Here is a 52,361-nt window from a genome sequence, read left to right as displayed (position 1 = left end):
CTGCTGGGTTCCGGGCGGGGGGCGGGGCTGTCGCTGGGCTCTGGGGGCTTCGGTTCGGAGGGTTCGGAGCTGGGGCTGGTGGATCGCTCGGGCTTCGGGTCATCGGGGACGGTTACGGTGGGTCGCGGGCTGGCTTCACAGCTCGGTGCGCAGGGTTCGTCGCTGGGGTCGGCGAAGGCCATCGGTGCCGCGAGCAGGGTCGCAGCCAGCACCGCCGCCACTCCCCATCCGGCGGCGCGCGACCATCGGCCGAGCAGACCCCTCATGTAACCCCCCCAAGGCTCACTAAGTTCCAGAGTACTCAGCAGATCCTCGGCTTGTCTTCATGATCATTTCGGGTTTCACCTATTCGGGGACGAATTCTGTCGACGAACGCTCCGTTATCCGGCTGCCAGGGTCTCCTCTCGTCCCCACCGAACGCCTCCGTCATGTCCGGCAAACCGCCCTGTCACCCCGGTGAACTCACCTGGTGGACTCACTCGTCACCCCGGTGAACTCACCCGGCGACCCAGTGAGCTCACCCGTCATCCCGGCGAACGCCGGATCTCCGACCTCCTCGCGATCAGCTTTCCTCCGGACGCGGCAGCGGCACCGATTCGTCGCGCAGGGCGTCCAGATTCTCGGGCGTGGTGCCGACCAGGAGTCGCAGGGAATCCGCGGCGTCCCAGTCGTTGAGGTGCAGCCCGGCGATCACCGTGCCGGCGCGCACCCAGAGTGCGACCAGGGTGAGGCTGGCCCGGTCGCCGCGCACGATCAGCTCGTCGTAGCCGTCGCGTCCGACATGACCGAGGTACTCCATGCCCAGGTCGTACTGGTCGCTGAAGAAGTAGGGCTGCCGGGTGTATGGCGCGGTGTCGCCGAGCACCGAACCGGCGACGTGCTTGCCCTGCTCGATGGCGTTGTCCCAGTGCTCGACGCGAATGCGGCCCAGGCTCGGATGATCATGGTTCGCCACGTCACCGGCCGCGAACACCGCGGGATCGGCACTCGCCAGCCGTGCGTCGACCAGGATGCCGTTGTCGGTGGCGAGCCCGGAGTTGGTGGCCAGTCCGTCGTCGGGCACGGCACCGATGCCGGCGACGATCAGGTCGGGTCGCACCCGGGTGCCGTCGGAGAGCAGCACCTCGGCACCCTCCACCCGCTCCACGCTCGTGCTGAGCCGCAGATCGACGCCGTGGCTGCGGTGCAGGTCGGCGAACAGCGGTGCCAACTCGGGACCCAGCACCCCCAGCAGCGGCCAGGCTGCGGTCTCGGCGATGGTCACCTCGCCACCCGCCTGACGGACCGCGGCCGCGATCTCCAGGCCGATCCAGCCGGCGCCGACGAGCAGCACGTGCCCGGCCAGCTCCTTCTTCAGGGCCAGGGAATCGTCCAGGGTGCGCAGGTAGCGGACCGGAACGGAGCCGGCCTCCAGTGCCGGCAGTCGCCGCGGCGTCGAGCCGGTGGCCAGGATCAACCGGTCGTAGGGCAGTTCCTCCGAACCCAGCTGCACTCGTTGGCGGTCGCGGTCCAGGCCAGTCACCCGGGTGCCGAGCCGCAGAGACACCTGGTGCTCGTCGTACCAGGCGCGGTCATGGACGAAGACCGAGTCGGGCTCGTCCGATCCGAGCAGCAGGCCCTTCGACAGCGGGGGTCGCTCATAGGGCAGGTGCGGCTCGGCGCCCACGAGGGCGAGGTCGCCGGTGTATCCGCGATCCCGCAGTTCGGCGACGGCGTTGGCGGCGGCCAGTCCGCCCCCGATCACGACGATGTTCATCATTGGCTCCTGGCGAGTGAGAGGAATTCCGCACGGCTACGGGCATCATCGCGCAGCCGTCCGAACAGTGCGGAGGTGACGGTGCGGGCACCGTCGACCAGGGCGCCGCGCAGGCTCATGCAGGTGTGCTCGGCCTCGATCACCACACCCACGCCGTACGGCTCGAGTTCGCGCTGCAGATGGTCGGCGATGCGTTTGGTGAGCCGTTCCTGGGTCTGCGGCTGCCGGCTGTGGAAGTCGGTCATCCGGGCGAACTTCGACAAGCCGAGAATCCGGTCGGCCGGCAGGTAGCCGATGTGCGCGACGCCGACGAACGGCAGCATGTGGTGCTCGCACAGCGACCGCACCGGAATGTTCTGCACCAGCACCAGTTCGTCGTAGCCCTCGGTGTTGGGAAAGCTGGTCAACTCGAAGTCGGACGCCGTGGTCAGCTCCGCGAGGGCGTGGGCCATCCGCCGGGGGGTGTCGACCAGGTTCACGTCCGTCAGGTCGAGACCGAGCGCCGTCAGCAGCGCTGCCGCAGCCTGCTCGGCGGCAGCCAAGTCGGCGGTGGGCCGGTCGGGCACGATTCTCGGACGCCACCCCGACCGTCGCGGCTGCTCACGCTCGGTGCCCATCGAAGGCTCTGCGGCGGTGGTCCGCAGCCCACTTCCCACGCCCATGGCGACCCTCTCGGTTCTAACACCAATGAACTTCGATATTAGAAGCTCCGAAACTCTTGTGTCAATGAAGTTCTGTTTTACGCTTTCCCCATGGACCTGGCGACGCAGGCCGCGGGCATCGGTGCCCTGGCCGACCCGACCCGGCGGCTGCTCTACGAGTACGTGGTGGCCCAGTCGGACCCGGTGGGGCGTGAACAAGCTGCTGCTGCGCTGAGCCTCGCCCCGCACAACGTGAACTTCCACCTCGACCGGTTGGTCGACGAGGGCCTTCTCGAGGTCGAGTACCGCCGGCTCAGCGGACGCACCGGTCCGGGCAGCGGACGTCCCAGCAAGCTGTACCGCCGGGGCGCCCGCGAGTTCGCGGTGTCGCTGCCACCCCGGCGCTACGAGCTGGCCGCCGACCTGCTGGCCGCCGCCGTCACCCGAGCAGGAGACGGAGTGCCCCTTGACCAGGCATTACGCGAGGTCGGCAGTGAAGAGGGCCGCGCGCTCGCCGCGGCTAGCGAGGTGCTGGACGCGGGGGAGCAGTTGGATCGCGTCTCGGTCGTCCTGGCGAGCCAGGGCTACGAGCCGATCCGCGAGGCGGACGTGGTCGCCCTCAACAACTGCCCCTTCGACGCCCTGGCCCACAAGCACACCGCACTGATCTGCGGCGTGAACCGCGACTTCGTCCAGGGTGTGGCGGACGGCCTGGGCTGCGACTCCGTCCGCGCCTGCCTCGAGCCCGGTATCGGACGCTGCTGTGTGACCCTGCGCAACCAGCCATCGTCCTGACAGCTACGTCATCGCTGCTCCCCGGCATCCCGGCGGTGACCGTCATCCGCGCAATCTCGTCATCCCGGCAAACGCCGGGATCTCCATCTGTCCCAGGTCATCCCGCACCCCGACGTCATCCAGCAACCCCGTCATCCCGGCGAACGCCGGGATCTCCGCCGGAAGTTCGCTCGTACCATCCAGCTATGCCCGACGAGCTCGAACGCAGGTCCTTCGCCTCCGTCACCGACCTGTGGGCCTGGCTGGAACAGAACCACCAGACCCACCCCGGTCTATGGGTCGTCCTTCAGAAGGCCGGCAGCCCAACGCCCTCAATCACCTTCCACGACCTGCTCGAGGCTGGCATCGCCTTCGGCTGGAGTGAGAGCACCCGCCGCGCGAACGACAAGACTTCTTACTTACAGAAGTTCGCCCCTCGCCGCGCCAAGGGCACCCGCTCGGCCCGGAACACCGCCATCGCCGAGCGCTTGGAGGCCGAGGGTCGGATGACCACCGCCGGACGGGCCGCACTCCGAGGTTGATCGGTGCTCAGAGGCTGTACACCGGGACGTAGGGATCGCCCTGGATGGACGCCGCCCGAACCTTGGCTCGCAGTGCTTCGGTGAGATCGAATCGGCCCTCGAGGATCCAGGCGAGGTCCCCTCCATCGAGCAGTACCAGTCTGTTTTCCTTCGCCTGCCGGTACCTGTCGACTGCCGTGGGCCGGAAGCCTGCCATCGAGATGAACATGCCGCGGGTGGCGTCGATGCGTCGTTCGACCTTGTCGGCGAATACTGCGAGGTCCGTGGCGACGGCGGCGTCCTCACGCCAGCGCACTTCGATGAGGTAGGTGAAGGAGTCGAGGGTGACTGCTCCGTCGATCTGGTCGGTCTCGGTCTTGTACGAGCCGTGGTAGTCGAGTTCGGCCCAGCGGAACAGGGCGGCGAGTAGCTTTTCGAGGTCGTAGCCGCGGCGTTGCCGGTCCGGATGGCTGTGCAGCGCCTGGAATCGGTCGTTGAGGGCGGCGAGTTGCTCTCGTTTCGAGGCTGATTCGGCTGCTGCGGTTGCGGCGGCCTGGCGCCGTTCGGCGCGAGCGAGATCTTCGGGGGAGACCAGCAGGTTCTCCTGCTGGGCCAGCCGGCGCAGTTCGTCGATGGCACGTTCACCAGCGGGAACGTCGGGCACGTTGGGGTCAGGCTTGTCGAGGTTGGCCAGCGCGGTGATGAGATTGTGCTGGACCTTGCGGCCCCGAGCCCCGGCGCGGTCAAGGTCGTCCCAGGTGCTGCGGAACATCTGGTACTTGGTCAGGTCGGCGTACCGCTCGGTCCCGTTCGCGCTGACCCCGCTGTTGCGCATCAGTCGCTTGAGGGAACTCTTGTAGTGCAGCGCCGACCCGGCCACCTGGACGGCAGCCTCGAAGACGGAGAGAGGTATCGGCTCCACGAGTCCATTCTCGCCGAAATCGCCGGCGATGGGGGATGGCTAGGGCGTCCGGTCTGCTGCCCCTCCGAGGAAGGCCATGTGTTGTTACCGGTTCTTCCCCCACGGATTGAGGCAGGCGACGTCGAGTGGTTCGAAGTGTCGGGTGTTGCGGGTGACGACCGTCATCTGCGCGGCGTGGGCGATGACGGCGATAAGTGCATCGTCGAGCGGAGCATGTTCAGGGACCCGATACCTGGCCAGGATCCGTGCGGCAGATAGGTCGAACGACAGGACGCGGTCCGCGAAGGCTGGAAGGACACGGTCCTCGAACCACCGGCGCAGAACCTCGCCCTGACGTGGGTCGGATCGTTCCTTGACGACCACGCCACGCTCAATCTCGGCCATGGTTGTAGCCGTCACGAACTGATCGGCGACGGGAATCGATGCTGTCCAGGCTTCGACCTGCGGGTTTCGTCCTCGGATTCGCAGTGCGGAGACCACGTTGGTATCCAACACGTATTGCATCGGCCGGATCACAGATCAGCAGTGCGAGCGGTCAGCCCGAGACGTGGGGGCTCAAACTCGATGTCGGCTCCCTCGTCTGTGCCGAGCAGGTCGACGAGGGTAACCGGCTCGCGCGCGAGGGCGTCAGCGAGGATCTCCCGCGCTTCGGCCTCGACGGACCGGCGATGCTGTTCGGCGCGCAACTTGAGAGACGCCTTGGTGCCCGCGGGAAGGTTGCGGATCAGTATCTGTTCCACTCTCTCACCTCCGATATCAGTCAGATGATATCAGACGTTGCGTCCAGGTAACTACGGATCCATGCGCCATCCACGACGGCGGCGTGCAGCATTCGAGGACGAGTGCTGGCGGCATGAGATCCCGGCGTTCGTCGGGATGACGGAGGGCGCGGCTATGGCATGAGGCCGGGCTGACGAGGACCAAGAGGGTGTCCGGTGAGAGCGCCGCCCGGATGGCGGTCCGTGACGTCCTGCGGGGGAGGGGACCAACGGGTGATGAGCGGCAGTGGGCAGACAAAAGAAGGCCCTCTGACCAATTTCACCTGGTCAGAGGGCCTTCGGTGGTAGCGGGGACAGGATTTGAACCTGTGACCTCTGGGTTATGAGCCCAGCGAGCTACCGAGCTGCTCCACCCCGCGTCGCAAGAACAACTATAGGGGAGTCCGGCGGCACACCCAAATCGGGCACCATCGGCGCCGACGTGCCGGTGAGATCGGGCCGGGGCCCTCGGCTAGACTTCCGGCGATCCGCCGCCCCGGCCGGGGGCAGCCTAGGAGGAGGACCGATGGTCTCCAGCACGACCGCTGCGACCGCCCCGCGCCGAGGATGGCGCTGGGCGGCACTGTTCGTCACTGTGGCATTGCTGTCGGCCTGTACCGGTCAGCCGTCGACGAACACCCAACCTCCCGCACACACCCTGGTGGTGGGCGCCACCCTCGAACCTCCGACCATGAACCCCAGCGCCTCGCCGGCCGCCTCGATTCCGCAGGTGCTGCTCTACAACGTCTACGAGACGCTGGTGAAGATGGACGCCGCGGGCGACCTCAAGCCGTGGCTGGCGCAGTCCTGGGACGTCAGCACGAACCGCTTGGTCTACACCTTCCAGCTCAACCCGGCGGCGCACTTCGCCAGCGGCAAGCCGGTGACCGCGCAGGCCGTGGTGACCAGCTTCAACCGAATCAAGACCGAACCGACCATCCAGGCCCCGCTGGTGGAGCAGATGGCGGTGGTGAAGTCCACCGAGGCGGTCGACGATCACACCGTCAAGGTCACCCTGAACCACCCGTCCAACTTGTGGCTCTACGACATCAGCTCGACCGCCGGCATCATCTACGATCCGGACGGCCTGGCCACCCTCGACACCACGCCGGCCGGTTCCGGACCCTTCGTGCTGCGCAGCTGGAACAAGGGCCAGAGCGTCGTGCTGACCGCCAACCCCTCCTACTGGGGGACGCCGCCGCGGCTCGACACGGTGACCTTCCGCTATCTCGACGCCAACGCCATGAACGCCGCGATGCTGTCCGGCGACATCGACGTGGTGTCCAACCTGCAGGCACCGGACGCGCTCGACCAGTTCAGCGACCCCAGCCGCTTCTCGGTGATCGAGGGCACCACCACCGGCGAGGTGGTGTTGGCGCTGAACAACGCCCGTCCGGCGTTCAAGGACGTCCGGGTACGTCGCGCGATCTCGATGGCGATCGACAGGAAGGCGCTGCTGGACACCGTCTGGAACGGCGAGGGGACGCTGATCGGCTCGATGGCGGTGCCGACCGACCCCTGGTACGAGGACCTGACCTCGATCAACGCCTACAACGTGGCCGGCGCCAAAAAGCTGCTCGGTGAGGCCAAGGTCAGCAACCTGTCGCTGAAGCTGCGGGTGCCGACCACCGCCTACGCCACCAAGAGCGCCCAGTTCGTGGAGAGCGCGTTGCGGCAGGTCGGCATCAAGGTAACCGTGGAGGAACTCGACTTCGCCACCTGGCTCAGCGACGTCCACAACGGCGGCAACTACGACATGTCGATCGTGGCCCACGTCGAGGCCCGTGACCTGCGCCGGTTCACCGACCCCAACTACTACTTCCACTACGACAACTCCACCTACGACAAGCAGTTCGAGGCTGCCGATGAGGCGCCCGCGGACGAGTTGGTGCCGCTGATGCGCAAGGCCGTCCGCACCCTCGCCCAGGACGCCGCCGCGGTTTGGCTGTTTGCGCTGCCCAACCTGGTGATCGCCAAGCCCACGGTGACCGGTATTCCGACGAACGCGGCCACGCTCAGCTTCGACCTGACCATGGTCTCCAACCGCTGAGGACGATTCCCCGGTGCCGATTCTGGCTTTCCTCGGGCGACGGCTCGCGATCTTCGCGGTGAGCCTGCTGGGCGCGTCCCTGCTGGTCTTCGCGGTCTGCTCGGCGCTGCCCGGGCAGGTCGCCGAGGTGATCCTCGGCGAGGGTGCGACCCAGGCCCAGATCGACGCGCTGACCGCCGAACTGGGGCTGAACCGGCCGTGGACGGTGCGCTACTCCGAATGGGTCGGCGGCATGCTGCACGGCGACTTCGGGCAGTCCTATTTCACCGGCCAGAGCGTGACCGAGCTGATGGCGCCGCGGATCGCGGTCACCTGGTGGCTGGTGGTCTTCGCACTGCTGCTGTCGATCGTGATCGCCGTCCCAGTCGGCATGGTGGCGGCGATGAAACGGCGCTCCTGGGTGGGTTTCACCGCCTCGGCGTTGACCCAGCTGGGCATGGCGATCCCGGCGTTCTGGGCGGCGATCGTGCTGGTGCTGATCTTCGCCGTCGGGCTGCATTGGCTGCCTGCCAACGGCTACATTCCGCTGCGGGTCGATCCGGCCAGTTGGGCCTCGCACCTGGTGCTGCCGGTGGTGTCGCTGGCCATCGTCCAGTCCGCGGTGCTGGTGCGCTACGTCCGCTCGGCCTTCATCGAGGTGCTCAGCGAGGACTACTACCGCACCGCGCGGGCGGTCGGCTGGCGTCCGTTCCCGGCGTTGCTGCGGCACGGGCTGCGCAACGCCGCGCTGTCCCTGGTCACCGTCGTCGGCCTGCAACTGTCGGCTGTCCTGGTCGGCGCGATCGTGATCGAGCAGGTCTTCGCGCTGCCCGGGCTCGGCAGCCAGTTGTTGTCCGCGGTGTCGCAGCGCGACCTGATGATCGTGCAGGGCATCGTGATGTTCCTGGCGGCCTCGGTGCTGCTGATCAACTTCCTGGTCGACCTGTCGTACGCCTGGATCGACCCGCGGCTACGGGCGGAGGGTGCCCGATGAGGCGCGCCGGGTTGTGGTGCGGCGCCGTCCTGGTCGCCGGGGTGGTGCTGATGGCGGTCGTCTCGCTGTTCTGGACGCCCTACGACCCGACGCTGGTCGGGACGGCGCCCCGGCTGCAGGGGCCGAACCCGGAGCATTGGCTGGGCACCGACGCGATGGGCATCGACGTGTTCAGCCGGATCCTGGTCGGCGCGCAGACCACCATCGTGGTCGGGGTGGTGTCGGTCGGCATCGCCGGCCTGCTCGGCGTGCCGCTGGGCATCCTGGCCGGCCAGGGACCTCGCTGGGTCGACGAGATCGTGATGCGGTTGACCGACGTGGCCTACGCCTTCCCGGCACTGCTGCTGGCGATCCTGCTGGCGGCCCGGTTCGGCGCGTCCCCGGTGACGGCCATGACGGCGATCGGCCTGGCCACCATTCCCAGCTTCGCCCGGGTGACGCGGGCCGGCACCTTGCAGGTGATGAGTAGCGATTTCGTGCTGGCCGCCCGGTCGTCCGGCACCCGCTGGCCGGGTGTCTCGGCACGGCACGTGCTGCCCAACATCGCCCCGCTGATCGGTGTGCAGGCGTCCGTCACCTTCGCGATGGCGATCCTGGCCGAGGCGGCGCTGAGTTACCTGGGGCTGTCGACGGCCGCGATCGTGCCGACCTGGGGGAAGATGCTGCGCGACGCCCAGACGGTGATGTTCAACGCGCCCCTGCAGGCCGTCTGGCCGGGTCTGGCGATCGCGGTCGCGGTGCTGGGTTTCAACCTGCTCGGTGACGGCCTGCGCGACCTGCTCGATCCGCGGCTGCGGGAGGTGCGATGAGCCTGCTCGAGGTGAGTGACCTTTCGGTCGCTTTCGGACGCCGCCGGCAAGTCGCGGTCGACTCTGTCTCGTTCCGTTTGGACGCCGGCCAGCGGCTCGGCATCATCGGCGAATCCGGCTCGGGCAAGACGGTGACGGCTCTGGCCGTGCTCGGCCTGCTACCGGAGAATGCCCTGGTCAGCGGCTCGATTCGGCTCGGCGACCGGGAACTGATCGGTTTGGACGAGGCGACGCACGCCCGGCTGCGCGGCGATCTGGTTTCGATGGTCTTCCAAGAGCCGATGACCGCGCTGGATCCGACGATGCGGGTCGGACGGCAGGTGGCGGAGGTGCTGCGGCTGCACGCCCCCGACCGCTCCGGGGCGGCCCGGACGCACGTGCTGGAGATGCTTACCCGGGTCGGCCTCGCCGACGCCGAACGGGTCGCGGACAGCTTCCCGCACCAACTCTCCGGCGGGCAGCGGCAGCGCTGTCTGCTGGCGATGGCACTGATCAACTCGCCCGACCTGGTGATCTGCGACGAACCGACCACGGCCCTGGACGTCACCGTGCAGGCCCGGGTGCTGACCCTGCTCGATGAGGTGCTCACCGCGGAACGGGCCGCCTGCCTGTTCATCAGCCACGACCTGGCGGTGGTGTCGCAGGTGTGCAGCGACGTGCTGGTGATGCTGGACGGCCGGATCGTCGAGGCCGGGCCGGTGGCGAAGCTGTTCACCGCACCCGAGCACCCGTACACCCGCGGCCTGGTGGCGACCGCCCGGATCGATCAGGTGCCGCCCGGGCAGCGGCTGCCGACCGTGGAGGACTTCTACCGGCGGGAGGCACGATGACCGGCGCACCGCTGTATCAGGTCAACGATCTGACCCGGGTCTTCGGCCCGGGGGGTGCCGTCCGGGCGTTGGACGGCGTCAGCCTCGAGGTGCACGCCGGACAGCGGCTCGGCATCGTGGGGGAGTCCGGCTCGGGGAAGTCCACTCTGATCCGGCTGATGGCCGCGTTGGACCGGCCGACCTCAGGTGTCGTGTCGTTCGAGGGGCAGCAGGTGAGCGGCGTTCGCGAGGGCAGGCTCGGGTTCCTGCGGGCCGCCGTCCAGTTGGTGTTCCAGGATCCGCGCAGTTCGCTGAACCCGCGGATGACGGTCGGTTCGATCGTCACCGAACCGCTGCGCTCGCGACATCTGCGCGGTGCGCTCGACCCGGTGGACGCCGGCGCCCGGCTGCGTGAGGTGCTCCAGGCCGTCGACCTGCCGCCGGACGCGGCGTCCCGCTACCCGCACGAGTTCTCCGGTGGCCAGCGGCAGCGGATCGCGATCGCCCGCGCGCTGGCACCCGATCCGCGGGTGCTGATCGCCGACGAGCCGGTCTCTGCGCTCGACGTGAGCGTGAGGGCGCAGGTGCTGAACCTGCTCGCCGATCTGGTGGCCGCCCGCGGGTTGACCCTGATCTTCGTCAGCCACGACCTGTCGGTGGTACGCCACCTGTGCGACTCGGTGGTGGTGATGCGGTCCGGACGGATCGAGGAGCAGGGCCCCGCCGAGCAGGTGTTCGCCCAGCCGTCCGCCGACTACACCCGCTCGCTGATCGCCGCGATCCCGCGCCTCCGGCTGTGACCAGTTGGTCCGTCATCTCGGCGAATGCCGGGATCTCCGCAATCGTGTGTGCGAGCTGAGATCCCGGGGGATGGCGGACCAACCGGCGCGCCATCGCTGATCGAGCTTGTCGAGATCTTTCGGGGGTCTCAGCAAGCTCGATCCAACGCCTGCCTCAGGGCACCGGATCGGGCTGCGGCTCGACGAGGGCGCGTGCCGGCCGGTAACCACTGCCGAGGGCGTCCGGACGGCGCAGGAAGCACACCGCGGCGACACCCAGCAGCAGCACGCAGGCCGGCAGGATCACCGATTGCGACATGGCGGTCGAGAAGCCGTCCAGCACGAACGCGGGCAGTTTGCCCTCGCCGAAGCCGCCGCTGTGCTCAGCGGCGCCGGGCAGGTTCGCCACCAGTCGGGCCTGCATGAAGGCGGCGATCGCGGCCGAGCCGACCACCGAGCCGATGGTCCGGGTGGTGTTGTAGATGCCGGCACCGGCACCCGCCTGGCGCGGCGGCAGGTTGCGGGTCGCGGTGGTGGCCAGCGGACCCCACATGCCGGCGTTGCCGATGCCCATCACGGCCGAGGGCAGCAGGAACATCCAGACCGGAGTGTCGGGGTGCATCAGCGCCGCGTACCAGAACAGCGCGAGGGCGGTGAGCAGCAGCCCGGGCACCAGCAGCAGGCGCGGGTCGACCCGGTCCAGGAGTTGGCCTGCGAACGGGGCGAGCCCGCCGGACAGGACGGCCATCGGCACCATCAGCAGGGCAGCCTGGGTCGGGCTGAGGCCCATCGCGAGCTGGATGAAGAACATCAGCGGCAGCGACATGCTGGTCACGGTGAAGCCGACCGCGACGATGGCCAGGTTCGACACCGAGAAGTTCCGGTCACGGAAGAGCTCCAGCGGTACCAGCGGCTCGTTGCGGGTGCGGGCCTGCGTCCAGACGAACAGGCCGAGCACCACCAGACCGGTGATGATCATGCTCCAGACCGAGATCGGACCCCAGATCGTGCCCCAGGCGTAGGCCTCGCCCTCTTGCAGCCCGAAGACGATCAGGAACAGCGCGACCGCGCTGAGCAGCACGCCGACGATGTCGAAGCGGTGCGGGTGGGTGGGCAGCTTCGGCACCAGCACCCAGGCCAGCACGAAACCGATCACGCCGACCGGCAGGTTGATGAAGAAGATCCACTCCCAGCCGAAGCCGTCCACCAGCAGGCCACCGGCCAGCGGGCCGACCAGGGTCGCGACGCCGGCGGTGGCGCCCCACAGGCCCATCGCGGCGCCGCGCCGGTTGGCCGGGAAGGTCCGGGTGATCACCGCCATGGTCTGCGGGGTCATCAGGGACGCGCCGAGACCCTGCACGGCGCGCATCGCGATCAGCATGCCCAGCGAGGTGGACAATCCGCAGCCGAGCGAGGCGACGGTGAAGATGGCCAGCCCGGTGAGGTACATGGTGCGCGGACCGAACCGGTCGCCGAGGCGTCCGGTGATCAGCAGCGGGACGGCGTAGGCGAGCAGATAGGCGCTGGTCACCCACACCACGTTGTCGAGGTTGTTGGTGGTCGGGTCGAGCGCCGCCTTGATGGCGGGGTTCGCGACCGACACGATCGTGGTGTCGACCAGGATCATGAAGAAGCCGACGACCAGTGCCCACAACGCCGGCCACGGGTTGCTGGGGCCCTGCATGCCGTGGCTGTGGCCGTTGGGTTGGGCTCGGCCGGGTGTGCCGTCCGTGGTTGGTTCGGACGCGGATTCGGCCCGGGTTGTTTCGCTCATGCGTGTGTTGCCTCTCGATGGGTGGGGGCCTCGGCCGGCGCGTTGTCGCGCGGCGGGCCCCAGACGGTGTCGCCCAGGCGGGCGAGGAAGGTGTCGGTCCAGCGCAGTTCGGCGTCCAAAAGGGCCGCCTGGCGGTCGATCTCAACGAGGTACTGCTCGGGAACCTCACGGCTCCGGGCTTTGACCAGGCCGTCGCGGTGCATCGCGTGTTCGGCGGCCAGGGCCTCGCGGCGGGCGGCCAACAACTCGGCCACCTCGGGTCGGGGCAGGTTGTGCGACTCGGCCAGCGCCACCCGGAACTCCGTCGGGTGGTCGATCCGGGCGAGTTCGTGACGCACCCAGCGCACCACGGCGTCCCGACCGTCGGCGGTGAGTGTGTAGGTGGTTCGTTCCGGACGATTGCCCTCGCGGTCGGTGCCCACCTCGGCCAGCAGTCCCGCCGCGGTCAGCCGACCGACCGTGTGGTAGAGCGTGCCGTTGGTCAGCGTCACCAACCTGTCCTCATGCCGCTGCCGCATCAGCCGGATCATCTCGTACGGATGCATATCGCCCTCGCGGAGCAGTGCCAACACCATCACCGCGAGCGGGGTGATCCGGCAACCGTCCTTCATGAGCATCCTCCCGTTAGCCCGTCCTGTATATCCCAGACCAACTAGTCCAGATGGACTATATGCCGCAGATCGCCCTCACACAACCCGGTGACCGCGGGGACGGTTCCCCTGGTCACTGGGGACGGTTCCTTTGGTCACCGGGGACGGTTCCTTTGGTCACCGGGGACGGTTCTTTCGGTCACCGTCGCTCGACGGGGGCGGTCTTCCGTTCACTGGGATGACAGCCCTTGGCCACTGGCTTCAGTGGGCGCAGGGGCCGCGGCTGAACCGGATGCGGCGGGGCAGTCCTCGGTTATCGGGCGGTTCGTCCGGTCGCGTGCATCAACACGCGGCTGCCCACGCTGCTTAGGGCATTTGGTGACCAAAGGAACCGTCCCCGGTGACCAAGAGAACCGTCCCCGGTGTCCGAAAGAACCGTCCCCAGTGACCGAAAGAACCGTCCCCGGTGACCGGTTGGAGGAAGTGCGGGTTACTCAGCCAGTTGCTGGACGACGGCGTCGTGGAGCAGGCCGTTGGTGGCGATCGCGCCGGGGCCGTGGGGGCCGTCCGCGCCGTCGAGGTTGGTGAAGCGGCCGCCGGCTTCGCGGACGATCACGTCGAGGGCGGCCATGTCGTGCAGGGCGAGTTCGGGTTCGGTGGCGATGTCGACCGAGCCTTCGGCGAGCAGCATGTAGCTCCAGAAGTCGCCGTAGGCGCGGGTCCGCCAGCAGTCGCGCATCAGGTCGACGAACTGCTGGCCGCGGCCCGACTCGACCCAGCCGTGGATCGACGAGTACGACAGCGAGGCGTCGTCCATGCTGCTCACCCCGGACACGTGGCAGGGCTGGCCCTGCAGCAGGGTCTTGCCGCAATAGGCGCCGCCGCCGACGCTGGCCCACCAGCGGCGTCCGAGCGCGGGTGCCGACACCACGCCGACCTTCACCTCACCCTCGACCATCAGTGCGATCAGCGTCGCCCAGACCGGGACGCCTCGGACGAAGTTGGCGGTGCCGTCGATCGGGTCGATCACCCAACGCCGCGGACCCCATCCGGTGTCCTCACGCTCCTCACCGTGGACGGCGTCGCGCGGCCGGGCGGTCTTCAGCGTGCGGCGGATCGCGTCCTCGACGGCGACGTCGGCGTCGCTGACCGGGCTGAGGTCGGGTTTGGAATCGACCTTCAGGTCGAGCGCCTTGAATCGGCTCATGGTCAACGAATCGGCGTTGTCAGCCATCACATGGGCCAGTCGAAGATCGTCGAGGTAGCTCTGCTCCGCCATATGCCTCAACCTATCGGTTCAGCGGCACGCTCGCGCTCGCGACGCCCGCCGCGGTCTTCGGTGACCAAAGGAACCGTCCCCGGTGACCGAGAGAACCGTCCCCGGTGACCGAAAGAAACCGTCCCCGGTGACCAAAGGGAACCGTCACGCTGAGGCCGGACGCCCCATCCACGCACCCTCCATCCGGCGGAACGACTCCAGGCGTTCCGCGGCCAGCCGGCCGTCGGCGACTGCGTCGTCCAGGGCGCATTCCGGGGCGTCGGTGGCGTGGCTGCAGCCCCGCGGGCAGTCCGCGGTCAGTTCGGCCAGGTCGCCGAAGGCGCCGATGATCGACTCCCGGGTAACGTGGCTCAGCCCGAACGACCGGACGCCGGGGGTGTCGATCACCCAGCCGGCATGGTCGGGCAGTTCCAGGGCGATCGCCGAGGTGGAGGTGTGCCGGCCGCGTCCGGTGACCTCGTTCACCTCACCGGTGGCTCGGTCCACGCCGGGGATCAGCGCGTTCACCAGGGTCGATTTGCCCACCCCGGAGTGTCCGATGAAGACGCTGGTCCGCCCGGCCAGCAACTCGCGCACCGCGGTCAGATCGGCACCGGGCCGCACCGTCACGATCGGGATGTCGAGCGGGGCGTAGGCGGCGATCAACTCATCAGCCGGCGCCAGATCCTCCTTGGTCAGGCAGAGCACCGGGTCGAGACCGGCGTCGTAGCCGGCGACCAGGATGCGGTCGATCATTCCGGTCCGTGGCGGCGGGTCGGCCAGCGCGGTGACGATCACCAGCTGGTCGGCATTGGCCACGATCGGACGCTCGAACGGGTCGGTGTCGTCGGCGGTGCGGCGCAGCACGGTGCGGCGGGGGAGTACCTCGACGATCCGGGCCAGGGTGCCCTCATCGCCACTGAGATCGCCGACCACCCCGACCTCGTCGCCGACGATGACCCCCTTGCGGCCCAGCGCCCGTGCCTTGGTGGCGGTCAGCGCCACGTCGCCGAGCAGGCAGCGGTAGCGACCGCGGTCGATGGTGGTGACGATCGCCCGCGGCGCGTCCGAATAGTCGGGACGGTTCTTGGTGCGCGGACGGGTGCGGCGGGGCGGGCGTCCGAAACCGGCGTGTTCATCCTCGGTGATCCCACCGGGCACTCGACGGTTCACTCGCGTCCCACCAGGCGCGCCCACAGGCCCGGGAAATCGGGCAGGGTCTTGGTGGTGCAGCTCACATCGTCGAGTTGCACACCCGGGACGGCCAGCCCGAGCAGCGCGCCGGCGTGCGCCATCCGGTGGTCGGCGTAGGTGTGGAAGACGCCGCCGTGCAGCGGTACCGGAGTGATCCGGAGTCCGTCAGCGGTCTGCTCGACCCGTCCGCCCAGCGCGTTGATCTCGGTCTCCAGGGCAGCGAGGCGGTCGGTTTCGTGGCCCCGGACGTGCGCCACGCCACGAATTCTGCCGGGCGCGTCCGCGACCGCGAGCAGCGCCGTGGCGATGCAGGTGAGTTCGCTGGCCAGCGACAGGTCGAGGTCGGCGCCGCGGACCACGCCGTCACCCGACACGCTGACCGATTCGGCGTCGTGCCGCACGCTGCCGCCCAGTGCCGACAGCACCTCGAGGATCGTGCCGGCTGCCTGAACGGTGTGCCGCGGCCATGCCGTGGTGACCTCGCCGCCCACCAGCAGCGGTGCGGCCAGGAAGGTGGCGGCGTTGATCAGGTCGGGCTCGATGGCCTCGTCGCGGCCGGCGATCGGACCGGGCGCCACCTGCCAACGGTCCGAGTCGGGCTCGGTTTCGATCCGGACGCCGCGCTCGCGCAGCATCGTCACGGTCAGCCCGATGTGGGGCCGGGAGGGCAACGTGCCGCCGCGATGGGTCAGGTCGAGGCCGGCCTCGAAGCGGGCGCCGGCCAGCAGCAGCCCGGAGACGAACTGGCTCGATCCCGAGGCGTCGACGGTGACCGGCCCGCCGGGTACGGCGCCCACCCCATGCACGGTGAAGGGCAGCGCCTGCGGATGATCGATCCGGACGCCGGCCTGGGCCAGGCCGTCCAGCAGCGGTTGCACCGGGCGCAGCCGGGCCTCGGGGTCGCCGTCGAAACGGCTGGCCCCGTCGGCCAGCGCGGCGACCGGCGGCAGGAAGCGCATCAGGGTGCCGGCCAGTCCCACCTCGATATCGGCAGCCGTGAAATGGGCCGGCGGTTCGACCCGCACCTCGTCCGCACCCAGGTCGACGAAACCCGCTCCGAGCGCGGTCAGCGCCGCCCGCATCAGCCGGGTGTCCCGGGCGTCCAGCACGCCGCGCAGCACGCTGGGCGCGTCCGCCAGCGCAGCGAGCACGTAGCCGCGTGCGGTGGCCGACTTGGAGCCGGGGACGACGATGGTTGCCTGCAGCGGCCCGGAGCGCTCCGGAGCCGCCAGCGAGGTCACTTCAGCGCACCTTCAAGGGTCTTGGTCGCCGTCTTGGTGGCCTTCGAAGCCACCTTCTTCGCCTTCCGGGCGGCCCGCTTTCCTTCGCGGGTCAGGTTGGCCTTGGCGTGCGCGGCCTCCCGAGAGATGGTCGCCTTGGTGTGTTCGGCCTCGCGGCCGAGCAGTTCGGCGCGGTTCTTGGCCCGCCAGGCCAGATCGGGACGTCCCTCGGTGTCCTGCGCGGCCAGCAGCACGCTGCCGGTGAGCGCGAGGTTCTTCAGGAAGCTGTCCTTGCCCGCACCGTCACCCTCGGAGTCGCCGGTGAACGGGTTGCTGGCCAGCAGTTGCGGCGCCATGCTCACTGCGAGCGCCACCGCGCCGAGCCGGCGTCCGATCCCGGTGGCCAGGCTCAACCCCCCGACCACCTGGGCGAACCCGGTCAGCCGGACCAGACCCTTGGCGTCCTCGGGCAGATACGCGACGGCCTGCGGCGGCAGCGTCTTCTCCGCGAGCGGCAGAAGGGTCTTGGCCAGCGGCTCGGTCGCGCCCGCCAAAGGCTGGGGGTCGCGCATCGCCTTGACACCGTTGACGACGAAGAAGCTGGCCAGCATGGTGCGGGCCGCGAAACGCAGCAGACTCATGGGTTATGTCTAGCGCCTAGTGGCCTTTTGTCCAAGCATCTTCGGGCTACTCTCACCCCCATGTGTGGACGGTATGCGTCGTCTGCGGACACGGACTGGCTCGAAGAGGTCTTCGAGATCGACGAGACGCCTGATCCCCTGCCCGGGCCCCGCTACAACATCGCACCGACCGATCCGGTGGTCGCCGTGGTCGAGCGGATGCCGAAGGACGCCCCGGACCGGGTCGTCCGCAAGCTGGTGGAGCTGCGCTGGGGGCTGGTGCCGTCCTGGTCGCGTGACCCCAAGGGCGCGGCCCGGATGATCAACGCCCGATTCGAGACGCTGGACAGCAAGCCGGCCTTCCGGAGGGCATTGGCGGTGCGCCGCTGTCTGCTGCCGGCCGACGGCTTCTACGAGTGGTACGCGCCGGAGGGCGCGTCCGAATTGCCGGCGAAGCGGCGTCCGCCCAAGCAGCCGTTCTTCATCCATCCCGCGGACGGCTCGCCGATGGCGATGGCCGGGCTGTACGAGTTCTGGAAGAGCCCGGCGGGGGAGTGGCTGAGCACCTGCACGATCATCACCACCACCGCCACGGACGCCGTGGGCCGCATCCACGACCGGATGCCGATGACCGTCCGTCCGGACCGCTGGGACGCCTGGCTCGACCCTGGACGTGCCGACGGCGCGCTCGACCTGCTCGACGCCCCCGGTGCCGAACTGGAGGCCTACGCGGTCTCCCGACTGGTCAGCACCGTCGGCAACGACGGGCCGGAGCTGATCGAGCCGCTCGCCGAGTCGTAGGGAATAGCGGCCCCGTGCCGGGCGTTCCCAGCCATGTGATGAGCACCCTCGGCACCGCGCGGAGCGAGCGCCCGGCGGCCCAGCTGGCCGACCCGCTACTCTCGTACGCGATGACCATTCCCGCTGCCGACGCCGAAGCCGTTGTCGATCTGGCGACCGAGACACCCGAAGAGCGTGCCGCGCGTTTCGAGCGCGATGCGATGCAGTACCTCGACCAGCTCTACGGGGCCGCGCTGCGGATGACCCGCAACCCGGCCGACGCCGAAGACCTGGTGCAGGACACCTACGTGAAGGCGTTCGCGTCGTTCCACCAGTTCACGCCCGGCACGAACCTGAAGGCGTGGCTGTACCGCATCCTGACCAACAGCTACATCAACACCTACCGGAAGCGGCAGCGTCAGCCGCAGACCTCCGGCGGCGACCAGATCGAAGACTGGCAGCTTGCCCGGGCCGAGGCGCACACCTCGGACGGCCTGCGCACCGCCGAGATGGACGCGCTGGACCGGATGCCCGACTCGGTCGTCACCGAGGCGATGAATGCGCTGTCGCCCGACTTCCGGCTGGCGGTGTACCTGGCCGATGTGGAGGGCTTCTCCTACAAGGAGATCGCCGAGATCATGGGCACCCCGATCGGCACCGTGATGTCGCGGCTCAACCGGGGACGCAACCAACTCCGGACGGCGCTCGCCGACTACGCCGACGAGCACGGCCTTTCCCGACGAGGTGGTGACCATGAGCACCGGTGATTGCTCGGCCGCGCTGGCCCGGCTGTACGAGTTCCTCGACAACGAACTGGCCGATGCCGATGCGGACACGATTCGCGCGCACCTCGCCGCCTGCGAGCCCTGCCTGGACCGGTTCGACACCGAGGAGCAGGTCCGTGCCCTGGTGAAGCGGTGCTGCACTTCCGCCCGCGCCCCCGAGACGCTGCGCGTCCGAGTCACCCGGGTGACCACCATGACGGTGATCACCCAGGACGACTGACCTCCAGGTCTGCGTTCCACCCGGGTGCTGCCTTCCCGCATCCCGCTAGAGCCCTCCCTAACTAGTTCTGCCCTCCCGCATGCGGGAGGGCAGAACTAGTTAGGGAGGGTTTTCCTCGGTCGGGCTCGGTGTCGGACCGATAGCCTCGTCGGGCGGAGTTGCGGACGAGGGGACGACCAGGTGGGTAACGAGCGGGAGATCATCGGGCAGCGGAATGATCCGGACCTGCCTCGCTACGCCGGGCTGGCCACCTTCGCACTGCTGCCGCGGCTGGAGGACGCGGGGCGCGCCGACATCGCGGTGCTCGGGATTCCGTTCGACTCCGGCACCAGCTTCCGGCCCGGTGCCCGGTTCGGGCCGTCACACATCCGCGAGCATTCCCGTCAGCTGCATCCGTACCACCAGCTCCACGACGCCTACCCGTTCCGCGATCTGCAGGTGGTGGACGCCGGCGACGTGGGCGTCGGGCCCTACGACGTGCCTCGGGCGGTCGATGTCATCGAGGCCCGAGCCCGGGCGCTGGTCGAGGACGGCGTCCGGATCGTCGCGCTCGGTGGCGACCATACCGTCGCGCTCCCGCTGATCCGCGCGGCCGCCGCTGCGCACGGGCCGCTCGCCGTCCTGCACTTCGATGCGCACCTGGACACCTGGGACGTGCTGCACGGCGCCACGATCTGGCACGGTTCACCGTTCCGCCGGGCGGCCGAAGAGGGCCTGATGGATCTGGAGCACTGCCAGCACGTCGGCATCCGCGGCGGCGTCTACGACCCGAGCGAGTTCGACGACGATCGACGGGCCGGGTTCGCGATCGTCCGTTCGCACGAGTTCATCGAGCGGTCGATCGCCGACATCGTGCAGCAGATCCGGGATCGGCTCGGCGACCGGCCGGTCTACGTCTCGATCGACATCGACGTGCTCGATCCAGCCTTCGCGCCCGCGACCGGGACGCCGGAGGTGGCCGGGATCAGCACCAGTCAGCTGTTCGCCGTCCTCAGGGGGCTGCGCGGCCTGCCCATCGTCGGCTGTGACGTGGTCGAGGTGGCCCCCGCCTACGATCACGCCGGCATCACCGGCCTGGCCGCCGCCCACACCGCCTGGGAGCTGCTCACCCTGATGGGCCTCGGACCGCGCTGAGCCGGACGCACGAGGCCCCGGCACCTGGATAGGTGCCGGGGCCCGTCGTCGTTGCGGAGTCAGGCGTTGGGACGCTTGCCGTGATTCGCCTTGTTCCGCCTGCGCGAGCGACGCTTGCGTCCACCCTTGCCCATCGTTGTCTCCTGTCGTCGTGTTCATGGGGCGCTGTCAGCGCGGTTTGCCATTCTGCCACAAGAGGTTCGGCGCCCTGGCCGCGGAACCTCTATGGTTGCGGACATGCTGTCGATGGCCGAGGTGATCGCGGAACACACAGCCTTGGCACCCGACGACGTGGCCTGGCTCGAGCATCTGGTCGCCGAATGGCACCTGCTCGCCGACCTGGCGTTCTCGGACCTCATCCTGTGGGTTCCGGACGTCGACGACAACGTGTTCTGGGCGTGCGCCCAGGTGCGTCCGACCACCGGCCCGACCGCGCTCGAGGATGATGTGGTCGGCGAGGACGTGCACTACGACCCCGAACACCTGGTGACCGAGGCGTACCTCTCCCACGAGATCGCCCGGACCAGCAACAACCAGCTGCACTCGGGCATCCCGGTCGACGTCCACGCCATTCCGGTGGTGCTGCGCGGCCGGGTGCTCGGGGTGGTCGAGGCACACACCAACCGGCTCGGCATCCGTGCCCCGGGTGCACTGGAGGACGCCTACCTGGAGGCGGCCGACGTGCTGTCCGGAATGGTGCACCGGGGCGAGTTCCCGACCAGCGGCGACAAATCCGTGCCGTGGGTCTCACCGCGGGTCGGGGACGGCATGATCCGGGTCAACGCCGCCGGCCTGGTCACCTACGCCAGCCCCAACGCGGTCAGCGCCTACCGCCGGCTCGGCCTGCACACCGACCTGGAGGGCGAGAACCTGGCGGCCGTCACCATGTCGCTGCTGCGCGACCGGGCGCCGGTCGAGATGGCGCTGCCCACGGTGCTGGGCGGACGCGGACACCGCGAGGTCGAGGTCGAGACCCCCGACGTTCAGCTGCGGCTGCGGATCATCAACCTCAACGACGCCGACGGCCCGTGCGGACGGCTCGTACTGTGCCGCGACACCACCGAATTGCGTAGTCGTGAGCGCCAACTGGTGACCAAGGACGCCACCATCCGGGAGATCCACCACCGGGTGAAGAACAACCTGCAGACAGTGGCGGCACTGCTGCGGCTGCAGGCCCGCCGGATCTCATCACCCGAGGCGACCGACGCGCTCACCGACGCGATGAAGCGGGTCGGTGCGATCGCGGTCGTCCACGAGATCCTGTCCCAGGCGTTCGACACCTCGGTCAAATTCGACGACGTCGCAGACCGGCTGCTGCGCATGGTGGTGGACGTCGCCGCCACCGGTGGACCGGTGCAGCTGCGCCGTGAAGGCAGCTTCGGCTATGTGCCGGCCGATGTGGCCACCAGCCTGTCGCTGGTGCTCACCGAGCTGTGCCAGAACGCGATCGAGCACGGGCTGGGGCAGAGCCGCGGCGGCGTGGTCTGGGTCAAACCGCGACAGACCGACGGACGGCTCATCGTCGAGGTGACCAACGAGGGCGAACCGCTCCCGCCGGACTTCTCGCTGAGCGCCACCAACAGCCTCGGCTTGTCGATCGTCACCACGTTGGTGGACGACATGGCCGGCGACTTCTCGCTCAGCACCGCCGAGTCGGGTGTGGGCACGGTGGCCCGGGTGTCTATTCCGCTGGCCTGAGCCGACCAGTAGAACCCCTGGTCAGGCCGCCCTTACCGCTGATCGAGTTTGTCGAGATCAGTCCGGCGGGCGAGGCAGGCTCGACGCCGACTAGTTGGAACGCACCCGGGAGCGGGCCGCGCGACGCTTCAGCGCCCGGCGCTCGTCTTCGCTCAACCCACCCCAGACGCCGTGATCCTGTCCAGCGTCGAGTGCCCACTGCAGGCACGCTTCGCGGACGTCACAGCGCTTGCACACCTTCTTGGCCTCCTGAATCTGCATCAGGGCAGGTCCGGTGTTGCCGACCGGAAAGAACAATTCCGGGTCCTCGGTGAGGCAGGCAGCCCGATGGCGCCAATCCATGCGGTTTCCAACTCCTTCTTGGGGGAATCACTTGTACCGTGAGGGGCGGGGGCGCCTCCGTCGATGCGGCACACAAATGTACGTGAGAAGCTTGTCAGTGGTGATCGTCCTGGACAAGACCCCGACCAAGATTGAACCTCTTCTCGCCTCCGATTCCGCTGACGGCGCATTTTCCTGCCATTGGTCTACGGTGGGGGCGTGCAACAGGAGCGCCCGATCGGGCTGAAGGTGGCGGTGGGATGCAGCATCGCGCTCGGCGTGACCTTCGTCGGCTTCGCAGCCGTCAGCGCCGCGGCCGGCCACGGAATCTTCAGCGTGCAGATCGGCATCCTGCTGGCGGCCTACGGCTTGATCCTGATCGGCGCGGGCATCGGCCTGTGGCGGCGCCACCTGTGGGCCCGCGGCCCGGTGGTGGCCTTCGCCCTGATGGCCGGTTTCGGCTTCGGCGAGTACCTGCTGGAGCAACCCTGGCTGTGGCTGCTGGTCCCGGTCTGCCTGGGCGCGGTGGTCGGCGTGGCGATGCCCAGCACGACCAAAGCCCTGCGCGAACGGGGCAGCAGCACCGATCAGCCGGAGCAAACCCGGACGCCATAGCCCGTAACCACCCGTCGTCATCCCGGCGAACGCCGGGATCTCTTGCCAAGTCCGGGCCCGTCTGAGCCGAGATCCCGGGTCGAGCCCGGGATGACGGTTGTGCCCGGGATGACGGGCATGCCCGGGATGACGGTCGAGCCGGCGATGACGGGTATGCCCGAGACGCGGTCGAATCCGGGGTGCGAGTCGGAAGGTGGCCCCGGGATGACCGGTGGCGGTCATCCCGGGGGAGCGCCTACTCGGCGAAGGCCCGTGCCATCAGGTCGTCGTGCTGCTCACGGTGCACCTTGAGCGAACCCACCGAGGGTGCGGACGCCGCCGGCCGGGTGACCGGGGTGATCGTCAGCTGGTAACCGGGCAGGAACGCCGCGACAGCTGAAGGCAGGTGCTGCTTCATGAACCACCAGGCGCCCTGGTTCTCCGGCTCGTCCTGGACGTAGCGGATGTCGGCGTCCGCCGGATAGCCGGCGAGCTGAGCCGCCAACTCCTTCGCGGGCAGCGGGTAGAGCCGCTCCAGGGCGATGATCGCCACCTTGCCCTCCAGGCCGGCCTCGGCTCGCGCGGTGACCAGTTCCCAGCGGACCTTGCCCGAACAGAGCAGGATGCGGCGCACCTGCGACGGGTCGGTGATCGTCGGGTCGCCGGTGGCCGGTTCCCAACGGCCCTGGGTGAAGTCGGTCGGCTGCGAGACGGCCTGCTTGGCGCGCAGCATCGACTTCGGGGTCGCGATCACCACCGGACGGTGCCAGTTGACGTAGGCGTGGGTGCGCAGCAGGTGGAAGTAGCTGGCCGGCGTGGACGGCTGGCAGACCGCCAGCGCACCCTCGTGACACAGCTGCAGCCAGCGCTCGATGCGAGCCGACGAATGGTCCGGTCCCTGGCCCTCGAAGCCGTGCGGCAGCAGCAGCACCACGCCCGACTTCTGCGTCCATTTCGCGTTGCCCGAGACGATGAACTCGTCGGCGATGGTCTGGGCGCCGTTGGCGAAATCGCCGAACTGCGCCTCCCAACAGACCAGTGCGTCGGGTGCGGCCACCGAGTAGCCGTACTCGAAGCCCATCGACGCGTACTCGCTGAGCAGCGAATCGTAGACGTGGAAGGTGCCCTGGTCGGCGGCCAGATGGTTGAGCGGCACGTACGACTCGGCGGTGTTGCGGTCGATCACGGCGGCGAAGCGCTGCACGAAGGTGCCGCGCCGGCTGTCCTGACCGACCAGCCGGACGGGGCGTCCCTCCAGCAGCAGCGAGCCGAAGGCCAGCAGCTCACCGGTCGCCCAGTCGATCGGGCCGTGCATGATGCCGTCCGCCCGGCGCTGCAACTGCGGCAGCACCTTCGGGTGCACGGTGAAGCCCTCGGGGAAGGTGACGTGGGCGTTGGCGATCTTGGCCATCGTCTCGGCGCTGATCGTGGTGCCCTGGGTCTTGCCGAGTTTCGGCGGGTAGTAGGGCACCCGGCGGTAGCCGTTGTCCTCTTCGGCCTCCTCGCGGGCCTGCTTGAAGACGCTCTCCAGGCCGTCCCGGAAGCGGGTCAGGACCGCTTCGGCGTCCTCGGTGCTGATGTCGCCGCGGCCGATCAGGGCCTCGGTGTACAGCTTGCGGACGCTGCGCTTCTGCTCGATCAGGTCGTACATCCGGGGCTGGGTGAAGCTGGGATCGTCGCCCTCGTTGTGGCCGCGGCGCCGGTAGCAGACGATGTCGAGCACCACGTCCTTGTTGAACCGCTCGCGGTACTGGAAGGCGAGCTGGGCGATCCGGGCGCAGGCCTCGGGATCGTCGCCGTTCAGGTGGAAGATCGGCGCCTGAATCGTCTTGGCGACATCGGTGCAGTAGGCCGAGGTGCGCGAATCGAGCGGGCCGGTGGTGAAGCCGACCTGGTTGTTGACGATCACATGGACGGTGCCGCCGGTCTTGTACGCGCGCAGCTGGCTCATCTGCAGCGTCTCGTAGACGACGCCCTGGCCGGCGAACGAGGCGTCGCCGTGCAGCAGGATCGGCAGCACCGGGAAGCCGTCGCGCGAGTCCAGGTGGTCGAGCTTGGCCCGGGCGATGCCTTCCAGCACCGGATCGACCGCCTCCAGATGGCTCGGGTTGGCGGCGACCGAGGTCTTGATGGTCTTGCCCGACAGCGCGGTGAACTCGCCCTCGGCACCCAGGTGGTACTTCACGTCGCCGGTGCCCTGAGCCAGCCGCGGGTCGACGTTGCCCTCGAACTCGCGGAAGATCTGGCTGTAGCTCTTGCCGACGATGTTGGCGAGCACGTTCAGCCGGCCACGGTGCGGCATGCCGATGCACACCTCGTCGAGCCCGGTGTTGGCGGCCTGGTCGCACAGCTCGTCGAGCAGCACGATGGTGGACTCGCCGCCTTCGAGGCTGAACCGCTTCTGGCCGACGAATTTGGTCTGCAGGAAGGTCTCGAAGATCTCGGCCTCGTTCAGCCGGTCGAGGATGCGCAGGTGCTCGTCGCGCGGCCACGGCGCGTGCTGCACCTCGACCCGCTTCTGGATCCAGGCCCGCTGCTCGTTGTCCTGGATGTGCATGTACTCGATGCCGACGTGCCGGCAGTACGAGCCGCGCAGCGTCTCCAGGATGTCGCGCAACGGCATGATCTCGCCGTCGTGGCTGCCGAAGTTGCCGACCGGGAATTCGCGGTCGAGATCCCACAGGGTGAGGCCGTGGTACTCCAGCGTGAGTTCGGGGTGTGACCGTTGCCGGTACTCGAGCGGGTCGATGTCGGCCATCAGATGCCCGAACTGCCGGTAGGCGGCGATCAGCGAGAACACCCGGGCCGACTTGGGGATCTGCCCGGGGCGCTCGGCGCTGACGTCCTGCGCCCACCGGATCGGTGCGTACGGAATGCGCAGCGAGGCGAAGATCTCGTCGTAGAAGCCGTGCTTGCCGAGCAGCAGTTCGTGAATCACCTTGAGGAACTCGCCCGACTGGGCGCCCTGGATGATCCGGTGATCGTAGGTCGAGGTGAGCGTGGTCACCTTCGACACACCGGCCTCGGTGATCCGGCGCTGCGACGCCCCCTGGAACTCGGGCGGGTAGTCGATCGACCCGACACCCAGGATCAGGCCCTGGCCGGCCATCAGTCGCGGCACCGAATGGCTGGTGCCGATGCCGCCGGGGTTGGTCAGGGTGGCGGTGGTGCCCTGGAAGTCGGCGACCTCCAGCTTGCCGGCGCGGGCCTTGCGGACCAGTGCCTCGTAGGAGGACCAGAACTGGCCGAAGTTGAGGTTCTCGCAGCCGCGGATGCAGGGCACCAGCAACTGCCGGGTGCCGTCCGGCTTGGCCATGTCGATGGCCAAGCCGAGGTTGATCGTGTTCGGCTCGACCAGGAACGGCTTGCCGTCGACCTCGTCGTAGGCGTTGTTCATCGCCGGCACCCGCTTGAGCGCCTGCACCATCGCGTACCCGATCAGATGGGTGAACGACACCTTGCCGCCGGTGGTCCGGGCCAGGTGTGAGTTGACCATCTGCCGCTGGTCGATGGCCAGCTTCATCGGCACGTTGCGCACCGAGGTCGCCGTCGGCATCGCCAACGAGGCGTCCATATTGCGGGCGGTCCGCATCGGCGCGCCCCGCAGCTGGGTACGGGTCGGCTCGGACGCGGCCGCGTTGCGCACGGCGAGACTGGGCCGGTTCGCGGACAGTCCCATCCCGGAGCCGGGAGACTCGGGGACGCGGTCGTGGCGGGCGCTGCCGCCGGATTCGACCTTCGCCGACGAGGTGCGCGGCTCGGCGCTCGACTCCTTGGCGGGCTCTGCGTCGGCAGCCTTGGCCTTCGCCGGCGGTGTTGCGGCCGCAGCGGGAGCGCCCGGCGAGCGTTTGTCGGCCACCACGGAGTAGGACTCACCGTCGGGACGAGCCGGGCTCGGCTCGGCGCCGGTGTTGGCCGGCGGGGTCGGCTTCGGCGTGCTCGCTGCCGGCTGTGGCGGTGTGGTCTCGGATGTCGCTGCTTGCGCCGGTCCCGGCGGAGCTTCTGCTCGAACGGCTGCACCGTTGGCCGGTGCGGCGGCGCGTTCGGCGAAGAACTGTTGCCAACGGGGATCGACCGAGTCGGGGTTCTCCCGATAGGCCTGATACATCTCGTCGATCAACCAGTCGTTGGCGCCGAATTCGTCGGTCTGCTCGTTGGACGCCGTCACATTCTCGGGCGCGAGGGGCACGATCGCCTTCTTCCGTACTTGTCGGGCAGGCCGCGACGCCTGCACCTGTTCGATGCTACTAAGGCGGGCCGGGTGGTGGAACCGGCCATGCCGTTATCGAGCTGACACGTCACGATTCCTTCCGATCAGCGAGTGCCGTCCGCCCTGGTGCGGTCGCGGTAGGCGCTCGGGGTGCTGCCGACGAGCCGGACGAAGTCGCGTCCGAACTGGTTCTGGTCGTACCAGCCCAGCCTCGCGGCGAGCTCGGCGAGGCCTTCGCCGGTCTCGGCGTCCAGCGCGGCCACGGCGTCGTGCATCCGTTGCCGCCGGATCAGCCACTTGGGACCCACCCCCACGTAGTGCCGAATGGTGCGTTGCAGCGTCCGCACCGAACAGCCGCAGCGGTGCGCCAGCTGGTCCACCCGGGTGAGCACCGGCTCCGCGAGCAACGCCAATGTGTCTTCCACCAGGGCGGGAATCGGCTCGGCCGAACCGGCGCCAGCCAGCACCGAATCGAGCATCACCGACGCCGACTCGCTGGCCACCAGCGGAAGATGCGCCAGCTGATCCATGCCGGGTAGTCGATCGCCGGCGGGTTCCACCCGATCGGTGAGTTGATCGGCGGGGATGCCGGACCAGGCGGCGAACCCGCCCGGCCGGAATTTGAGGCCGAGCACGCCACCGCTGCCGAACTGGGTGACGTCGAACCTGCTGGTCACCACCCCGGTCAGCCACACCCCGTCGCGGTCGCGGCCGGCTCGCGCCAACTGGCCGCGCTCGACGCTGATCTCCACCGCCGGATGCGGGATCAGCGAGGTCGTCGCACTCATCCCGTCGGGTAGCTCCCAGCTGGCCGACCAGACCCGCTCCACCCACGCGGCAGCGGGCCCGGAGGCCGGAACCTCGTCGAACCGGACGCGACGGGCGAACTCCTCCGGCTGCAGCAGACCCTTCGAGGCCGGGACCCGACCTGTCGCGTTTGTGCTAGCCGCCATACCCGGATTCTAGAAAGGTGGACTGACACGACATCGAAGGAGGAGCGATGACCACCGAAGCTCCGGCCGCGCTGGCCATGGTCACCATCGACTGCGCCGACCCGTCCAAGGAGGCGGAATTCTGGGCTGCGGCGCTGGGTTGGGAAGTCACTTACGCCGACGACAACTACGGCATGGCGAGCGACGGCACGCTACGGCTCGGCTTCGGCCGGGTCGAGGACTGGCAGCGTCCGGAGTGGCCGAATCCGGCCGGGACGAAGCAGTTCCACCTCGATCTGGCCGTCGACGACCTGGACGCCGCCGAAGAGCAACTGCTCGGACTGGGGGCGACGAAGCCGACGGACCAGCCGGGGGACACCTGGACGGTTCTGCTCGACCCCGACGGACATCCGTTCTGCCTCACCAAGGCCGCGAACTGGAGCTGACCGAGCCGTCAGCGCCGTCTGCCGTGCATTCGTGACGACCGGAAAATGCGCTGATCCCGCACCTGAATCAGGTGCGGGATCATCTGCGCCCCCGGCAGGATTCGAACCTGCGCACCCGCCTCCGGAGGGCGGCGCTCTATCCCCTGAGCTACGGGGGCCCGAGCCATCGGGCCGGCCACGACTGTAGCGCATCGCCGCGACCGGGAACCAATCGACGACCGGCGGCACGCCTGACCGCTCCCTCGTCATCCCGGACCTGCTCCGGGATCTCGTCGCGCTGGGATGACGATCTCGTCGCGTTGGGATGACGGGCGTGGCCGGGACGACCAACCCACGGCCCGGGCAGGAGCGTCACCGCTAACCTCGGGCTCATGCGAGGTCTGTCCACGGTGCTGGCACTGGTCGTCGCCGTCCTGCTCGCAGGGTGCGGCGGCCAGTCGAGCGGTGCCGTCGCCGGACCGCCGGTGTTGCGTGACACTCCGCCGCCCTGGCCCGCACTGCGCGACGGACTGGCCCAGATCCGCGCGGCCGGCCTCGAGCCGTCCCGGCTGGACGACACCACCAACCAGCGCCGGTTCACGCTCACCCTGACCGTGGACGGCCAGGCCGTCCCGCTGGTGCCCTACATCGGCATGGACCGCCCCCGGGCGCTGCAGGGCCCCGCCCACACCCATGACGACACCGGCGTGGTCTGGCTGGAGGGACGCGGCGCGGACCAGGTCACCCTGGGGCAGTTCTTCACCCTGTGGGGCGTCCGCTTCGACGACAAATGCCTGGGTTCGACCTGCGGCACGATTGCCGTCCGCGCCGACGGCAAACCGGTCGACAAGCCGGTCACTCTCAAGCTCGCGACAGTCACCGAACGACTCGAGATCACCGCCCGCAGAAGCTGACGTCCAGCGGCCGGAGCCGGGCCATTGGCCACGGGCCGTTCTGGCACAGTTGGACGCTATGACCCACATGCACGTCGCCGGCTCGATCCATGCCGACGCGACCTCTCCTGCACCGCAGTGGCTGACCCGTCCCGAGGACGTGAACGCCCTGACCAAGGAGCTGTGGAGCAACAACGCCAAGCGCATCGAGTCCGGTGAACTCGAGATCGCCGGCCGCACCGCGGCGTCCATCATCGACGAGGTCGGCAGCCCGGTCTACGTGATCGACGAAGCCGATTTCCGCAGCCGGGCCCGGCAATGGCGCGAGGCCTTCGGCGACTGGCAGGTGTTCTACGCCGGCAAGTCCTTCCTGTGCACCACCGTCGCCCGCTGGATCAGCGAAGAGGGCCTCGGCCTCGACGTCTGCACCGGCGGTGAACTGGCCGTGGCGCTGCGCGGCGGCATGGATCCGGCCCGGATCGGCATGCACGGCAACAACAAGAGCGACGACGAACTGCGCGCCGCGCTGGCTGCCGGTGTCGGCCGGATCATCGTCGACTCCGCGCACGAGATCACCCGGCTGGAGCGGCTGTGTGCCGAGCTCGACACGGTCGCCGAGGTGATGATCCGAGTCACCACCGGTGTCGAGGCGCACACCCATGAGTACATCGCCACCGCCCACGAGGACCAGAAGTTCGGCTTCTCGATCAACGGTGGCGCCGCGCTGGTGGCGCTGGTGCGCAGCCACCACAGTCCCCATCTGCATCTGCGCGGCGTGCACAGCCACATCGGTTCGCAGATCTTCGACACCAACGGCTTCGAGGTGGCCGCCCGGCGCACCCTGAAGCTGATCGCCCAGTTCAAGGAGGCCACCGGCACCGAGCTGCGGGAGCTCGACCTGGGCGGGGGGTTCGGCATCTCCTATGTGAAAGAGGACACCCCTGCCACGCCCGAGGAGCTCGCGGCCGGCCTGCGCAGCATCGTCGAACACGAATGCCGCGGCTTCGGCCTGCAGGTGCCGGTCATGTCGGTGGAGCCCGGCCGCGCCATCTGCGGCCCGGCCGGCACGGCCCTGTACACGGTCGGCACGGTGAAGACGGTCGAGATCGGCAGCGGCCAGTCCCGGCGCTACATCTCGGTGGACGGCGGCATGAGTGACAACATCCGTCCGGCGCTGTACGCCGCGGAGTACTCCGCGACGCTGGCCAACCGGGCGAGCGCCGCGGGGCCGGTGCTCTCCCGGGTGGTCGGCAAGCATTGTGAGGGCGGCGACATCCTGGTCCGCGACGAATTCCTGCCCGATGACGTCGCGCCCGGAGATTTGATCGCGATTCCGGCGGCGGGTGCCTACAGCCGATCGATGGCGAGCAACTACAATCACGTTCCGCGTCCGCCTGTGGTGGCCGTCGCCGATGGCCGGATCACCACCCTGCTGCGGCGCGAAACCCTGGACGACCTGCTGGCGCTGGACGCCGGCGCCTGAGCAACGCCTAACCGGCAGCCGCGATGCTGCCGCGAAGAGAAGAGGACATGCGATGACACCAGCCAAGCCCCTCAAGGTGGCCCTGTTGGGCTGCGGGGTGGTGGGTTCGGAGGTGGCGCGGCTGCTGCTGGGCAGCGCCGACGAGTTCCAGGCCAGGAGCGGACGCCGGCTCGAACTGGTCGGCATCGCCGTCCGCAGCCTGGCCAAGGAGCGCCCGGGCATCGACCGCGAGTTGCTCACCGACGACGCCGCCGGCCTGGTCGGACGCCGCGACGTCGACCTGGTGATCGAGGTGATGGGCGGTGTCGAACCGGCCCGCAGCCTGATCCTGACCGCCATCGGCCACGGGGCGTCGGTGATCACCGCGAACAAGCAGTTGCTCGCCCAGGACGGCGCCACCCTGTACACCGCCGCCGCCGAGGCCGGGGTCGACCTCTACTTCGAGGCCGCCGTCGCGGGTGCCATTCCGATCATCCGGCCGCTGCGCGAGTCGCTGGTTGGCGACGAGATCACCGCGGTGAAGGGCATCGTCAACGGCACCACCAACTTCATCCTGGACAAGATGCACACCGAGGGCTCCTCGTTCGCCGAGGTGCTGGCCGAGGCGCAGCGACTGGGCTACGCCGAGGAGGATCCGACCGCCGACGTCGAGGGTCTGGACGCCGCCGCCAAGGCCGCCATCCTGGCCAGCCTGGCCTTCCACAGCCGGGTGAAGCTCGACGACGTCGACTGCGAGGGCATCACCAGGGTGACCGCCTCCGACGTCGCCACCGCCAAGGAACTCGGCTACGTGATCAAGCTGCTGGCTCGCTGTGCGCTGGCCCCGGACGGCTCGATCTCGGTCGGCGTGCATCCCACGATGGTGCCGGCCAGTCATCCGCTGGCGAACGTGTCCGGCGCCTTCAACGCGGTGTTCGTCGAATCCCGGCACGCCGGGCAGCTGATGTTCATGGGGCCGGGTGCCGGTGGTTCGCCGACGGCGTCCGCGGTGCTGGGTGACGTGGTGACCGCGGCCCGCAACCGGGTGCGCGGGGCGTCCGGGCCGGGGGAGTCGTCCTACTCGGCGCGTCCGATCACGCCGCGCGGACAGGTGCCGTCCCGGTTCTACCTGTCGTTGAGTGTCGAGGACGAGCCGGGCGTGCTGGCCCGGATCGCCGCGGCTTTCGCCCGTTACCAGGTGTCGATCCAGGCGGTGCGCCAGGAGAGCGAACTGGACCGGCCGCAGGGACAGGGCGCCAAGCTGGCGCTGCTGACCCACGCCGCGCGGGTGAGCGATATGCGGGCCGCGCTGGAGGATCTGCAGGCGCTGCCGGACGTCCGCGGCGACGTCACGCTGATGCGGGTGGAGGGCTGACGTCATGCATCTGGCCTGCCTCGACCTGGAAGGCGTACTGATCCCCGAGGTCTGGATCGCCGTCGCCGAGGCGACCGGCATCGACGGGCTGCGCCGGACCACCCGCGACGAACCCGACTACGACACGCTGATGCGGTACCGGCTCGACCTGCTGGACTCCCACGGCCTCACCCTGACCGAGATCCAGCGAGTGATCGGCACCCTCGACCCGATGCCCGGGGCCGTGGAGATGGTCGGTTGGCTGCGCGAGCACTTCCAGCTGGTCATCCTGTCCGACACGTTCTACGAGTTCGGCATGCCGTTCATGGCCAAGCTGGGTTACCCGACGCTGCTGTGCCACAAGCTCGAGATCGCCGACGACAGGATCGTCGACTACACGCTGCGGATGCCCGACCAGAAACGCGAGGCCGTCCGCCGCTTCCACGAGCTGAACTACAAGGTGATCGCCACCGGCGACTCCTACAACGACACCAACATGCTCAGTGAGGCTGACGCCGGCATCCTGTTCCGGCCGCCGGCCAACGTGATCGCCGAGTTCCCGCAGTTCCCGGTCGCCACCGACTACGACCAGCTGCGCGCCGAGTTCAGCGCGGCCGCGGCGAAGCTGGAGGACTGAACGGCTGCCCAGTAGGGACAGGACCGTAGGCTGGGCCGATGCCGACGTTCAGCAGGCCGCTGCATCCGGCACTGGCGCCGTTGGTGGCCAGCCTGGTCGGATACGACTACCGGCTGCCCGCCGACGCCGTCCACCGCGGACTGCCGTCGACGTCCGCCACCGTGGTGATCGCCCTCGATGAGCCGCTCGACTGCGGCTGGCTGGACGACGAGACGTCCAGCCGGTTCTGGACGCTGATCGGCGGGCTGCACGTCCGCCCCGCACTGATCCGCACCCACGGCCACCAGGTCGGGCTGCAGGTGGCGCTCACGCCGCTCGGGCTGCGTGCGCTGACCGGTGCTCCCGCCGGCGAGTACACCCGCCAACTGCTCGACGAGCACGACCTGGCGTTGCTGCCGGCCGGGTTGCACGAGCGTCTCCAGGAAGCTGACTGGCGCACCCGTTTCGAGTTGGTCGAGGAAGTCCTGCTGCGCCGGCTGGCCGGGGCGGACGCCGAGCTGCGTCCGGAGCTGGCCCGGGCATGGGATCGTCTGACCGGCGGCACGATCGCCATCGCAGCGCTCGCCGATGAGGTGGGCTGGTCACGGCGTCACCTGCTCAACCAGGTTCGCGCCGAGTTCGGCCTGGATCCGCGGACGATCCGCCGCCTCGGCCGATTCGAGCGGGCCCGGGCTCTTGCTCAACGCAATGCCAGCCTCGCCGACGTCGCCGCCCGGTGCGGCTACGCCGATCAGGCGCATCTGACCCGCGACTGGCGTGCCCTGGCCGGCGTCACACCGCGCGCGACCCTGGCCGAGTTCCCAACCGTTCAAGAACCACTCGACTGAGGCGGGCACAGTGGTGGCATGACCAAACCACAGCTGTTCGCCAGTCTTCGTTTCACCGATTGTGAGGCCGGGATCGCCTTCGTGGAGGCGCTCGGATTCACCGAACGCCTGGTGGTGCGTGACCCCGAGCAACCGGGCCTGATCCACCACGCCCAATACCAGTGGCGCGACAACGGCGGGATCATGTTCGGTTCCGACCGGCCGGACGGCATCGGACCCACGCCCGGCAGCGCCTGCATCGACCTGGTGGTGGCCTCCGACGACGAGGTGGACGCCGTGCTGAGCCGGGCCCTGGCTGTCGGTGCGCGGCAGTTGACCGAGATCGCCGAGCCCGACCACGGCGGCAGGAGCGTCGCCGTCGCCGACCCGGAGGGCAACATCTGGAACATCGACTCCTATCCCGGCGAGTAATCGGCCGACCTCGGCGGCGGGTGGTTAACTTGCGCCCGTGAAAAGCCTGCCCGCGCGGATCGGCTACGTCCTGCTGCTCTCCCTGGCGCCGCTGCTGGCGGCGCTGTACGCGGGCGCCACCACCATTCCCGGTGGCACGCTCTACCCCTGGGCGCCGGCGATGATCGACCTGGACGTCTATCGCCGCACCGGCGAACTGGTGCTGAACGGGCAGGACTTCTACAACGTCGAGGCCTGGCTGCCCTGGATCTATCCGCCGTTCCCGGCGCTGCTGGCCGTCCCGTTCGCGGCGCTGCCGGTGGCGGCGGCCCAGGTGGCGTGGCTGACGCTGTGCGTGGCCTGCCTGATGGCGATGCTGTACCGGCTCGGCCTGTCCGGATGGCAGCTCAGCATGTCCGCCACCGCGATCATCTGGCTGGTCGAACCGGTGCGCGAAACCCTGGGCTTCGGCCAGGTGGCGATCTTCCTGGTGGCAGCCGCGGTGCTCGACTCGATGCCCGGCCCGACCGTCTTCAAGCGCCGGTTGCTGCCCGAGGGCTGGCTGACCGGTGTGGCCACCGCGGTCAAGCTGACCCCGGCGATGATCGCGGTCTACAACTTCTTCGCCGGCAAACGCCGCGCCGGCATCGTCAGCTTCCTGACCTTCCTGGCCTGTTCGCTGATCGGTTTCGTGGTGTTGTGGGGTCCCTCGCTCACCTATTGGGGACGGCTGCTGTCCGGCGATTCCGGGTTGAACAGCGGCATCGTGTTCAAGACCAACCAGTCGGTGCTGGGCGTCTGGACGCGGCTGCTGGGTGAGGCCAGCCGCGGCGGCCTGGTGCTGGCCGCGCTGGTCGCCGTGCTCGGCATGGTCGCCGCCGTGCTGATGCACCGGGCCGGCGAGGTTCCGTTCGCCCTGTGCCTGGCCGGCCTGACCAGCCTGCTCGCCTCACCGATCTCGTGGTCGCACCACTATGTGTGGATCGTGCCGTTCGGCATCGTGCTGCTGCGCAACCGGCGGTTGCCGGGCTATCTGCGCGTCGCCGGGCTGTTCTATTCGGTGTGGACGGCGTTCGCCCCGTTCAAACTGCTGCCGGGGGACAACAACGTCGAGTTGACCTATCCGCCGCTGCTCATGCTGGTCGACAATTTCGGCGTCTACCTCGGCGTCGCGATCCTGGCCGCCAGCGTGATCGCCGCCGCGTTCACACCGTGGGGCAAGGAGCGACGCCGCGCGCAGGCGCAACTGCGGCAACCCGTCGCGGCCTGAATGTCGACGGTCGGGGAACAATCCGGCCGCCGGTGTCGTTGTCAGTATTCGAGCGTGGCAGTGCTACAGTGAATACGCGCTGTAGTTTTCAGCCGTCGCCCCTGACAGATCGGGCGGACGATCGCACTCGTCGAGGATTTCCTTCATCACCGGCCACCGCGCAGATGAACACGTCCGTGATCTGACCCGGAGTTGTCACACTCCTCACCATGCTTGTCCGTACGTCCGTGAACCCACCCGTACGGAGGATGTCCCGAAAGGACCCACGTGACCGACACGATCGAAGCCGTCGCCCCCGCGAAGAGCAAGGGCCTGAGCACGATGCTGCTTCCGGAGTTGAAGCAGCTCGGTGCTTCCCTCGGCCTGAAGGGCACCGGCGCGATGCGCAAGAGCCAGCTGATCGATGCCATCCGCAGCGCACAGGGCGGCGCCCCGGCCGCTGCGCCCGCGAAGGCGCCGGCCACCGCCGAGGCGCCGTCCGCCGAGAAGCCTGAGCGGCGCCGCAAGGAGCGCACGCAGGCCAACGGCGGCAACGCCGAGGGTGGCCAGGCCGACTCGACCTCCGCTTCGTCACCGCAGGCGTCCGCGCCGGTGAACCAGGCGCCCGCCCCGGCGAGTGAGGCGTCCGCTCCCGCGACCGAGACCCGGCATGCCTCCTCCAACGGTGAGGCCTCCAACGGCGAGGCCTCCGACGATGTGGCGGCCCGGCTCGAGGCGCTCCAGGGCGAGCGCGGCCGCCGGCGCCGCAACCGCAACGGCGGTGAGGCGGGCGAATCCGCCGACCAGGGCGGCAGCAACGGCAGCAACGAGCCCACGGTCGATTCCCGGCCGCAGCAGAACGATCGCCAGCAGCAGTCGTCCCGCGACGACGACGATTTCGGCAACGGACGCCGCTCCCGCCGCCGTCGTAACCGCGATCGGCAGAACCGGCGCGGCAACAACCGTGGTGGGTCGAACTCGATGGCCGGGCTCGAGGTGGACACCAATGTGGGCGAGGACGACGTCCTGCTCAACATCAACGGCATCCTCGACGTCCTCGACAACTATGCGTTCGTCCGGACCTCCGGCTACCTGCCCGGCCCCAACGACGCCTACGTGTCGCTGTCGATGGTCCGCAAGTACGGGCTGCGCAAGGGCGACATCGTCACCGGCGCGATCCGGCAGCCGCGCGACGGCGAGCGCAAGGAGAAGTTCAACCCGCTGGTGCGGATCGACACGGTCAACCTGGACGCGCCCGAGAAGTCCCGCGACCGGCCCGAGTTCGGCAAGCTGACCCCGCTCTACCCGCAGGAGCGGCTCAAGCTGGAGACCTCGGCCGTCGGCATGACCGGCCGAATCATCGACCTGGTCTCGCCGGTCGGCAAGGGTCAGCGTGGTCTGATCGTGTCGCCGCCGAAGGCCGGCAAGACGCTGATCATGCAGGCGATCGCCAACGCCATCACCACCAATAACCCCGAGGTGCACCTGATGGTGGTGCTGGTCGACGAGCGTCCCGAGGAGGTCACCGACTTCCAGCGCTCGGTCAACGGCGAGGTCATCGCCTCGACCTTCGACCGTCCGGCCGACGACCACACCACGATCGCCGAGCTGGCCATCGAGCGGGCCAAGCGCCTGGTCGAGTTGGGCAAGGACGTGGTGATCCTGCTCGACGGCATCACCCGGTTGGGCCGGGCCTACAACCTGGCCGCGCCGGCGTCCGGACGCATCCTGTCCGGTGGTGTCGACTCCGCGGCGCTGTACCCGCCGAAGAAGTTCTTCGGTGCCGCCCGGAACATCGAGGACGGCGGCTCGCTGACCATCCTGGCCACCGCGCTGATCGAGACCGGCTCCAAGATGGACGAAGTGATCTTCGAGGAGTTCAAGGGCACCGGCAACATGGAGCTGCGGCTGCGTCGTGATCTGGCCGACAAGCGAGTCTTCCCGGCGATCGACGTCGCGGCGTCCGGTACTCGACGGGAAGAGATGCTTTTCACCCGCGAGGAGCTGCAGATTATCTGGAAGCTGCGCCGGGTGCTGTCCAGCCTCGACCCGCAGGCCGCCCTGGAGACCCTGCTCTCCCGGATGCGCAAGACCGAGTCGAACCGCGAGTTCCTGATCCAGGTCACCCGGACCACCCCGTCCCAGAACTGACCGGTGGTGTCCCGTCGTCCCTAGCCCGGACCCGGTAAAGCCCTCCCTAACTAGTTCTGCCCTCCCGCATGCGGGAGGGCAGAACTAGTTAGGGAGGGCTTTCGGGTGCCGGCCGGTCCCGAGGGAGAGCTTTGGGTTCTGGACGGACGTGGGGTTAAGCTGACCGGCTGCCCCACGACTCCGGAGGTCTTGTCATGCCCACGACCGATGCCCTGACCGAAGCCCGGGAACACCTGATTGAGTCCCGGACCGCGCTGCGCGAGATGCGGGAGCACACGGCGTCGTTGGAGGCGCTGGCAGGCGACCGGCTGTCGGGGGAGTACCTGAAGCAGGCGCTCTACCGGCGGATGATGGCGCTGCGCGACGATCCGGACACCCCGCTGTTCTTCGGACGCATCGACTACCGCACCCACGCCGGGGCCGACGAGAACGAGGACTGCTGGATCGGACGCCTGCACGTCACCCGCGAGATGGGCAGCGAGCCCATGGTGTACGACTGGCGCGCACCGGTGTCGCTGCCCTTCTACCGGGCCAGCCGCACCGAACCGATGGGGGTGGCGCTGCGCCGCCGCTTCGGCTTCCAGCACGGTGAGATCACCGCCCACGAGGACGAGGATCTGGCCGCGGCCGGCGGCGACGAGGCGTTCGGGCATTCCGACATCCTCGAATCCGAGATCGAACGCCCCCGCACCGGGCCGATGCGTGACATCGTCGCCACCATCCAGCCCGAGCAGGACCTGATCGTCCGCGCCCCGCTGGAACAGTCGGTGGTGGTGCAGGGGGCGCCCGGCACCGGCAAGACAGCGGTCGGGCTGCACCGCGCGGCCTACCTGCTCTACGCGCATCGCGACCAGCTCAGCCGCAGCGGGGTGATGGTGGTCGGACCTAACTCGTCCTTCCTGTCCTACATCGCCGACGTGCTGCCCGCGCTGGGTGAGATCGACGCCGTCCAGGAAACCCTCGAATCGCTCGTCACCCGCTCTGCCGGACGCCCCGTCGCAGGTACCGACGAGGCAGCCGTCGCGGTGCTGAAGGGTGACCCGCGGATGGCTGACGTGCTGCGCCGCGCGGTCTGGGACTCCATCGTGCAGCCGACCGAGACGCTGGTGGTGCCCCGGGGTTCCGCCCAGTGGCGTATTCCCGCGCATCGCTGTGCCGCGGTGATCGACGAGCTGCGCGGACGCGGCGTCCGGTACGCGGCGGGACGCGAGATGCTCGCCCAGCGGCTCGCCCACCAGGTGCTGCTGCGGATGGAGGCCTCCGGCGAGACGCCCGACGACCGGGTGCAGAACACCGTGGCCCGCTCTCGTCCGGTGAAGGCCTACGTGGATGCGCACTGGCCCGCGCTGGACGCGGTCAAGCTGGTGTTTCGCCTGGTCAGCGACGCCGAGTTCCTGGCCGTTCATGCCGACGGGTTGCTCGACGCCGACGAACAGCAGCTGCTCCAGCTACCACGCGGACGCGGCATCAAGACCCCGCGCAGCGTCGCCGCCTGGCGTCCGAGCCTGGCCGATCTGGTGCTGGTGGACGAGGTGGCCGACCTGCTGAACCGGACGCCCAGCCTCGGCCACCTGATCGTCGACGAGGCACAGGACCACTCCGCGATGGCACTGCGGGCCCTCGGACGGCGAGCCAGCACCGGCTCGGTCACCGTGCTGGGCGACCTGGCCCAGGCCACCACCGCCTACGCCACCACCAGCTGGACCGATTCACTGGCCCACCTGGGCAAACCCGACAGCACGGTCACCGAACTGGTTGCCGGCTTCCGGGTGCCCCGCTCGGTGATCTCCTACGCGGCCCGGCTGCTGCCCGCGATCGCCCCCAGCCTGACGCCGCCCCACTCGGTGCGGCGCTCGGCCGGCGACTTCCGTCTCGTTCCCGGCAGCCTGGACGCGCTGGCGAGGGCCGCGACGGACGCGCTGCGCCGGGAAGGCACCGTGGGCGTCATCGTCGCCGACGATCAGCTCACCGAGACGATCGACGTCCTGGACGACGCGGGCATCGAGTTCGGCGTGCTGGGGGAGGAGCCCGACGAGGACTTCGACCACCGCCTGGACGTGGTGCCGGCCGGCCTCGCCAAGGGTTTGGAGTTCGACCAGGTGGTGCTGTTCGAGCCGTCCGCGATCGTCGCCGCCGAACCCGACCGGACCACCGGCTTACGCCGGCTCTATGTGTGCCTGACCAGGGCCGTCAGCGGCCTGCAGGTCGTGCACGCCGACCCGCTGCCGGTGGAGTTGGCCGGCGACGTGCCTTGAGTCGCCCCACCGCCGGTCGAGCTTGTCGAGACCTCTGACAGCAGCGCGCTGACTAGGGCTTTGGACTGCCCAACCGGCAGCGCGGGCGAGATCCCGGGGCAAGCCCGGGATGACGGTAGGCGGCCGGGTCTCGACAAGCTCGACCAACGGCAACACCGTCATCCCGGACTTGATCCGGGATCTCGCGACCGGCGGCCTCAACGCGCCCGGACGACGCGGCTCTCGTCCCAGACCGGCTGGTCCGATTCGTACACCGAACCGTCGGCGCCGAACACCAGGAACCGGTCGAACCGGCGGGCGAACCAACGGTCGTGGGTGACCGCGAGCACCGTGCCGTCGAAGGCGTCCAGCCCCGCTTCGAGAGCCTCCGCCGATTCCAGGTCAAGGTTGTCGGTGGGTTCGTCGAGCAGTAACAGGGTCGCCCCGGCCAGCTGCAGCAGCAGGATCTGCAGCCGGGCCTGCTGCCCGCCCGACAGCGTCTCGTAGCGTTGCTCGGCGGCCGCGGCCAGCTCGTAGCGATCCAACGCCCGGGACGCCGGCTCGCGGCCCATCCCGTCGCGGTGGTCGTCGCCCCGATGCAGGATCTCCAGCAGCGTCCGTCCGGTCAGCTCCGGGTGGGCATGGGTCTGCGCGAACCAGCCCGGACGCACCCGGGCGCCGAGCCGGGCCACGCCGGTGAACGTCACCGGCTCGATCAGCGCCGCGTCCACCGAGGTGTTGCCGGCGTCGGGCGAGGAACCGCCCCGGGCGAGCAGCCGCAGGAAGTGCGACTTGCCCGAGCCGTTCGAGCCGAGCACCGCGACCCGGTCGCCGTACCAGATCTCGGTGCTGAACGGCCGCATCAGGCCGGTCAGTTCCAGGTCCTCGACGACCACCGCGCGGCGTCCGGTGCGGCCACCGGTCAGTCGCATCGTCACCTGCTGGCGGATCGGGACGGCCTGCGGGGGACCGGCCTTCTCGAACCGTTCCAGCCGGGTGCAGGCCGACTGATAGCGCGAGGCCATGTCGGAGTTGAACGCCGCCTTCTGCTTGTACATCAGCATCAGCGCACGCAGCTTCGCGTGCTCCTCGTCCCACCGGCGGCGCAGCTCCTCGAACCGGGCGAACCGCTCCCGGCGGGCTTGGGCGAACGTCGCGAAACCCTTCCCGTGCACCCACAGTGTGTTGCCGGCGGCGCCGAGCTCCAGCGAGGCGATCTGGGTGGCGCTGCGGGCAAGCAGCTCGCGGTCGTGGCTGACCAGCAGCACCGTCTTGGCGGTGGCCCGCAGCTGTTCCTCGAGCCAGCGCTTGCCGGGCACGTCCAGATAGTTGTCCGGTTCGTCGAGCAGCAGCATCTCGTCCGGGCCGCGCAGTAGCACCTCCAGCGCCAGCCGCTTCTGTTCGCCACCGGACAGCGTGTTCACCTCGCGCCACTTGGCCTGCTCGTAGCCGACGCCCAGCGCCTCCTGGCAGCAGGCGTCGAAGACCACCTCCTGGTCGTAGCCGCCGGCGTCGGCGTACTCGGCCAGGGCATCGGCGTAGGCCAGCTGGACCGGCTCCGAATCGTCGTCCATCAGCGCCAATTCGAGGGCGTCCACCGCGGCAGCCGCCTCGGCGATCCGCGGTGGCGACAGCGAGAACAACAGATCCCGGACGGCGCTGCCGTCGCGCAGGCCGCCGATGAACTGGCGCATCACGCCCAGCCCGCCGGACCGCGAGATCGAACCGTCGGTGGCGGCCAGGTCGCCGGCGACGATCCGCAGCAGGGTCGTCTTGCCTGCCCCGTTGGCGCCGACCAGGGCCACCACGGCACCGTCACCGACCCGGAACGAGATGTCCCGCAGCAACGGACGCCCGTCCGGCAGGTCGTAGCCGACCCCCGAAAGTTCGACGTGTCCCATGCCGGGCAGCCTAGGCCCTGGCGGATGTCGGGGCGGTTCCGTGGCACCAGCCCGCGCCGCGGCCGCCGGAACGTCCGCGGCTACCCTGCCCGCCGTCCGGAACACCCGGGAATGATCCGCGCGATCGTGGCGTTTTGCCGATGTCCAGCCCAATCGGGCAGAATGGACGGTCGTTGCCGGTTCACGCCACGGGCCCGATCAGCCCCACTTCCATCCAGGCGACCCGGCGCAGAATGAGGAGCTCGATCATGAAGCAGGGAATTCATCCCGACTACCAGGTGACCCAGGTGACCTGCAGCTGTGGCAACACCTTCGCCACCCGCAGCACCGCCAAGAACGGCGTGATCCACGCCGAGGTCTGTGCGGCCTGCCACCCGTTCTACACCGGCAAGCAGAAGATCCTCGACACCGGCGGCCGCGTGGCCCGGTTCGAGCGGCGCTACGCCAAGAAGCCGGCCGGCAAGTGATTCACGGCAGCGCCGGAGCCCATCGGGCTCCGGCGTTTCGCCGTCCCCGGGCATGTCCGTGCCCATCGTCGATCAGGAAGGCGTCAGTGAATGTTCGAGGCAGCTGACGGCCTGCGCGCCGAGTTCGCCGAGCTGGAACAGCGGCTCGCTGACCCGGCCACCCATGCCGATCTGGCGCTGGCCCGCAAGACCGGACGCCGCTACGCCGAGCTGACCCCCATCGTGAAGGGCCTGGACGCCTACGACCGGCTCACCGATGACCTGGCCGCCGCCCGCGAGCTCGCCGCCGACGATCCCTCCTTCGCCGAGGAGGCCGAGACCCTTGATCAGCAGCTGGCCGAGGTCACCGAACGGCTCACCCGGTTGCTGGCGCCGCGCGACCCGCACGACTCCTCCGACGCGCTGATGGAGATCAAGTCCGGCGAGGGTGGCGAGGAGTCGGCGCTGTTCGCCGCCGACCTGTTCCGGATGTACACCCGTTACGCAGAGTCCCGTGGCTGGACGGTCGAGGTGCTGGACAGCCAGGAGACCGACCTGGGCGGTTTCAAGTCGATCACCCTGGCGATCAAGGCCAAGGGCACCGATCCGGACAACTTCCCCTACGGCGTGCTGAAGTTCGAGGGCGGCGTGCACCGCGTGCAGCGGGTGCCGGTGACCGAGACCCAGGGCCGGGTGCACACCTCCGCGGCCGGCGTCCTGGTGATGCCCGAGGCCGAAGAGACCGAGGTCGACATCGATCCCGACGACCTGCGGATCGACGTCTACCGCAGCTCCGGCCCCGGCGGCCAGGGCGTCAACACCACCGACTCGGCCGTCCGGATCACCCACCTGCCGACCGGCATCGTGGTCAGCTGCCAGAACGAGCGCTCCCAGCTGCAGAACAAGGAGTCGGCGATGCGCATGCTGCGCGCCCGGCTGGTCGCCGCCGCCGAAGAGGCAGCCGCGGCCGAGGCGTCCGCGGCGCGTCGCTCGCAGGTGCGCACCGTCGACCGCTCGGAACGGATCCGCACCTACAACTTCGGCGAGAACCGGATCGCCGACCACCGGATCGGCTACAAGGCCTACAACCTCGACTCGGTGCTGGCCGGCAACCTGGGCGGCGTGATCGAAGCGCTGCAGGCCGCCGATCTGGCCGAGCGGCTGGAAGGCATCGGATGACCTCGGCCGGCCGGGTGCTGCGCGACGCCAGCCGCCGCGTCCCGGACGCCGAAGCGCGTCTGCTGCTCGCCCACGCCCTCGGCGTCCCGGCCGGCAAGCTGCTCACGCTCGGTGATCTCGACACCGACGCGGTCGACGGTTTCGAGCAGTTGCTCACCCGCCGTGAGGCCGGCATCCCGGTGCAGTACCTGACCGGACGGGCACCGTTTCGGCACGTGGATGTCGCGGTCGGCCCGGGGGTGTTCATCCCGCGTCCGGAAACCGAGGTGATGACCGGCTGGGCGCTGGACCGGCTGGCGGAGGTGGGGGAGTCGCCGCTGGTTGTCGAGTTGTGCGCCGGCTCCGGCGCCATCTCACTGGCCATCGCCGACGAATACCCGAGCGCCCGCCAGTACGCCGTCGAACTGAGCGAGGACGCGGTCGGCTACGCGGCGCGCAACCTGGCCGGTACCGGCGTCGAGCTGATCCAGGCCGACATGGCCGACGCGCTGCCCGAGCTGGACGGCACCGTCGATCTGGTGATCGCCAACCCGCCGTATGTGCCGCTGGAGGCCTACGACGGCATCCCCGCCGAGGTGCGCGAGCACGAGCCCACGCTGGCGCTGTTCTCGGGCCAGGACGGCCTGGACGCGATGCGCGTGCTGACCGGGGTGGCGGCCCGCCTGCTGCGTCCCGGCGGCTGGGTGTGTGCCGAGCACGCCGAGGTGCAGGGCGAGTCGGCACCGGCCGTGTTCGTCGGTCACGGCGGCTTCGATCAGGTGCGCGACCACCGTGATCTCACCGACCGCCCGCGGTTCGTGACCGCGCGCCGTGTCGCGACGGTGGCAGGATGGCCCTCGTGAACGAGCCGGACGCCCTGCAGCGCTTCGATTGCGACACCGAGTCCGACCAGGCGCTGGCCGCCGCCGCAGCCGCGGTCACCGCGGGCCGCTGCATCGTGCTGCCCACCGACACCGTGTACGGCATCGGTGCCAACGCCTTCGACCCCGCCGCCGTGCAGGGCCTGCTGGACGCCAAGCAGCGCGGTCGCGACATGCCGCCGCCGGTGCTGATCGCTGAGCCGTCCATGCTGCGCTCGCTGGCCACCGGGCTGACCGCCGACGGGCTCGCCCTGGCCAAGGCGTTCTGGCCGGGCGCACTCACCGTGGTGGTCACCGCGCACCCCGATCTGCGGCTCGACCTGGGCGACCGGGGGGCGACGCTGGCCGTCCGGGTGCCCGATCACGCCTTCACCCGGGCCCTGCTGCGGCACACCGGCCCACTGGCGGTGTCCAGCGCGAACGTCAGCGGACGTCCGGCTGCCACCACCATCGACGAGGCGATCGAGCAGCTCGGCGACGAGGTCGCGGTCTACCTGGACGCCGGCCCGGCGGGCGCGCCGGTGCCGTCCACCATCGTCGACCTGACCGGAGAGCCGCGCATCCTGCGCGAGGGCCGGCTGACCCGCGAGCAGCTCGAGGCCGCCGTCCCCGGACTGTTCGGCGACGATGCGTGAGTATGCTCTGGTCCTGCTGATCGCGGCGGGGGTGACCTACCTGCTGGCCGGGCTGTGCCGCCGGCTGGCGTTCCGGTACAACGCGGTGGCGATCGTCCGCGACCGTGACGTGCACACCCGCCCGATCCCGTACTTCGGCGGCATCGCGATGCTGTGCGGGGTGGCGGCGGCGTTCCTGGTGGCTTCCCAGCTGCCCTGGCTGGGCCGCTTCGACCTGGTCGAGCACGACACCCGTGCCGTCTTCCTCGGTTCGCTGGTGATCTGCGCGGTCGGTGTGATCGACGACAAATTCGACCTCAACGCGCTGGCCAAAATCGCCGGCCAGATCCTGGCCGCCGGCATCGTCGTGCTCAACGGCGTGAAGGTCTACTGGATCCCGCTGCCGGGCACCATCATCAGCCTCGATGACGCCACCTCGATCGCGCTGGCCGTCATTCTGATCTTCCTGTGCGTCAATGCGATCAACCTGATCGACGGCCTGGACGGGCTGGCCGCCGGCGTGGTGGCGATCGGCTCGCTGGCCTTCTTCACCTACGCCTACTGGCTGAGCTACGAGCAGGAGCTGGTCCGGGCCACCACAGCCAGCCTGGTCACCGTGGTCACCGTCGGCGTCTGCCTGGGCTTCCTGCCCTACAACGTGCACGCCGCACGGATGTTCATGGGTGACTCCGGCTCGATGCTGCTGGGCTTCCTGATGTCCACCTCGGTGATCAGCCTCACCGGGCAGCTGGATCCGTCCCAGATCGCCGTGGAGGGCTCGGGCCTGGCGCTCAACGCCTACCTGCCGCTGATCCTGCCGTTCGCGGTGATGGCGCTGCCGCTGGGCGACCTGATCCTGGCCTATGTGCGGCGCACGATCGCCGGACGGCTGTGGTTCCAGGCCGACAAGCAGCACCTGCACCACCGGATGCTCGAACTCGGGCACAGCCATCGTCGTGCGGTGGCGCTGCTGTGGCTGTGGACGGCGCTGCTTGCCTTCGGTGCGGTGGTGATCGGGATGACCTCGACCGCCTGGGCGGTGGTCGGGCTGATCGCCGGGATCGCCATCGCCGCCTGGCTGACCTGGAAGCCGGTGCGTCGTGGCACGGCCTGAGCGCGCTCCCGCCAGCCCCAACGTGCTGCGCGCCCGCCAGTTGCTGGCCGGCGGTGCGATGGGCGGTCATGCGGCGGCGCTGATCGTGATCGGGGTGCTGTATTTCGTCCGGGGGCCGTCCTCGCTGGCCTCCTCGGCACTCACCGCGCTGGCCGTGCTGGCCTTCTTCGGACTGGGTCAACTGGTCCAGATCTGGGTGGCGGACGCGGCGCCGCAGATCGTGATGACCGCCGCGCTCGGCTCGTACGCCTTCCGCGTCGGCCTGCCGGCGTTGGCGCTGCTGCTCATCTCGCAAGATCCCGAACGACTCGCCCAGATGGACCGCGTGGCGGTCGCGGTGACCGCCATCGTCGTGGTATTGGGCTGGCTGGCGGCCGAGATCTGGACCTTCTCCCGGCTTCGAATTCCGGTCTTCGATCCGTCTCAAGACGACCCCCGCTAGGGCGTTGTGCGTTGGCTCTGGCCAGCTGATAACTGCTAGAGTCAGCGAAGTCATGGAGGGCGGCAACGGCATTGATCAGGGTCTCCGGGTCCTGAGCTATCTGTTGTCCGGTCCGCTCTTCTACGGCTTTCTCGGCTGGCTCGCCGATCAGTGGTTGCAGTCATCTCCGTTGTGGATGGTGATTGGCATCGTGGTCGGTATGGCGGCTGGAATCTACATGGTGGTGCAAAGGTACGGACGACCGTGATGTCGAACCAGGAGGTGCGATGGGCCCGCTCGGCCTGATCATCCCGATGGAGGGCGGTGGCGAGGACGACCTCCACCACTGGCCGCCCGGGGTGCATAGTTTCGACCCCAAGCCGCTGTTTCCCGACGCCGGCATGGACTGGGTGAACACCTACCTGTTGCAGGCGGTGATCGGCACGATCCTGGTGATCCTGGTCTGGCTGTGGTTCGCCAAGGACCAGAAGGTCGTCCCGGGCTTTAAGCAGTGGGTCGGCGAGCAGCTTTACAACATGGTGCGCAACGGCATCGGACGTGAAGCGCTCGGCCCCGACTACCGCAAGTTCACTCCGTACCTGATCGGGCTGTTCTCGTTCATCCTGGTGAACAACCTGTTCGGGCAGTTCTTCCTGACCATGTTCCCGACCTTCTCCAGGGTCGGCTACGCCTACGCCCTGGCGCTGTTGTCCTGGCTGCTCTACAACGGCGTCGGCATCGCCAAGCACGGACTCGGCGGCTACTTGAGGCTGATGACGATGCCCAAGGGCGTGCCCGGGCCGCTGTACGTCATCATCATTCCGCTCGAGATCCTCTCGAACTTCATCGTCCGGCCGGTCACCCTGGCCCTGCGACTCTTCGCGAACCTGTTCGCCGGCCACCTGGTCGTGATCGTGTTCGTAGTGGGCGGCACCCTGCTGTTGGAGCAGACGAGCGTCGTCTACCAGATTGCCGGCGGCGCGTCGCTGCTGATGGCCTTCCCGATTTTCGCCCTCGAGATCTTCGTGGGCGTCCTGCAGGCGTACATCTTCACGGTGCTCACCGCGCAGTATGTCGCCTCATCCCTTGCCGAAGACCACTGACCCCGACCCACTGACAACCCTCCGAAAGGAAACGTAATGCTCCCCATCATGGAGATCACCGGTTCGCTCAACATGATCGGCTACGGCCTGGCCACCATCGGCCCGGGCATCGGCGTCGCCATGGTGTTCGCGGCCGTCATCAACGGCACCGCCCGCCAGCCCGAGGCCCGCGGCGCGCTGATGAGCACCGCCTGGATCGGCTTCGCCGTGGTTGAGGCGCTCGCCATCATCGGCATCGCGCTCGCGTTCGCCATTCAGTGATCGGACCCATTCCGATGACCACGATTCTGGAGATCGACCTGGGGCCGCTGCTGCCGGCGTTCCCCGAGTTCATCGCGGGCATCGTGCTCTTCATCGTCATCTGGATCGTGATGGCCAAGAAGGTCGTCCCCGCGTTCGAGAAGACGTACCAGGAGCGCTCCGCAGCCATCCAGGGCGGGATCGAGAAGGCCGAGGCCGCCCAGGCCGAAGCCGCCGCAGCGCTCGAGGAGTACCGCCAGCAGCTGGCAGGCGCTCGCGACGAGGCCAGCAGCATCCGCGAAGAGGCCAAGGCCCAGGGTGCGCAGATCCTCGCCGAGATGCGCACCAAGGCCCAGGAAGAGGCCGATCGGCTGATCGCCCAGGCCAAGGCTCAGATCGAGGCCGAGCGGGTGCAAGCCGTCCAGCAACTCCGCGGCGAGATCGGCGGGCTGGCGACCAACCTGGCCGGCAAGATCGTCGGCGAGTCGCTGGACGACGACGAGCGTGCCCGGCGCACGGTCGATCGGTTCATCGCCGACCTTGAGGCATCCGACGCGGAGCGGGTATGAGCAGCATCCAGCAGGAGCGGCTGAGCGAGCTGGACCGGGTTCTGGACTCGGTCCAGGTCACGCCGGACCTCTCCGAAGAGCTGTTCGCCCTGGTGGATCTGCTCGACCGGCAGCCCGCGCTGCGGCGAGCACTGACCGACCCGGGTGCCGAGCCCGAGGCGCGTGAGAGCCTGCTGCAGGCGCTGTTCGGTTCCCGGCTCTCCGAAGCTGCTCGCACGGTGCTGCACGCCGCGGTCGGGCAGCGCTCGGGTAGCCCGTCGGCGCTGGCGGCCTCCCTGGAACGCCAGGGCATCCGTGCGGCGCTGAGCAGCGCTCAGCTCGCCGGCACCCTGGACGCGGTCGAGGACGAGCTGTTCCGCTTCGAACGGCTGGTCGCGGCCGACCCGGCGCTCCGGGCGGCGATCAGCGACCGGTCCGCGCCGCTGGACGCGCGTCAACAGCTGGTCGACGACCTGCTGCGTGGCCGCGCCGACGCGGTGACCACCTTCCTCGCCAAGCGTGCGGTGGCCGCCCGGTCGAACAGCTTCGAGCTGACCGTCGGCAGCTACCTCACCCTGGCCGCCGCTCTGCGGCAGCGCGCGCTGGCGCACGTACTGGTGGCCCGCCCGCTCACCCAGGAGCAGCACGACCGGCTCGCGTCCATCCTCGGACGTCAGCTCGGCCGTGACGTCAGCCTGCAGGTGGTGGTCGACCCCGAGGTGATCGGCGGCGTCCAGGTCACCGTGGGCGACGAGATCATCGATGGCACCGTCGCCGGCCGGCTCCACGACGCGCACCAACAGCTCGGCTGATTGACATATCCCCCAGCAACGAACACAGGACAAGGACCAATAATGGCGGAACTGACAATTCGTCCCGACGAGATCCGAGAAGCCCTGGAGAAGTTCGTGACGAACTTCTCCACCGAGGCAGCGAGCCGCGAAGAGCTGGGCACCGTCGTGGTCTCCGGCGACGGCATCGCCAAGGTGGAGGGCCTGCCGTCGGCCATGGCCAATGAGTTGCTGGAGTTCGAGAACGGCACCAAGGGCATCGCGCTGAACCTCGACGTCCGTGAGATCGGTGTCGTCGTGCTGGGCGACTCCGAGGGCATCGAAGAGGGCCAGACCGTCAAGCGCACCGGCGACATCCTGTCCGTGCCGGTCGGTGACGGCTACCTGGGCCGGGTCGTCGACGCGATGGGCAACCCGATCGACGGGCTCGGCGAGCTCAACGGCATCGAGGGCCGGCGTGCTCTCGAGCTGCAGGCCGCCGGCGTGATGGACCGGCAGAGTGTCTCCGAGCCACTGCAGACCGGCATCAAGGCGATCGACTCGATGACCCCGATCGGCCGCGGTCAGCGTCAGCTGATCATCGGCGACCGCAAGACCGGCAAGACCGCGATCGCGATCGACACGATCATCAACCAGAAGGCGTTCTGGGAGACCGGCGACCCGTCCAAGCAGGTGCGCTGCATCTACGTGGCGATCGGCCAGAAGGGCTCCACCATCGCCGCGCTCAAGCGGGTGCTCGAGGACGCCGGCGCAATGGAGTACACCACGATCGTGCACGCCCCGGCGTCCGATCCGGCCGGCTTCAAGTACATCGCGCCGTACACCGGCTCGGCCATCGGCCAGCACTGGATGTACAACGGCAAGCACGTCCTCATCGTCTTCGACGACCTGACCAAGCAGGCCGAGGCCTACCGCGCCATGTCGCTGCTGCTGCGTCGTCCGCCGGGCCGCGAGGCCTACCCCGGTGACGTGTTCTACCTGCACTCCCGTCTGCTCGAGCGCTGCGCCAAGCTGTCCGACGAGCTGGGCGCCGGTTCGATGACCGGCCTGCCGGTGATCGAGACCAAGGCCAATGACGTTTCGGCCTACATTCCGACCAACGTGATCTCGATCACCGACGGCCAGATCTTCCTGCAGTCCGACCTGTTCAACGCCAACCAGCGTCCTGCCATCGACGTCGGCATCTCGGTCTCCCGAGTCGGCGGCGACGCCCAGGTCAAGGCGATGAAGAAGGTGTCCGGCACGCTGAAGATCGGCCTGGCGCAGTACCGCGACATGCAGGCGTTCGCGATGTTCGCCTCCGACCTGGACGCCACCTCGCGGCGCCAGCTGGAGCGCGGTGCGCGGCTCACCGAGCTGCTCCGGCAGCCGCAGTACTCGCCGTTCCCGGTCGAGGACCAGGTGGTCAGCGTCTGGGCGGGCACCAACGGTCACTTCGACGATGTTCCGGTCAGCGACGTGCTGCGGTTCGAGAGCGAGCTCCTCGAGTACCTGCGGCGCAACACCGACATCCTCACCACCATCGCCGAGACCGGCGGCTGGGACGACGACACCGCCAACGCGGTGGCCAAGGCGATCGCCGACTTCAAGCAGCAGTTCCGCACCTCCGGTGGCGAGCGGGTGGCTGCCGAGGAGCGCGGGCAGAAGCCGTTGTCCGACTCCGAGATCGGTGTGGAGACGATCCAGACCAAGAAGGACTGACCGATGCCTGCGAGCTTGCGTGAGCTGCGACAGCGCCGAAAGTCGGTCGCAGCCACTCAGAAGATCACCCGGGCGATGGAGTTGATCGCGGCCTCCCGGATCATCAAGGCACAGCGGGCCGCCCAGGCGGGCGAGCCGTTCATCACCGAGCTGATCCGCGCGGTGTCGGCGGTGTCGACCTATTCGCACGACCCGCATCCGTTGACCGAGGCGCGGCCGAAGGTCCGCCGGGCGGCGATGCTGGTGATCACCTCCGACCGGGGCATGAACGGCGCCTATTCGGCGAACGCGATCAAGACCGCGGCCCGGCTGCGCGAGCGGCTGGAGCGTGAGGGCGTCGAGGTCGTCCGGTACGCGGTGGGCCGCAAGGGCATCGCCTACATGAAGTTCCGCAATCTGCCGATCCGGCGGTCGTGGGAGGGCATCTCCGATGCGCCGACCTTCGACAAGGCTCAGGAGATCGCGGACGCGCTGATCGACGACTTCCTGCGTCCCTATGAAGAGGGCGGCGTCGACGCGATCTACGGCGTCTACACCCGGATGAACTCGATGATCAACCAGGAGGTGCGGGCCCGTCGCCTGCTCCCGATGGAGATCGTGGAGGGCGTGCACGAGCCCGGCGAGGGCGAACTGCTGCCGTTGTACGAGTTCGAGCCCGATCCCGAGACGGTGCTGGACACGCTGCTGCCGATGTACGTCCGCAGCCGGGTGTGGTTCTACCTGCTGCAGTCGACGGCGTCCCAGCTGGCCAGCCAGCAGCGCGCCATGAAGTCGGCCACCGACAACGCCAAGCAGCTGATCGAGCGCCTGACCCGTGAGGCCAACCAGGCCCGCCAGGCGGAGATCACCCAGGAAATCAGTGAAATCGTCGGTGGCGCGGGTGCGCTCGCCGATGCGGCCGCCCAGGACTAGGGCACGAGACGAGAGTGGATCAATGACCGTGACACTGGACAGCAACACCGCCACCGAAGGCGCCGAGGGCGCCATCGGCCGGGTGGCCCGGGTGATCGGCCCGGTCGTCGACGTGGAGTTCCCCGCCGACCAGATGCCCGACATCTACAACGCCCTGCTGATCGACATCGAGGCCGGTGAGCAGACCCGCACCATCTACGCCGAGGTCGCCCTGCACGTGGGCGACAACATGGTCCGCGCGATCTCGCTGAAGCCGACCGACGGCATGCGCCGCGGCGCCCGCGTGGTCGACACCGGTGCGCCGATCTCGGTGCCGGTGGGCGACGTCACCAAGGGCCGGGTGTGGGACGTGACCGGCACCTGCCTCAACGAGGACAACAGCACCGTCGAGGTCACCGAGCGGTGGCCGATCCACCGTCCGGCGCCGAAGTTCGACGCGCTCGAGCCCAAGACCGAGATGCTCGAGACCGGCATCAAGGTGCTCGACCTGCTGACCCCGTACGTGGCCGGCGGCAAGATCGGCCTGTTCGGCGGCGCCGGCGTGGGCAAGACGGTGCTCATCCAGGAGATGATCTACCGGATCGCGCACAACTTCGGTGGCACCTCGGTGTTCGCCGGCGTGGGGGAGCGGACCCGTGAGGGCAACGACCTGATCCACGAGATGATCGAGGCCGGCGTCATGAAGGACACCGCCCTGGTCTTCGGTCAGATGGACGAGCCGCCGGGCACCCGGCTGCGGGTGGCGCTGTCGGCGCTCACCATGGCGGAGTACTTCCGCGATGTGCAG

The 52,361-nt window shown here is 69.0% G+C and carries 52 protein-coding genes, 2 tRNA genes and 1 pseudogene; 37 read left to right on the top strand and 18 right to left on the bottom strand.

The annotated features are described in order from the left end of the window. Positions 1-562: 562 nt before the first annotated feature. Both QM624_RS10765 and folE read right to left on the bottom strand, forming a co-directional pair. The gene (locus tag QM624_RS10765) at positions 563-1,756 is read right to left on the bottom strand and encodes an NAD(P)/FAD-dependent oxidoreductase (RefSeq protein WP_415091612.1); all 1,194 of its coding nucleotides are present in this window, start codon (positions 1,754-1,756) and stop codon (positions 563-565) included. Continuing rightward, positions 1,756-2,373 carry a GTP cyclohydrolase I gene (folE, locus tag QM624_RS10760; RefSeq protein ID WP_415091618.1) on the bottom strand — a complete coding sequence of 206 codons (618 nt, stop codon included), beginning with the start codon at positions 2,371-2,373 and terminating at the stop codon, positions 1,756-1,758. The genes QM624_RS10765 and folE overlap by 1 nt, the downstream gene beginning before the upstream one ends. A 135-nt stretch (positions 2,374-2,508) precedes the next feature. On the opposite strand from folE, the gene QM624_RS10755 reads away from it, so the two are divergent. Continuing rightward, positions 2,509-3,192 carry a helix-turn-helix transcriptional regulator gene (locus QM624_RS10755; protein ID WP_415091610.1) on the top strand — a complete coding sequence of 228 codons (684 nt, stop codon included), beginning with the start codon at positions 2,509-2,511 and terminating at the stop codon, positions 3,190-3,192. 185 nt (positions 3,193-3,377) lie between these two features. Next, complete coding sequence (locus tag QM624_RS10750; RefSeq protein ID WP_415091608.1) at positions 3,378-3,713, top strand: YdeI/OmpD-associated family protein; 336 nt, start codon at positions 3,378-3,380, stop codon at positions 3,711-3,713. Between the two features lie 7 nt (positions 3,714-3,720). Here QM624_RS10750 and QM624_RS10745 read toward each other — a convergent pair whose 3' ends face one another. The 4 genes from QM624_RS10745 to QM624_RS10730 all read right to left on the bottom strand — a co-directional run bounded on the left by QM624_RS10745 (position 3,721) and on the right by QM624_RS10730 (position 5,752). After that, complete coding sequence (locus QM624_RS10745; protein WP_415091606.1) at positions 3,721-4,614, bottom strand: restriction endonuclease; 894 nt, start codon at positions 4,612-4,614, stop codon at positions 3,721-3,723. Positions 4,615-4,698: 84 nt separating this feature from the next. Continuing rightward, on the bottom strand, positions 4,699-5,118 hold the full coding sequence (locus tag QM624_RS10740; RefSeq protein WP_415091604.1) for a type II toxin-antitoxin system VapC family toxin: 420 nt from the start codon (positions 5,116-5,118) through the stop codon (positions 4,699-4,701). Positions 5,119-5,126: 8 nt separating this feature from the next. Then, positions 5,127-5,354, bottom strand: a complete 228-nt coding sequence (locus QM624_RS10735; RefSeq protein ID WP_415091602.1) for a FitA-like ribbon-helix-helix domain-containing protein — start codon at positions 5,352-5,354, stop codon at positions 5,127-5,129. A 321-nt stretch (positions 5,355-5,675) separates the two neighbouring features. Continuing rightward, positions 5,676-5,752 (bottom strand) — tRNA-Met (locus tag QM624_RS10730). A gap of 146 nt (positions 5,753-5,898) precedes the next feature. Here QM624_RS10730 and QM624_RS10725 point away from each other — a divergent pair. From QM624_RS10725 to QM624_RS10705, 5 genes are read left to right on the top strand one after another with little or no spacing between them, the layout of a single operon-like run. Then, positions 5,899-7,422 (top strand): ABC transporter substrate-binding protein, encoded by a 1,524-nt coding sequence (locus QM624_RS10725; RefSeq protein ID WP_415091600.1) that lies wholly within the window; start codon positions 5,899-5,901, stop codon positions 7,420-7,422. A gap of 13 nt (positions 7,423-7,435) precedes the next feature. Next, the gene (locus tag QM624_RS10720) at positions 7,436-8,395 is read left to right on the top strand and encodes an ABC transporter permease (RefSeq protein WP_415091598.1); all 960 of its coding nucleotides are present in this window, start codon (positions 7,436-7,438) and stop codon (positions 8,393-8,395) included. Further along, on the top strand, positions 8,392-9,204 hold the full coding sequence (locus QM624_RS10715; RefSeq protein WP_415091596.1) for an ABC transporter permease: 813 nt from the start codon (positions 8,392-8,394) through the stop codon (positions 9,202-9,204). Before QM624_RS10720 ends, QM624_RS10715 begins: the two co-directional genes overlap by 4 nt. After that, positions 9,201-10,034 (top strand): ABC transporter ATP-binding protein, encoded by an 834-nt coding sequence (locus QM624_RS10710; protein WP_415091594.1) that lies wholly within the window; start codon positions 9,201-9,203, stop codon positions 10,032-10,034. The genes QM624_RS10715 and QM624_RS10710 overlap by 4 nt, the downstream gene beginning before the upstream one ends. After that, positions 10,031-10,813 (top strand): ABC transporter ATP-binding protein, encoded by a 783-nt coding sequence (locus tag QM624_RS10705; protein ID WP_415091592.1) that lies wholly within the window; start codon positions 10,031-10,033, stop codon positions 10,811-10,813. Before QM624_RS10710 ends, QM624_RS10705 begins: the two co-directional genes overlap by 4 nt. Positions 10,814-10,967: 154 nt before the next feature. Here the strand turns inward: QM624_RS10705 and QM624_RS10700 are convergent, their stop codons facing one another. From QM624_RS10700 to QM624_RS10675, 6 genes are all read right to left on the bottom strand, one after another. Then, entirely contained in the window at positions 10,968-12,566 is a 1,599-nt protein-coding gene (locus QM624_RS10700) for a DHA2 family efflux MFS transporter permease subunit (protein WP_415091590.1), read from the bottom strand. Further along, complete coding sequence (locus QM624_RS10695; RefSeq protein WP_415091588.1) at positions 12,563-13,177, bottom strand: PadR family transcriptional regulator; 615 nt, start codon at positions 13,175-13,177, stop codon at positions 12,563-12,565. The genes QM624_RS10700 and QM624_RS10695 overlap by 4 nt, the downstream gene beginning before the upstream one ends. Before the next feature lie 469 nt (positions 13,178-13,646). After that, positions 13,647-14,435 (bottom strand): inositol monophosphatase family protein, encoded by a 789-nt coding sequence (locus QM624_RS10690; RefSeq protein ID WP_415091586.1) that lies wholly within the window; start codon positions 14,433-14,435, stop codon positions 13,647-13,649. Positions 14,436-14,579: 144 nt separating this feature from the next. Further along, on the bottom strand, positions 14,580-15,587 hold the full coding sequence (gene rsgA / locus QM624_RS10685; RefSeq protein ID WP_415091584.1) for a ribosome small subunit-dependent GTPase A: 1,008 nt from the start codon (positions 15,585-15,587) through the stop codon (positions 14,580-14,582). Further along, positions 15,584-16,849: a 3-phosphoshikimate 1-carboxyvinyltransferase gene (aroA, locus tag QM624_RS10680; protein ID WP_415091582.1), complete on the bottom strand. Its 1,266-nt coding sequence runs from the start codon at positions 16,847-16,849 to the stop codon at positions 15,584-15,586. The genes rsgA and aroA overlap by 4 nt, the downstream gene beginning before the upstream one ends. Beyond that, positions 16,846-17,469, bottom strand: coding sequence for a DoxX family protein (locus QM624_RS10675; RefSeq protein WP_415091580.1), 624 nt, complete (start codon positions 17,467-17,469; stop codon positions 16,846-16,848). The genes aroA and QM624_RS10675 overlap by 4 nt, the downstream gene beginning before the upstream one ends. 60 nt (positions 17,470-17,529) lie before the next feature. Between QM624_RS10675 and QM624_RS10670 the strand changes: the two genes are divergently transcribed. The 4 genes from QM624_RS10670 (at position 17,530) to speB (ending at position 20,367) form a co-directional block, all read left to right on the top strand. Beyond that, the gene (locus QM624_RS10670; RefSeq protein WP_415091578.1) at positions 17,530-18,249 is read left to right on the top strand and encodes an SOS response-associated peptidase; all 720 of its coding nucleotides are present in this window, start codon (positions 17,530-17,532) and stop codon (positions 18,247-18,249) included. Between the two features lie 110 nt (positions 18,250-18,359). Next, positions 18,360-18,995: a sigma-70 family RNA polymerase sigma factor gene (locus QM624_RS10665; RefSeq protein ID WP_415091616.1), complete on the top strand. Its 636-nt coding sequence runs from the start codon at positions 18,360-18,362 to the stop codon at positions 18,993-18,995. Continuing rightward, positions 18,982-19,233, top strand: coding sequence for a mycothiol system anti-sigma-R factor (rsrA, locus tag QM624_RS10660; protein ID WP_415091576.1), 252 nt, complete (start codon positions 18,982-18,984; stop codon positions 19,231-19,233). Before QM624_RS10665 ends, rsrA begins: the two co-directional genes overlap by 14 nt. 180 nt (positions 19,234-19,413) lie before the next feature. Then, positions 19,414-20,367, top strand: coding sequence for an agmatinase (gene speB, locus QM624_RS10655; RefSeq protein ID WP_415091574.1), 954 nt, complete (start codon positions 19,414-19,416; stop codon positions 20,365-20,367). Positions 20,368-20,426: 59 nt separating this feature from the next. Here speB and QM624_RS10650 read toward each other — a convergent pair whose 3' ends face one another. After that, entirely contained in the window at positions 20,427-20,501 is a 75-nt protein-coding gene (locus tag QM624_RS10650) for a 50S ribosomal protein bL37 (protein ID WP_413774476.1), read from the bottom strand. 103 nt (positions 20,502-20,604) lie between these two features. On the opposite strand from QM624_RS10650, the gene QM624_RS10645 reads away from it, so the two are divergent. Next, complete coding sequence (locus QM624_RS10645; RefSeq protein ID WP_415091572.1) at positions 20,605-22,065, top strand: sensor histidine kinase; 1,461 nt, start codon at positions 20,605-20,607, stop codon at positions 22,063-22,065. Positions 22,066-22,155: 90 nt separating this feature from the next. Here QM624_RS10645 and QM624_RS10640 read toward each other — a convergent pair whose 3' ends face one another. Beyond that, a complete protein-coding gene (locus QM624_RS10640) occupies positions 22,156-22,407 on the bottom strand; it encodes a WhiB family transcriptional regulator (RefSeq protein WP_415091570.1) in 252 nt (83 codons plus the stop codon). A gap of 198 nt (positions 22,408-22,605) precedes the next feature. Here QM624_RS10640 and QM624_RS10635 point away from each other — a divergent pair, with 198 nt between their 5' ends. Continuing rightward, positions 22,606-23,001 (top strand): hypothetical protein, encoded by a 396-nt coding sequence (locus QM624_RS10635; RefSeq protein WP_415091568.1) that lies wholly within the window; start codon positions 22,606-22,608, stop codon positions 22,999-23,001. Positions 23,002-23,236: 235 nt separating this feature from the next. On the opposite strand, the gene QM624_RS10630 is transcribed toward QM624_RS10635, so the two are convergent. Both QM624_RS10630 and QM624_RS10625 read right to left on the bottom strand, forming a co-directional pair. Continuing rightward, the gene (locus QM624_RS10630) at positions 23,237-27,169 is read right to left on the bottom strand and encodes a multifunctional oxoglutarate decarboxylase/oxoglutarate dehydrogenase thiamine pyrophosphate-binding subunit/dihydrolipoyllysine-residue succinyltransferase subunit (protein ID WP_415091566.1); all 3,933 of its coding nucleotides are present in this window, start codon (positions 27,167-27,169) and stop codon (positions 23,237-23,239) included. Positions 27,170-27,294: 125 nt separating this feature from the next. Further along, on the bottom strand, positions 27,295-28,143 hold the full coding sequence (locus tag QM624_RS10625; RefSeq protein WP_415091564.1) for a helix-turn-helix domain-containing protein: 849 nt from the start codon (positions 28,141-28,143) through the stop codon (positions 27,295-27,297). Between the two features lie 47 nt (positions 28,144-28,190). Here QM624_RS10625 and QM624_RS10620 point away from each other — a divergent pair, with 47 nt between their 5' ends. Continuing rightward, positions 28,191-28,568: a VOC family protein gene (locus tag QM624_RS10620; RefSeq protein WP_415091562.1), complete on the top strand. Its 378-nt coding sequence runs from the start codon at positions 28,191-28,193 to the stop codon at positions 28,566-28,568. 86 nt (positions 28,569-28,654) lie between these two features. On the opposite strand, the gene QM624_RS10615 is transcribed toward QM624_RS10620, so the two are convergent. Beyond that, a tRNA-Arg gene (locus QM624_RS10615) sits at positions 28,655-28,726 on the bottom strand. A gap of 213 nt (positions 28,727-28,939) precedes the next feature. Between QM624_RS10615 and QM624_RS10610 the strand changes: the two genes are divergently transcribed. From QM624_RS10610 to QM624_RS10570, 9 genes are all read left to right on the top strand, one after another. Beyond that, the gene (locus tag QM624_RS10610) at positions 28,940-29,461 is read left to right on the top strand and encodes a hypothetical protein (protein ID WP_415091560.1); all 522 of its coding nucleotides are present in this window, start codon (positions 28,940-28,942) and stop codon (positions 29,459-29,461) included. 58 nt (positions 29,462-29,519) lie between these two features. After that, positions 29,520-30,923: a diaminopimelate decarboxylase gene (lysA, locus tag QM624_RS10605; protein WP_415091558.1), complete on the top strand. Its 1,404-nt coding sequence runs from the start codon at positions 29,520-29,522 to the stop codon at positions 30,921-30,923. Positions 30,924-30,975: 52 nt separating this feature from the next. Continuing rightward, positions 30,976-32,277 (top strand): homoserine dehydrogenase, encoded by a 1,302-nt coding sequence (locus QM624_RS10600; protein ID WP_415091556.1) that lies wholly within the window; start codon positions 30,976-30,978, stop codon positions 32,275-32,277. 4 nt (positions 32,278-32,281) lie between these two features. After that, positions 32,282-32,893, top strand: a complete 612-nt coding sequence (gene thrH / locus QM624_RS10595; protein ID WP_415091554.1) for a bifunctional phosphoserine phosphatase/homoserine phosphotransferase ThrH — start codon at positions 32,282-32,284, stop codon at positions 32,891-32,893. A 38-nt stretch (positions 32,894-32,931) separates the two neighbouring features. Beyond that, complete coding sequence (locus tag QM624_RS10590) at positions 32,932-33,720, top strand: helix-turn-helix domain-containing protein (protein WP_415091552.1); 789 nt, start codon at positions 32,932-32,934, stop codon at positions 33,718-33,720. A gap of 18 nt (positions 33,721-33,738) precedes the next feature. Further along, positions 33,739-34,131 carry a VOC family protein gene (locus QM624_RS10585; protein WP_415091550.1) on the top strand — a complete coding sequence of 131 codons (393 nt, stop codon included), beginning with the start codon at positions 33,739-33,741 and terminating at the stop codon, positions 34,129-34,131. Positions 34,132-34,168: 37 nt separating this feature from the next. Further along, positions 34,169-35,380, top strand: a complete 1,212-nt coding sequence (locus tag QM624_RS10580) for a glycosyltransferase 87 family protein (RefSeq protein WP_415091548.1) — start codon at positions 34,169-34,171, stop codon at positions 35,378-35,380. A gap of 267 nt (positions 35,381-35,647) precedes the next feature. Next, on the top strand, positions 35,648-37,510 hold the full coding sequence (gene rho / locus QM624_RS10575) for a transcription termination factor Rho (RefSeq protein ID WP_415091546.1): 1,863 nt from the start codon (positions 35,648-35,650) through the stop codon (positions 37,508-37,510). 194 nt (positions 37,511-37,704) lie between these two features. After that, complete coding sequence (locus QM624_RS10570; RefSeq protein ID WP_415091544.1) at positions 37,705-39,765, top strand: HelD family protein; 2,061 nt, start codon at positions 37,705-37,707, stop codon at positions 39,763-39,765. A 197-nt stretch (positions 39,766-39,962) separates the two neighbouring features. Here QM624_RS10570 and QM624_RS10565 read toward each other — a convergent pair whose 3' ends face one another. After that, on the bottom strand, positions 39,963-41,645 hold the full coding sequence (locus tag QM624_RS10565) for an ABC-F family ATP-binding cassette domain-containing protein (protein ID WP_415091542.1): 1,683 nt from the start codon (positions 41,643-41,645) through the stop codon (positions 39,963-39,965). Between the two features lie 248 nt (positions 41,646-41,893). Between QM624_RS10565 and rpmE the strand changes: the two genes are divergently transcribed. From rpmE to QM624_RS10495, 14 genes and pseudogenes are all read left to right on the top strand, one after another. Continuing rightward, on the top strand, positions 41,894-42,112 hold the full coding sequence (rpmE, locus tag QM624_RS10560; RefSeq protein ID WP_415091540.1) for a 50S ribosomal protein L31: 219 nt from the start codon (positions 41,894-41,896) through the stop codon (positions 42,110-42,112). 90 nt (positions 42,113-42,202) lie between these two features. Beyond that, positions 42,203-43,270, top strand: coding sequence for a peptide chain release factor 1 (gene prfA, locus QM624_RS10555; RefSeq protein WP_415091538.1), 1,068 nt, complete (start codon positions 42,203-42,205; stop codon positions 43,268-43,270). Then, on the top strand, positions 43,267-44,112 hold the full coding sequence (prmC, locus tag QM624_RS10550; RefSeq protein WP_415091536.1) for a peptide chain release factor N(5)-glutamine methyltransferase: 846 nt from the start codon (positions 43,267-43,269) through the stop codon (positions 44,110-44,112). The genes prfA and prmC overlap by 4 nt, the downstream gene beginning before the upstream one ends. Continuing rightward, entirely contained in the window at positions 44,100-44,765 is a 666-nt protein-coding gene (locus QM624_RS10545) for an L-threonylcarbamoyladenylate synthase (protein ID WP_415091534.1), read from the top strand. The genes prmC and QM624_RS10545 overlap by 13 nt, the downstream gene beginning before the upstream one ends. Beyond that, a complete protein-coding gene (locus tag QM624_RS10540) occupies positions 44,758-45,858 on the top strand; it encodes an MraY family glycosyltransferase (RefSeq protein ID WP_298135144.1) in 1,101 nt (366 codons plus the stop codon). Before QM624_RS10545 ends, QM624_RS10540 begins: the two co-directional genes overlap by 8 nt. Beyond that, complete coding sequence (locus tag QM624_RS10535; RefSeq protein ID WP_298135146.1) at positions 45,845-46,300, top strand: hypothetical protein; 456 nt, start codon at positions 45,845-45,847, stop codon at positions 46,298-46,300. The genes QM624_RS10540 and QM624_RS10535 overlap by 14 nt, the downstream gene beginning before the upstream one ends. A 52-nt stretch (positions 46,301-46,352) precedes the next feature. Further along, positions 46,353-46,547: an AtpZ/AtpI family protein gene (locus QM624_RS10530; RefSeq protein ID WP_415091531.1), complete on the top strand. Its 195-nt coding sequence runs from the start codon at positions 46,353-46,355 to the stop codon at positions 46,545-46,547. A gap of 46 nt (positions 46,548-46,593) precedes the next feature. Then, on the top strand, positions 46,594-47,382 hold the full coding sequence (gene atpB / locus QM624_RS10525) for a F0F1 ATP synthase subunit A (RefSeq protein ID WP_415091614.1): 789 nt from the start codon (positions 46,594-46,596) through the stop codon (positions 47,380-47,382). Between the two features lie 36 nt (positions 47,383-47,418). Continuing rightward, positions 47,419-47,643 carry an ATP synthase F0 subunit C gene (atpE, locus tag QM624_RS10520; RefSeq protein WP_298135151.1) on the top strand — a complete coding sequence of 75 codons (225 nt, stop codon included), beginning with the start codon at positions 47,419-47,421 and terminating at the stop codon, positions 47,641-47,643. 14 nt (positions 47,644-47,657) lie between these two features. Beyond that, on the top strand, positions 47,658-48,191 hold the full coding sequence (locus tag QM624_RS10515; RefSeq protein WP_415091529.1) for a F0F1 ATP synthase subunit B: 534 nt from the start codon (positions 47,658-47,660) through the stop codon (positions 48,189-48,191). After that, positions 48,188-48,982, top strand: a complete 795-nt coding sequence (locus QM624_RS10510) for a F0F1 ATP synthase subunit delta (RefSeq protein WP_415091527.1) — start codon at positions 48,188-48,190, stop codon at positions 48,980-48,982. The genes QM624_RS10515 and QM624_RS10510 overlap by 4 nt, the downstream gene beginning before the upstream one ends. Before the next feature lie 42 nt (positions 48,983-49,024). Beyond that, positions 49,025-50,662 carry a F0F1 ATP synthase subunit alpha gene (gene atpA / locus QM624_RS10505; protein ID WP_415091525.1) on the top strand — a complete coding sequence of 546 codons (1,638 nt, stop codon included), beginning with the start codon at positions 49,025-49,027 and terminating at the stop codon, positions 50,660-50,662. 3 nt (positions 50,663-50,665) lie between these two features. Next, entirely contained in the window at positions 50,666-51,574 is a 909-nt protein-coding gene (locus QM624_RS10500; RefSeq protein WP_415091523.1) for a F0F1 ATP synthase subunit gamma, read from the top strand. Between the two features lie 22 nt (positions 51,575-51,596). Next, a pseudogene (locus tag QM624_RS10495) lies at positions 51,597-52,361 on the top strand (F0F1 ATP synthase subunit beta); the annotation flags it as partial.

The sequence above is a fragment of the Micropruina sp. genome, from assembly GCF_047606365.1.
Classification (GTDB): Bacteria; Actinomycetota; Actinomycetes; order Propionibacteriales; family Propionibacteriaceae; genus Micropruina.
This window is presented reverse-complemented; position numbering and strand designations above follow the sequence as displayed.

Bases quoted from the DNA above. Each gene is read 5' to 3' on its own strand.
- QM624_RS10765 (WP_415091612.1), bottom strand. From the start codon at position 1,756: ATGAACATCGTCGTGATCGGGGGCGGACTGGCCGCCGCCAACGCCGTC.
- folE (WP_415091618.1), bottom strand. From the start codon at position 2,373: ATGGGCACCGAGCGTGAGCAGCCGCGACGGTCGGGGTGGCGTCCGAGA.
- QM624_RS10755 (WP_415091610.1), top strand. From the start codon at position 2,509: ATGGACCTGGCGACGCAGGCCGCGGGCATCGGTGCCCTGGCCGACCCG.
- QM624_RS10750 (WP_415091608.1), top strand. From the start codon at position 3,378: ATGCCCGACGAGCTCGAACGCAGGTCCTTCGCCTCCGTCACCGACCTG.
- QM624_RS10740 (WP_415091604.1), bottom strand. From the start codon at position 5,118: ATGCAATACGTGTTGGATACCAACGTGGTCTCCGCACTGCGAATCCGA.
- QM624_RS10725 (WP_415091600.1), top strand. From the start codon at position 5,899: ATGGTCTCCAGCACGACCGCTGCGACCGCCCCGCGCCGAGGATGGCGC.
- QM624_RS10715 (WP_415091596.1), top strand. From the start codon at position 8,392: ATGAGGCGCGCCGGGTTGTGGTGCGGCGCCGTCCTGGTCGCCGGGGTG.
- QM624_RS10710 (WP_415091594.1), top strand. From the start codon at position 9,201: ATGAGCCTGCTCGAGGTGAGTGACCTTTCGGTCGCTTTCGGACGCCGC.
- QM624_RS10705 (WP_415091592.1), top strand. From the start codon at position 10,031: ATGACCGGCGCACCGCTGTATCAGGTCAACGATCTGACCCGGGTCTTC.
- QM624_RS10700 (WP_415091590.1), bottom strand. From the start codon at position 12,566: ATGAGCGAAACAACCCGGGCCGAATCCGCGTCCGAACCAACCACGGAC.
- QM624_RS10695 (WP_415091588.1), bottom strand. From the start codon at position 13,177: ATGAAGGACGGTTGCCGGATCACCCCGCTCGCGGTGATGGTGTTGGCA.
- QM624_RS10690 (WP_415091586.1), bottom strand. From the start codon at position 14,435: ATGGCGGAGCAGAGCTACCTCGACGATCTTCGACTGGCCCATGTGATG.
- QM624_RS10675 (WP_415091580.1), bottom strand. From the start codon at position 17,469: ATGAGTCTGCTGCGTTTCGCGGCCCGCACCATGCTGGCCAGCTTCTTC.
- QM624_RS10670 (WP_415091578.1), top strand. From the start codon at position 17,530: ATGTGTGGACGGTATGCGTCGTCTGCGGACACGGACTGGCTCGAAGAG.
- QM624_RS10665 (WP_415091616.1), top strand. From the start codon at position 18,360: ATGACCATTCCCGCTGCCGACGCCGAAGCCGTTGTCGATCTGGCGACC.
- rsrA (WP_415091576.1), top strand. From the start codon at position 18,982: ATGAGCACCGGTGATTGCTCGGCCGCGCTGGCCCGGCTGTACGAGTTC.
- QM624_RS10645 (WP_415091572.1), top strand. From the start codon at position 20,605: ATGCTGTCGATGGCCGAGGTGATCGCGGAACACACAGCCTTGGCACCC.
- QM624_RS10640 (WP_415091570.1), bottom strand. From the start codon at position 22,407: ATGGATTGGCGCCATCGGGCTGCCTGCCTCACCGAGGACCCGGAATTG.
- QM624_RS10625 (WP_415091564.1), bottom strand. From the start codon at position 28,143: ATGGCGGCTAGCACAAACGCGACAGGTCGGGTCCCGGCCTCGAAGGGT.
- QM624_RS10620 (WP_415091562.1), top strand. From the start codon at position 28,191: ATGACCACCGAAGCTCCGGCCGCGCTGGCCATGGTCACCATCGACTGC.
- QM624_RS10610 (WP_415091560.1), top strand. From the start codon at position 28,940: ATGCGAGGTCTGTCCACGGTGCTGGCACTGGTCGTCGCCGTCCTGCTC.
- lysA (WP_415091558.1), top strand. From the start codon at position 29,520: ATGACCCACATGCACGTCGCCGGCTCGATCCATGCCGACGCGACCTCT.
- QM624_RS10600 (WP_415091556.1), top strand. From the start codon at position 30,976: ATGACACCAGCCAAGCCCCTCAAGGTGGCCCTGTTGGGCTGCGGGGTG.
- thrH (WP_415091554.1), top strand. From the start codon at position 32,282: ATGCATCTGGCCTGCCTCGACCTGGAAGGCGTACTGATCCCCGAGGTC.
- QM624_RS10590 (WP_415091552.1), top strand. From the start codon at position 32,932: ATGCCGACGTTCAGCAGGCCGCTGCATCCGGCACTGGCGCCGTTGGTG.
- QM624_RS10585 (WP_415091550.1), top strand. From the start codon at position 33,739: ATGACCAAACCACAGCTGTTCGCCAGTCTTCGTTTCACCGATTGTGAG.
- QM624_RS10570 (WP_415091544.1), top strand. From the start codon at position 37,705: ATGCCCACGACCGATGCCCTGACCGAAGCCCGGGAACACCTGATTGAG.
- QM624_RS10565 (WP_415091542.1), bottom strand. From the start codon at position 41,645: ATGGGACACGTCGAACTTTCGGGGGTCGGCTACGACCTGCCGGACGGG.
- rpmE (WP_415091540.1), top strand. From the start codon at position 41,894: ATGAAGCAGGGAATTCATCCCGACTACCAGGTGACCCAGGTGACCTGC.
- prfA (WP_415091538.1), top strand. From the start codon at position 42,203: ATGTTCGAGGCAGCTGACGGCCTGCGCGCCGAGTTCGCCGAGCTGGAA.
- prmC (WP_415091536.1), top strand. From the start codon at position 43,267: ATGACCTCGGCCGGCCGGGTGCTGCGCGACGCCAGCCGCCGCGTCCCG.
- QM624_RS10545 (WP_415091534.1), top strand. From the start codon at position 44,100: ATGGCCCTCGTGAACGAGCCGGACGCCCTGCAGCGCTTCGATTGCGAC.
- QM624_RS10540 (WP_298135144.1), top strand. From the start codon at position 44,758: ATGCGTGAGTATGCTCTGGTCCTGCTGATCGCGGCGGGGGTGACCTAC.
- QM624_RS10530 (WP_415091531.1), top strand. From the start codon at position 46,353: ATGGAGGGCGGCAACGGCATTGATCAGGGTCTCCGGGTCCTGAGCTAT.
- atpB (WP_415091614.1), top strand. From the start codon at position 46,594: ATGGAGGGCGGTGGCGAGGACGACCTCCACCACTGGCCGCCCGGGGTG.
- atpE (WP_298135151.1), top strand. From the start codon at position 47,419: ATGCTCCCCATCATGGAGATCACCGGTTCGCTCAACATGATCGGCTAC.
- QM624_RS10515 (WP_415091529.1), top strand. From the start codon at position 47,658: ATGACCACGATTCTGGAGATCGACCTGGGGCCGCTGCTGCCGGCGTTC.
- QM624_RS10510 (WP_415091527.1), top strand. From the start codon at position 48,188: ATGAGCAGCATCCAGCAGGAGCGGCTGAGCGAGCTGGACCGGGTTCTG.
- atpA (WP_415091525.1), top strand. From the start codon at position 49,025: ATGGCGGAACTGACAATTCGTCCCGACGAGATCCGAGAAGCCCTGGAG.
- QM624_RS10500 (WP_415091523.1), top strand. From the start codon at position 50,666: ATGCCTGCGAGCTTGCGTGAGCTGCGACAGCGCCGAAAGTCGGTCGCA.